At 51.3% G+C, this 57671-nt stretch carries 53 protein-coding genes and 2 pseudogenes (2 of these 55 running past the window's edge); 41 read left to right on the forward strand and 14 right to left on the reverse strand.

Annotated elements, in window-relative coordinates; genetic code table 11:
* The 16 genes from ACFQ2I_RS17995 to ACFQ2I_RS18070 form a co-directional block, all read left to right on the forward strand.
* On the forward strand, nucleotides 1–628 hold the 3' portion of the coding sequence (locus ACFQ2I_RS17995) for an enolase C-terminal domain-like protein (protein ID WP_377566612.1). Its footprint begins 524 nt before the window's first position; the window shows 628 of its 1152 coding nt (coding positions 525–1152); the start codon falls outside the window, past its left edge; its stop codon occupies nucleotides 626–628.
* 144 nt (nucleotides 629–772) lie between these two features.
* The gene (locus ACFQ2I_RS18000) at nucleotides 773–2563 is read left to right on the forward strand and encodes a sensor histidine kinase (protein ID WP_377566614.1); all 1791 of its coding nucleotides are present in this window, start codon (nucleotides 773–775) and stop codon (nucleotides 2561–2563) included.
* A complete protein-coding gene (locus ACFQ2I_RS18005) occupies nucleotides 2553–3779 on the forward strand; it encodes a response regulator (RefSeq protein WP_377566616.1) in 1227 nt (408 codons plus the stop codon). The genes ACFQ2I_RS18000 and ACFQ2I_RS18005 overlap by 11 nt, the downstream gene beginning before the upstream one ends.
* 234 nt (nucleotides 3780–4013) lie before the next feature.
* Nucleotides 4014–5429, forward strand: coding sequence for an ABC transporter substrate-binding protein (locus tag ACFQ2I_RS18010; protein WP_377566618.1), 1416 nt, complete (start codon nucleotides 4014–4016; stop codon nucleotides 5427–5429).
* A gap of 94 nt (nucleotides 5430–5523) precedes the next feature.
* On the forward strand, nucleotides 5524–6399 hold the full coding sequence (locus ACFQ2I_RS18015; protein ID WP_377566620.1) for a carbohydrate ABC transporter permease: 876 nt from the start codon (nucleotides 5524–5526) through the stop codon (nucleotides 6397–6399).
* A 10-nt stretch (nucleotides 6400–6409) separates the two neighbouring features.
* Nucleotides 6410–7243, forward strand: coding sequence for a carbohydrate ABC transporter permease (locus ACFQ2I_RS18020; RefSeq protein WP_377566622.1), 834 nt, complete (start codon nucleotides 6410–6412; stop codon nucleotides 7241–7243).
* A gap of 9 nt (nucleotides 7244–7252) precedes the next feature.
* Nucleotides 7253–8152: an ROK family protein gene (locus tag ACFQ2I_RS18025; RefSeq protein ID WP_377566624.1), complete on the forward strand. Its 900-nt coding sequence runs from the start codon at nucleotides 7253–7255 to the stop codon at nucleotides 8150–8152.
* A complete protein-coding gene (locus ACFQ2I_RS18030) occupies nucleotides 8149–9069 on the forward strand; it encodes a dihydrodipicolinate synthase family protein (RefSeq protein WP_377566626.1) in 921 nt (306 codons plus the stop codon). Before ACFQ2I_RS18025 ends, ACFQ2I_RS18030 begins: the two co-directional genes overlap by 4 nt.
* 13 nt (nucleotides 9070–9082) lie before the next feature.
* Nucleotides 9083–9763 carry an N-acetylmannosamine-6-phosphate 2-epimerase gene (locus ACFQ2I_RS18035; RefSeq protein ID WP_377566628.1) on the forward strand — a complete coding sequence of 227 codons (681 nt, stop codon included), beginning with the start codon at nucleotides 9083–9085 and terminating at the stop codon, nucleotides 9761–9763.
* Nucleotides 9764–10239: 476 nt separating this feature from the next.
* A complete protein-coding gene (locus tag ACFQ2I_RS18040; protein WP_377566630.1) occupies nucleotides 10240–10467 on the forward strand; it encodes a DUF1450 domain-containing protein in 228 nt (75 codons plus the stop codon).
* A 96-nt stretch (nucleotides 10468–10563) separates the two neighbouring features.
* Complete coding sequence (locus ACFQ2I_RS18045; RefSeq protein WP_377566632.1) at nucleotides 10564–11067, forward strand: ferritin; 504 nt, start codon at nucleotides 10564–10566, stop codon at nucleotides 11065–11067.
* 107 nt (nucleotides 11068–11174) lie between these two features.
* Entirely contained in the window at nucleotides 11175–11663 is a 489-nt protein-coding gene (locus ACFQ2I_RS18050) for a TVP38/TMEM64 family protein (protein WP_377566634.1), read from the forward strand.
* A 19-nt stretch (nucleotides 11664–11682) separates the two neighbouring features.
* Entirely contained in the window at nucleotides 11683–12276 is a 594-nt protein-coding gene (locus ACFQ2I_RS18055; RefSeq protein WP_377566636.1) for a GNAT family N-acetyltransferase, read from the forward strand.
* 53 nt (nucleotides 12277–12329) lie between these two features.
* The gene (locus tag ACFQ2I_RS18060; RefSeq protein ID WP_377566638.1) at nucleotides 12330–14003 is read left to right on the forward strand and encodes an ArnT family glycosyltransferase; all 1674 of its coding nucleotides are present in this window, start codon (nucleotides 12330–12332) and stop codon (nucleotides 14001–14003) included.
* Nucleotides 14004–14095: 92 nt separating this feature from the next.
* Nucleotides 14096–15643 (forward strand): trypsin-like peptidase domain-containing protein, encoded by a 1548-nt coding sequence (locus ACFQ2I_RS18065; RefSeq protein ID WP_377566640.1) that lies wholly within the window; start codon nucleotides 14096–14098, stop codon nucleotides 15641–15643.
* 107 nt (nucleotides 15644–15750) lie between these two features.
* Nucleotides 15751–17556, forward strand: a complete 1806-nt coding sequence (locus tag ACFQ2I_RS18070; protein WP_377566642.1) for a B12-binding domain-containing radical SAM protein — start codon at nucleotides 15751–15753, stop codon at nucleotides 17554–17556.
* A gap of 140 nt (nucleotides 17557–17696) precedes the next feature.
* Here the strand turns inward: ACFQ2I_RS18070 and ACFQ2I_RS18075 are convergent, their stop codons facing one another.
* From ACFQ2I_RS18075 to ACFQ2I_RS18090, 4 genes and pseudogenes are all read right to left on the reverse strand, one after another.
* Nucleotides 17697–18662 (reverse strand): type I phosphomannose isomerase catalytic subunit, encoded by a 966-nt coding sequence (locus tag ACFQ2I_RS18075; protein WP_377566734.1) that lies wholly within the window; start codon nucleotides 18660–18662, stop codon nucleotides 17697–17699.
* Between the two features lie 39 nt (nucleotides 18663–18701).
* Nucleotides 18702–19061: pseudogene (locus tag ACFQ2I_RS18080) on the reverse strand (VOC family protein); the annotation flags it as partial.
* A 90-nt stretch (nucleotides 19062–19151) separates the two neighbouring features.
* Nucleotides 19152–19736: a class I SAM-dependent methyltransferase gene (locus tag ACFQ2I_RS18085; protein ID WP_377566644.1), complete on the reverse strand. Its 585-nt coding sequence runs from the start codon at nucleotides 19734–19736 to the stop codon at nucleotides 19152–19154.
* Nucleotide 19737: 1 nt separating this feature from the next.
* Nucleotides 19738–20706 carry a TIGR01212 family radical SAM protein gene (locus ACFQ2I_RS18090; protein WP_377566646.1) on the reverse strand — a complete coding sequence of 323 codons (969 nt, stop codon included), beginning with the start codon at nucleotides 20704–20706 and terminating at the stop codon, nucleotides 19738–19740.
* A 251-nt stretch (nucleotides 20707–20957) separates the two neighbouring features.
* On the opposite strand from ACFQ2I_RS18090, the gene ACFQ2I_RS18095 reads away from it, so the two are divergent.
* Both ACFQ2I_RS18095 and trmB read left to right on the forward strand, forming a co-directional pair.
* Nucleotides 20958–21167, forward strand: a complete 210-nt coding sequence (locus ACFQ2I_RS18095; RefSeq protein ID WP_377566648.1) for a hypothetical protein — start codon at nucleotides 20958–20960, stop codon at nucleotides 21165–21167.
* 149 nt (nucleotides 21168–21316) lie between these two features.
* Entirely contained in the window at nucleotides 21317–22066 is a 750-nt protein-coding gene (gene trmB, locus ACFQ2I_RS18100; RefSeq protein ID WP_377566650.1) for a tRNA (guanosine(46)-N7)-methyltransferase TrmB, read from the forward strand.
* Here trmB and ACFQ2I_RS18105 read toward each other — a convergent pair.
* Nucleotides 22036–22596: a phosphatase PAP2 family protein gene (locus ACFQ2I_RS18105; RefSeq protein WP_377566736.1), complete on the reverse strand. Its 561-nt coding sequence runs from the start codon at nucleotides 22594–22596 to the stop codon at nucleotides 22036–22038. The two genes, trmB and ACFQ2I_RS18105, sit on opposite strands and share 31 nt — an antisense overlap.
* 306 nt (nucleotides 22597–22902) lie before the next feature.
* Here ACFQ2I_RS18105 and ACFQ2I_RS18110 point away from each other — a divergent pair, with 306 nt between their 5' ends.
* The 10 genes from ACFQ2I_RS18110 (at nucleotide 22903) to leuB (ending at nucleotide 31322) form a co-directional block, all read left to right on the forward strand.
* Nucleotides 22903–23115 carry a hypothetical protein gene (locus tag ACFQ2I_RS18110; protein WP_377566652.1) on the forward strand — a complete coding sequence of 71 codons (213 nt, stop codon included), beginning with the start codon at nucleotides 22903–22905 and terminating at the stop codon, nucleotides 23113–23115.
* A gap of 18 nt (nucleotides 23116–23133) precedes the next feature.
* Complete coding sequence (locus ACFQ2I_RS18115; protein ID WP_377566654.1) at nucleotides 23134–24369, forward strand: glycosyltransferase family 2 protein; 1236 nt, start codon at nucleotides 23134–23136, stop codon at nucleotides 24367–24369.
* Nucleotides 24370–24462: 93 nt separating this feature from the next.
* Nucleotides 24463–24612, forward strand: a complete 150-nt coding sequence (locus ACFQ2I_RS18120) for a hypothetical protein (protein ID WP_377566656.1) — start codon at nucleotides 24463–24465, stop codon at nucleotides 24610–24612.
* Nucleotides 24613–24657: 45 nt separating this feature from the next.
* Nucleotides 24658–25206 carry a translation initiation factor IF-3 gene (gene infC / locus ACFQ2I_RS18125; protein WP_377566658.1) on the forward strand — a complete coding sequence of 183 codons (549 nt, stop codon included), beginning with the start codon at nucleotides 24658–24660 and terminating at the stop codon, nucleotides 25204–25206.
* 34 nt (nucleotides 25207–25240) lie between these two features.
* Nucleotides 25241–25441 (forward strand): 50S ribosomal protein L35, encoded by a 201-nt coding sequence (gene rpmI / locus ACFQ2I_RS18130; RefSeq protein WP_068682086.1) that lies wholly within the window; start codon nucleotides 25241–25243, stop codon nucleotides 25439–25441.
* 47 nt (nucleotides 25442–25488) lie between these two features.
* Entirely contained in the window at nucleotides 25489–25848 is a 360-nt protein-coding gene (gene rplT, locus ACFQ2I_RS18135) for a 50S ribosomal protein L20 (RefSeq protein ID WP_377566661.1), read from the forward strand.
* A 718-nt stretch (nucleotides 25849–26566) separates the two neighbouring features.
* Entirely contained in the window at nucleotides 26567–28312 is a 1746-nt protein-coding gene (ilvB, locus tag ACFQ2I_RS18140; protein ID WP_377566663.1) for a biosynthetic-type acetolactate synthase large subunit, read from the forward strand.
* Nucleotides 28309–28797 (forward strand): acetolactate synthase small subunit, encoded by a 489-nt coding sequence (ilvN, locus tag ACFQ2I_RS18145; RefSeq protein ID WP_377566665.1) that lies wholly within the window; start codon nucleotides 28309–28311, stop codon nucleotides 28795–28797. Before ilvB ends, ilvN begins: the two co-directional genes overlap by 4 nt.
* Nucleotides 28798–28924: 127 nt before the next feature.
* Nucleotides 28925–29917: a ketol-acid reductoisomerase gene (gene ilvC, locus ACFQ2I_RS18150; RefSeq protein WP_377566667.1), complete on the forward strand. Its 993-nt coding sequence runs from the start codon at nucleotides 28925–28927 to the stop codon at nucleotides 29915–29917.
* Nucleotides 29918–30242: 325 nt separating this feature from the next.
* Complete coding sequence (leuB, locus tag ACFQ2I_RS18155) at nucleotides 30243–31322, forward strand: 3-isopropylmalate dehydrogenase (protein ID WP_377566669.1); 1080 nt, start codon at nucleotides 30243–30245, stop codon at nucleotides 31320–31322.
* Nucleotides 31323–31428: 106 nt separating this feature from the next.
* On the opposite strand, the pseudogene ACFQ2I_RS18160 reads toward leuB, so the two are convergent.
* Nucleotides 31429–31611, reverse strand: a pseudogene (locus ACFQ2I_RS18160) (transposase); the annotation flags it as partial.
* Between the two features lie 287 nt (nucleotides 31612–31898).
* On the opposite strand from ACFQ2I_RS18160, the gene ACFQ2I_RS18165 reads away from it, so the two are divergent.
* The 8 genes from ACFQ2I_RS18165 (at nucleotide 31899) to odhB (ending at nucleotide 43805) form a co-directional block, all read left to right on the forward strand.
* On the forward strand, nucleotides 31899–33338 hold the full coding sequence (locus ACFQ2I_RS18165) for a potassium/proton antiporter (RefSeq protein WP_377566673.1): 1440 nt from the start codon (nucleotides 31899–31901) through the stop codon (nucleotides 33336–33338).
* 109 nt (nucleotides 33339–33447) lie between these two features.
* On the forward strand, nucleotides 33448–33864 hold the full coding sequence (locus ACFQ2I_RS18170) for a hypothetical protein (protein ID WP_377566675.1): 417 nt from the start codon (nucleotides 33448–33450) through the stop codon (nucleotides 33862–33864).
* Between the two features lie 195 nt (nucleotides 33865–34059).
* Entirely contained in the window at nucleotides 34060–34797 is a 738-nt protein-coding gene (sigI, locus tag ACFQ2I_RS18175) for an RNA polymerase sigma factor SigI (RefSeq protein ID WP_377566738.1), read from the forward strand.
* On the forward strand, nucleotides 34794–36338 hold the full coding sequence (locus ACFQ2I_RS18180) for an anti-sigma factor domain-containing protein (RefSeq protein WP_377566676.1): 1545 nt from the start codon (nucleotides 34794–34796) through the stop codon (nucleotides 36336–36338). Before sigI ends, ACFQ2I_RS18180 begins: the two co-directional genes overlap by 4 nt.
* Nucleotides 36339–36485: 147 nt before the next feature.
* Entirely contained in the window at nucleotides 36486–37886 is a 1401-nt protein-coding gene (locus ACFQ2I_RS18185) for an ATP-binding protein (RefSeq protein ID WP_377566677.1), read from the forward strand.
* 96 nt (nucleotides 37887–37982) lie between these two features.
* Nucleotides 37983–39497 (forward strand): leucyl aminopeptidase, encoded by a 1515-nt coding sequence (locus ACFQ2I_RS18190; protein ID WP_377566679.1) that lies wholly within the window; start codon nucleotides 37983–37985, stop codon nucleotides 39495–39497.
* A 144-nt stretch (nucleotides 39498–39641) separates the two neighbouring features.
* On the forward strand, nucleotides 39642–42551 hold the full coding sequence (locus tag ACFQ2I_RS18195; protein ID WP_377566681.1) for a 2-oxoglutarate dehydrogenase E1 component: 2910 nt from the start codon (nucleotides 39642–39644) through the stop codon (nucleotides 42549–42551).
* A gap of 6 nt (nucleotides 42552–42557) precedes the next feature.
* Nucleotides 42558–43805, forward strand: coding sequence for a 2-oxoglutarate dehydrogenase complex dihydrolipoyllysine-residue succinyltransferase (gene odhB / locus ACFQ2I_RS18200; RefSeq protein WP_377566683.1), 1248 nt, complete (start codon nucleotides 42558–42560; stop codon nucleotides 43803–43805).
* 195 nt (nucleotides 43806–44000) lie between these two features.
* On the opposite strand, the gene ACFQ2I_RS18205 is transcribed toward odhB, so the two are convergent.
* Nucleotides 44001–44879 (reverse strand): helix-turn-helix transcriptional regulator, encoded by an 879-nt coding sequence (locus ACFQ2I_RS18205; RefSeq protein WP_377566685.1) that lies wholly within the window; start codon nucleotides 44877–44879, stop codon nucleotides 44001–44003.
* Nucleotides 44880–45055: 176 nt separating this feature from the next.
* Here ACFQ2I_RS18205 and ACFQ2I_RS18210 point away from each other — a divergent pair, with 176 nt between their 5' ends.
* Nucleotides 45056–46201, forward strand: coding sequence for a Gfo/Idh/MocA family protein (locus ACFQ2I_RS18210; RefSeq protein WP_377566687.1), 1146 nt, complete (start codon nucleotides 45056–45058; stop codon nucleotides 46199–46201).
* Nucleotides 46198–47274 carry a Gfo/Idh/MocA family protein gene (locus ACFQ2I_RS18215; RefSeq protein ID WP_377566689.1) on the forward strand — a complete coding sequence of 359 codons (1077 nt, stop codon included), beginning with the start codon at nucleotides 46198–46200 and terminating at the stop codon, nucleotides 47272–47274. The genes ACFQ2I_RS18210 and ACFQ2I_RS18215 overlap by 4 nt, the downstream gene beginning before the upstream one ends.
* A 190-nt stretch (nucleotides 47275–47464) precedes the next feature.
* Here the strand turns inward: ACFQ2I_RS18215 and ACFQ2I_RS18220 are convergent, their stop codons facing one another.
* Nucleotides 47465–47773, reverse strand: coding sequence for a hypothetical protein (locus ACFQ2I_RS18220; protein ID WP_377566691.1), 309 nt, complete (start codon nucleotides 47771–47773; stop codon nucleotides 47465–47467).
* Nucleotides 47774–48333: 560 nt separating this feature from the next.
* On the opposite strand from ACFQ2I_RS18220, the gene ACFQ2I_RS18225 reads away from it, so the two are divergent.
* Nucleotides 48334–49536 carry a GTP-binding protein gene (locus ACFQ2I_RS18225; protein WP_377566693.1) on the forward strand — a complete coding sequence of 401 codons (1203 nt, stop codon included), beginning with the start codon at nucleotides 48334–48336 and terminating at the stop codon, nucleotides 49534–49536.
* A gap of 141 nt (nucleotides 49537–49677) precedes the next feature.
* On the opposite strand, the gene ACFQ2I_RS18230 is transcribed toward ACFQ2I_RS18225, so the two are convergent.
* The 4 genes from ACFQ2I_RS18230 to ACFQ2I_RS18245 form a co-directional block, all read right to left on the reverse strand.
* Nucleotides 49678–50760 (reverse strand): Gfo/Idh/MocA family protein, encoded by a 1083-nt coding sequence (locus ACFQ2I_RS18230; RefSeq protein WP_377566695.1) that lies wholly within the window; start codon nucleotides 50758–50760, stop codon nucleotides 49678–49680.
* A 2-nt stretch (nucleotides 50761–50762) separates the two neighbouring features.
* Entirely contained in the window at nucleotides 50763–51710 is a 948-nt protein-coding gene (locus tag ACFQ2I_RS18235) for a helix-turn-helix domain-containing protein (protein WP_377566697.1), read from the reverse strand.
* 58 nt (nucleotides 51711–51768) lie between these two features.
* Nucleotides 51769–52773 carry a Gfo/Idh/MocA family protein gene (locus ACFQ2I_RS18240; RefSeq protein ID WP_377566699.1) on the reverse strand — a complete coding sequence of 335 codons (1005 nt, stop codon included), beginning with the start codon at nucleotides 52771–52773 and terminating at the stop codon, nucleotides 51769–51771.
* A 133-nt stretch (nucleotides 52774–52906) separates the two neighbouring features.
* Nucleotides 52907–53758, reverse strand: coding sequence for a helix-turn-helix transcriptional regulator (locus ACFQ2I_RS18245; protein ID WP_377566701.1), 852 nt, complete (start codon nucleotides 53756–53758; stop codon nucleotides 52907–52909).
* A gap of 135 nt (nucleotides 53759–53893) precedes the next feature.
* Between ACFQ2I_RS18245 and ACFQ2I_RS18250 the strand changes: the two genes are divergently transcribed.
* Together ACFQ2I_RS18250 and uxaC are read left to right on the forward strand one after the other, a co-directional pair.
* Nucleotides 53894–55183, forward strand: a complete 1290-nt coding sequence (locus ACFQ2I_RS18250; RefSeq protein ID WP_377566703.1) for a Gfo/Idh/MocA family protein — start codon at nucleotides 53894–53896, stop codon at nucleotides 55181–55183.
* A 26-nt stretch (nucleotides 55184–55209) separates the two neighbouring features.
* On the forward strand, nucleotides 55210–56616 hold the full coding sequence (uxaC, locus tag ACFQ2I_RS18255) for a glucuronate isomerase (protein ID WP_377566705.1): 1407 nt from the start codon (nucleotides 55210–55212) through the stop codon (nucleotides 56614–56616).
* Nucleotides 56617–56703: 87 nt separating this feature from the next.
* Here uxaC and ACFQ2I_RS18260 read toward each other — a convergent pair whose 3' ends face one another.
* Both ACFQ2I_RS18260 and ACFQ2I_RS18265 read right to left on the reverse strand, forming a co-directional pair.
* The gene (locus ACFQ2I_RS18260) at nucleotides 56704–56991 is read right to left on the reverse strand and encodes a hypothetical protein (protein ID WP_377566707.1); all 288 of its coding nucleotides are present in this window, start codon (nucleotides 56989–56991) and stop codon (nucleotides 56704–56706) included.
* A gap of 60 nt (nucleotides 56992–57051) precedes the next feature.
* On the reverse strand, nucleotides 57052–57671 hold the 3' portion of the coding sequence (locus ACFQ2I_RS18265; RefSeq protein ID WP_377566709.1) for an aspartate aminotransferase family protein. It continues 598 nt past the right edge of the window; only the last 620 of its 1218 coding nucleotides appear in the window; the start codon falls outside the window, past its right edge; its stop codon occupies nucleotides 57052–57054.

Consider the following 57671-nt stretch of genomic DNA (forward strand, 5'->3'; position numbering starts at 1 on the left):
AGTTGTTCGTGCGGCAAGGCATGTCATGGGAGAAGAAGCTTATATTGTGGGAGATGTGAACACCGGATACCGGATGCGACAATCGGAGGCGTCAGTTGACGACATCGCCGCCCAATTGCTAAGGCTGCAACGATGCGGATTGAGCGCTTGCGAGGACCCGGCAGCATTAGATCGGGATCAGTGGGTAACTCTTCAGAAGATGGTTGGATCTCTTGATCTCATTCCTGATTATCCATTGCGGCCTGCACGTAAAGCCATCCACACCCTCGTACCGGGCATGGGAGCCATATTCAACATTCATCCGGGGGCCATGGGTTCGTTGCTGGAGGCGATAAAGCTTGCCGAGAAGATAGATGGATTTGGCGGGGGGATTATGATTGGGGACAACAGTCTGATAGGTCCGGCATGTACTGTATGGCAGCAGTTGGCGATCGGTTTGCAGGCGGAATGGGTAGAAGCGTTAGAGAAGAAAGAGGAGTCGGAATCCTTTCTGCAATGTCTCGTTTCCAGGAAGACTTCATCTTTGAAGGATGGCAAAGTAGCGGTTTCAGGGGAAGGTTTTGGATTCGCCTTGCAATTGGATGAACAAGCGTTAGACGGTATGAGTGTTCATCAGATCCGGTTATAACAGCCGTATACAATCATAAACATATTCATCTTCATGTCCACATGCGAGTGTAACAACTCCATGTGGCTTTTTTCTTTCCAAAAATGTAACAAATTTGGCACATTTGTAAAGGATAGGAGTAGTGAGCACGGAAAGGGGAACAACATGAAATCGATCAGCATCGCTTTTGGCCGCTGGAATTCTATTCGCAACCGCATTTTTTTCTCTATTCTTCTGTTTCTGATTATCCCGGTGCTCCTAACCTTCTATTTACTGGACAGGCCACTTGAAAACGTCATCGAACAAAAAATCGGGAAAGCCGCTCTGGATGCGTTAAACTTGGTCAACTTTAACGTCGAGTTGTTTCTGGAAGACATGCTGAAGTCCTCCGTCGATATTACGATTAATCCTCAGATCATCCAGTTGCTCAAGGACCCGGATGCGCTGACTCCCTACGAGAAGCTGAGGCTTAACGATGAGGTGCTGTATCAGCCGTTCAGTTCTTATTTTACCAATTCGTATGTGACGGTATTCGACCTTCAGGGTAATTGGCTAAGCACAAGCTATATTTCCCAATCCTTGTATGAGGAATACACACAGTCGGAATGGTACCGCGATATGATCTATAAGCCGTATCAGCATCGGTGGATGTTCAATGACAAAAAAATGCTATACTCCGACCGCGAACCGATCATTACGCTTGCAAGAACGGTGACCGACTTGCAGACGTCGCGAAATATCGGGATGATTGCGTTCAGCGTCGCGGAACAAAATATTCGTCCCTATCTGACAGGATTGGAAGGCAATGTGTTTCTCGTGAATCGGGAAGGCATTATCGTCTCCAGTCCATCCAAGCATCTAATCGGCGAGGCGCTTCCCGAAGGGATCGACTTTGGTCAATTGATGGCGATGCGTAACGGTCAAAGCATATTGGAATCGGAAGACGGCAAGTGGATTGTCAATCACGATACGATTCAATTGAATGGTTGGAAAATTGTGCAAGTCGTTTCCTACGATACGGTGTTCAAAGAGATTTTCGATATTCGTCAGACCAACATCGGAATTATCTCGTTGATTTTTATCGTGTTTACAATCATAACGTTGTCGATATCCTATAACATATCGAAGCCGCTGAAGCTGCTTAAGAAGAGAATGCAGGAGCTGGAGGACAAGCAGTTTTATTCCGCCATCAGCGTCTCCGGGCCTCAAGAAATATCCTCGCTGATGGAGACGTACAATAAGATGGTCAAGGAGATTCGCGGATTGCTGGTACAAGTGAAGAACGAATATGAGCAGAAGGAAGAGATGCGATTCCGGGCGCTGCAAGCCCAGATTAATCCGCATTTCATATTAAACACGCTCAACAACATCAAGTGGATGGCCTATATTCGAGGCAACGGCGACGTCGGGGACATGCTGTCCAACCTCGGCGGTATTCTGGAAGGCAGCATCGGCAGAGGCGGCACCTTGATTCCGTTAAGGGAAGAGGTCGACTACATCGAGAATTATATTGGACTTATGAAGCTAAAATACCATGACAGGCTGTCACTGCAGATTCATATTCCCGAGGAATACATGGATCAAGAGGTGATTCGCCTTATGCTGCAGCCCGTCATTGAGAATAGTCTTATTCACGGGATTGAGAAGATCGATAGCCCTGGACGGATTGTCATTACAGGTAATCGGGACGGTGACGAACGGTTCATGCTGACCGTATCCGATAACGGACCCGGCATCGACTCTGACCGCCTGCAGGAGCTGCAGAAGCGGCTATCGTCTGATTCGGAGGAGCCGCCGCCAGAGCGAATCGGATTAAAAAATGTGCATGATCGGATTCGGATGCAATACGGCAGAGCTTACGGTATATCGATCTCCGTCAGTACGAATAGGGGAACGACCGTTACAATAGCGCTTCCGGCTCGAGCGGTGGAGAGGAGATTAAATCATGACGAATAAAGTCATGCTAGTAGATGACGAGATGCTGGTTCGACTTGGTGTGAAGTCACTTATTCAATGGGAGCAGCACGGCTTCCGGTTCATGGGGGACGCTCCAGATGGTGCAAAGGCGCTGGAACTTATGGCGGCAGATGGACCTCCCGACATTCTGCTCACTGATATCGTTATGCCGAATATGAATGGACTCGAATTAATAGAACAGGTTCATAAGCTATATCCAAGTACACTGATCATCGTACTTAGCAGCCATAACGAATTCGACTACGTACGTAAAGCCATGAAGCTGGGGGTGGAGGATTATCTGCTGAAGACGTCGCTGAAGCCTGCGGAACTGCTGCAATTACTGATCGAATCCAGTGATAAGCTCCGAAGGAATAAGAAGAAACGGTTGGAACAAAATAAGTCTGTTACGGATGCAGATAGAAATTCGGATGCGCTGACCGGATTGCTTGAACGACTCCTTGCTGCCGAGGGAGTAGAAGAAGCAGGAGTTAGTAGAGAACAGCCTGCCTCACTTCCAATGAATTCTTATATGCTGCTTATATCGATCAGAGGCATTCGCGAAGGCGTCCCGCATCATTCAGCTGCTCAACTGCTGAAGCATCTGGTTGAGGCGGAGCTTCAAGAGATCCTTCTGGCCGGACCAGTGCTGTGGGATAAGGATGGCATCGCAGCATTGGTAACGATGCCGGGCAGCGATCGGGACAAGCTGCAAGCGCGTGTCGATCATCTTGCGAACGCGTCGGGCAACCTCCTGGGCATCTCATTAAGCGGCTATACGAGCGGCCCTGTCGACAACTGGCGTGAGGCCGGGCAGAGGCTGGCCGAGCTTAAGAGACAGGAGAGAGGACATGCGATCAAAGAAGCCTCGCGGGACGATATTAAGAAGCTGCTGCGTTATATGGAAGAGCATTATGCCGATAATTTGTCGCTTCGGGCTGCAGCGGCAATGGTTAACATGAGCGAAGCTTATTTAAGCACGGTCTTCAAGAAGGAGACTGGTACTACTTTTACCGATTGGCTGAATATGCTTCGCATCGACAAAGCCGAATCATTGCTTCGGGAGTCGGATATGCCGAGCTATTTGATTTCCGAACAGGTCGGTTATGAGAACAGTAATTATTTCGGGCGCATCTTCAAAAAAATGAAAGGTGTAAGTCCGCAAAAATATCGGGCTTCATACGGAAACAAAAAACGTAACACCGAAAGAATGTGAACGTTTTTAACCCTAAATCTAAATATTGTGAACATTCTAATCTCGTTATAAAAATTGTGAAGAAATGACGAAAATGCGTTCCTGTTCCCGCCCATCAAGTTGGGGCTATAATGGGCGCAGAAGCCTTCTCAAGGAGGAGGTCTCGAACAATTAAGAGGAGGGAAGCGACAATTGTAAGCGTTGCAATTGAAACGACGCAAGTGAAAATACGAACTCTAAGGGGGCTTTCTCAACATGGTGAAGAAACGTTCATGGCAGCTGAGTATTATCGTTATGCTTATTCTCGCTCTGGTAGCGGGCTGCTCCGGCAATGGCGGCAATGACAATGCGGGCACATCCAATAAAGGCGGCGCAGAAAAAGGTTCCAAAGAAGCGGTGGAAATATCCGTCTGGCTTACTCCGCAGTGGAAGGGCGTTCTTGAGGCTACGGAGGAAGGAGCGGACTACGACAGCTTCTTCCAATATGCGGCTAACAAATTCGCTGAACAGTATGACAAATACAATGTCAAAGTTAACGTAGAAGTCATTGCCGGCGACCAGCGGGACGAATTGCTTAATGTCAATCTAAGTGGGGGAACCCCTCCTGATGTCTTCTTTGAAAGCGTGTTCGCTATGGGCGATTACGCTCACCGCGGAGCTCTGCTGCCGCTAACAGATATTGTTGATGATTCGGCTAGGAATGATATTGCGGAAGGCTACTGGAAGAACGTAACATTCGGCGACGATGTGTATTTCTATCCCTTCGCACACAATCCCGGTACCCTTGCCTACAATGCCGATATGTTCAAAGCTGCAGGACTTGAGAGCTATATCGGCGGCGAGACGGAAATTAAAACATGGACGCTCGCGGACTACGACAAAATTCTGGAAGGGCTCAAAACCAATCTGCCGAAGGAGCAATACTCCAATGCCTATCCGATGGCGCTCTACGCGCTGAACAATCAGGGCGATACTTGGAATCTGGCTTACCTGAGAATGTTCGGCAATTCATTCTTCGACGAGAATGGCAATATCATTGTGGACGATGAGAACGGCGCCAAAGCGGCGGAATGGATGAAGAGCATTTACGATAACGGCTATACGAACCCGGGTGCGGAATCTGTATCCTCCAACGACGCCAATGCGATGTTCCAGAATCAGCAGTTGGGGATCAGCTTCACGAACGCCGTCCTGTTCAATAACGCAAAAGCGGATATGGCGTCCGGTAAAGCGCAGAAATTCGATATCCGGATGGCGAACATTCCGTCCGAAAGCGGTGACCCGCTGACGTTCACGTATGTGGTAGGCGCAAGCGCCTTCAAGACGGGAGACGCCAAGCGCGAAGAGGTAGCGAAAGACTTCATCAAGTTCTTCTCCACTGATCCGGAGCTTGTGCAATCATCGAAAAACAGCGTACCGGTTAGATCCTCCGTCGTGAATGCATACAAGGATCAATACCCGTTCTTCGCGGCTTATGACCATAACGCGGCTTATATGTTCGCTTTCACTGGCAATGTCCCTGGCTACAGCGAACTGCGACAAGTGCTGTTCCCCGAGCTTCAAGCGATGTATATCGGTGAGAAAACGCCTGCCGAGGCGGTAAGCAGCTATCAAGCGAAAGGGAATGCGGTGATCGCGAAAGCGAGGGAAAATTCCACTCTCGCGAAATAGCACAGACCTGCTACAAGAAGAAAAATCTATTTCCGTTGCTTGCGGCTGCCGATCGGGGCAGTCGCGGCACCGGAAAGAAAGGTGACGGATAACCATGAAATGGCGAAATCCTTACTTAAAAGAAAATATAACCGGCTATCTGTTCATTTTTCCACAGCTATTGCTGTTTCTGTTGTTTATCGTCTATCCCATTCTTGAAGGGATCAGACTCAGCTTATACAAGGTGCAATATCAGCAGGAAACGTTTGTCGGATTCGACAACTATGTCACACTATTTAGTGATCCCATCTTTTTTAAATCTATTGTAAACACGGTTGTTTTCGTCGTCTTTATCGTGCTCCTGACGGTCGTGTTCTCCTTATTCGTCGCCTCCGCCGTATTCGATAAAAACGCCAAATATGTATCTTTTATTCGTGGGAGTTATTATATCCCGGTTATGGTGTCCATGGTTGTTATGAGTATGGTATGGAGCTTTCTGCTCAGTCCGGCCAACGGCCTTATATCGTATGCGGCCCGCGAGATGGACTTGTCTGTTATCAATTTACTTGGGAATAAAAATACGGTTCTGCCCGTCATTATTTTCGTCACTTTCGCCACGAACGTAGGTCAGGCCATTATTCTATATATCGCGTCTATGATCGGCGTGCCGAAGGATTTGTTCGAGGCCGCGGAAGTGGACGGAGCCAGTCGCTTGAAGGTGATCTTCCAGATTCTGATTCCCCTTGTGAAGCCGACGACGATCTATATTACGATTGTCAATATCATCGCGGTACTGAAAATATTCGTTGTCATTCAGCTTCTGACCGGAGGAGGGCCTAACAACGCATCCGTGACGATGATGTACTATCTCTACAATAATGCGTTCAAGTTCAATCAACTCGGCGTTGCGTCTGCGGTAGGAGTAGTCATGTTCGTCATTACGATGCTGCTCTCGGTGCCTCAGCTCCGGGCGATGTTCAAGGATAAGTGAGGGATAAGCCATGAAGTTAATAAGACGGAGAGAAAAATTCGATATCGTCTCTAATTTTTTTGTCGCTTTATTTGCCATATTGAATCTGTTCCCGTTGTATTGGCTGTTCACCAGCTCGATGAAAAACAGCTCCGATGTCGTCAAAATGCCGCCGGATTGGTGGCCGACGACGTTCACGCTTTCCAATTATGTCGAAGTGTTCCAAAGCCAACCGGCGCTGCGTTGGACATTCAACAGTTTGTATGTGGCGGGACTGTCCACTGTGCTGCTTGTTATCACCAGCTCCATGGCGGCTTATGCCTTCTCGAAGCTGCGCTTTAAGGGGAAGAACTTTATCTTCGTCATGTTCATTTCAAGTCTGATGGTCCCGAAGGAAGTCATGATTGTGCCCTTGTTCCGAATTGCACAGGATATGGGACTTGTCAACGACTTGCACGGGATGATCTGGCCGAACGTGGCCACCGCATTCGGCGTGTTTTTGCTGAAGGGATTTTTCGATTCCGCCCCTGACGCACTGCGTGAAGCGTCCAGAATCGATGGAGCGGGCGAGGTTCGAACATTTCTGCAAATTATGCTGCCGATCGTGAAGCCTGGTATAGGCGCGTTGTTTATTCTGAATTTCGTGCAAGTGTGGAATGACTACTTGTGGCAGCTCGTTATTGGTCAGGATAAAGAGATGAAGACGTTGATGGTAGGCATTGCTACACTCATGCAGGATTTGAATCCAAACTTCGCTTACAAGATGGCGGGTGCGACGGTTGCGGCTATCCCCATGCTGCTTATCTTTATCTTGTTCCAGAGGTACTTTACGCGCGGCATCTCAATTGGCGCAGTAAAGGAATAGAGGCGGCTTATGGCAGAGAAGAGATGGGTCAGCGTGGATGTAGGAGGCACCGAGATCAAATACGCGGTCTTCGGAGCAGACAGAGACATCTTATATGACGGTAAACGGAAGACGCCTGCCGGCGAAGCCAATATTCACATACCGGAAGCCGTGCTTGCAATTGTCCAAGAGATGATGGATCGGTACGGTCCAATGCAAGGCGCTGGCATCAGTACGGCTGGCGTGGTAGACACGAAGACAGGCGAGATCATTTATGCCGGCGGAACCATTCCAACATACAAGGGAACTAATTTGAAGCGGAGTATAGAAGATCGGTTCGGACTTAAGACGATAATTATGAACGATGTGAATGCGGCTGCGGTTGGTGAATGGTGGAGAGGCGCCGCCGAAGGCGTCGACGATTTTTTTTGTCTGACGCTCGGTACAGGCATCGGCGGCGCGTTGTTCTGCGGCGGCCATCCCGTGACTGGCGCCCATTATCGTGCAGGGGAGATCGGTCATTCGCTCTATGACAAGGAGAGCGGCACGACCTATGAGCAGCGGGCGTCTATGTCGGCCTTGCTGAAGCAGGCGACTCGCAAGCTACCTGATTTTGACGGCAGCGGGTTCACGCTGTTCGAGGAAGCCAAGGCTGGCAACACACTTTACTTGGATGTGATTGACCAGTGGGCAGAAGAGATTGCCAGAGGCGTTGCCAACGTCATTGTATTGGCCGATCCTGCGCTCATCGTCATTGGCGGCGGTGTCTCGGAGCAGGGAGATGAATTACTGGATCGAATCAAGCTTCAACTGCCGGCTTATATGCCTCCCGGCTTCTCCCAATCGGAGCTGGCGGTTGCGCAGCTTGGCAACAAGGCTGCTCTGTATGGAGTGGTGTATCCTTATTTTAAAGAAGAGATGGAGCGATGATGATGGGGAATATTGAAACCTTCGAGGGCATATATGTCGCGATGTACTCGGCTTACGACGATAAAGGCGAAGTGGATGCGGAGCGTGTCAAGCAATTGGCGAGATATTATGTTGGCAAAGGACTTAGAGGGTTGTACGTCGGTGGAAGCTCAGGCGAAGGTATGCTTCAGACGGCGGAGGAGCGCAAGCTGGTGCTGGAAGCAGTGTTGGAGGAAGTGCGCGGCGAACTGAAAGTGATCGTGCATGTGGGGGCCAACTCCACCCGCGAAAGCGTGGAGCTGTCCAGACACGCCGAGCTTCACGGCGCGGATGCGATCTCCGCAGTACCGGCCATCTATTACCGCTTGTCTGAAGCGGCGGTCGAGAATCATTGGCAGCAAATGATTGACAGCAGCCGTCTTCCGTTCATCATTTATAATATTCCGCAGACGACCGGCTTTCAGCTGTCTCCAAAGCTGGTACAGAAGCTCGCGGCGCAGCCGAAAGTAATCGGTGTTAAAATGTCCGGGGAAAGCACATTCGACCTGCAGCAGTATAAGGTTGCTGGCGGTGACGACTTCCTCGTCTTTAACGGGCCGGACGAACAATTTCTTGCGGGCCGGATTATGGGAGCGGACGGAGGGATCGGAGGAACGTACGGCATTATGCCGGAGTTGTTCTGTAAGCTGAATGAGTGGTATGAGGCTAATCGCGTGGCAGAGGCGCAAGAGCTTCAATACGAGATTAACGCCGTGATCAAGAGACTGCTGACTTACCCGTCGCTTTACGGCGCAGCCAAATATATGTTGTCGCTGCGCGGCGTAGAGACCGGTGAGCCAAGGTTGCCGCTGCTGCCGGTTCGCGAAGAGAATCATGCTTCGTTGGCCGCCCTGAATGACCATATTATTGCGCTTGTCGCGCAATACAGCGCCCGATAGGAGACGATTAACGATGTTGAACGCGATTAAAGGCGGATTAGTCGTATCATGCCAGGCTCTGGAGCATGAACCGCTTCACAGCCCTACTATTATGAGCAAGATGGCGCTTGCGGCGAAGGAAGGCGGAGCGCTCGGCATAAGAGCCAATTCCATAGTCGATATTATAGCGATTAAGCGAGAAGTGGATCTTCCTGTCATCGGTATCGTGAAGCGTGATTACGAAGGCAGTGAAGTGTTCATCACGGCAACGCGCAAGGAAATCGACGAGCTGCTGGAGAGCGGATGCGAGATGATTGCGATGGACGCAACTCTTCGCGATCGTCCGGGTGCGGAGACCTTGGCATCGTTGGTGGAGTATTGCCGCAAGAAGAAGCCTGAAGTGGAGCTTATGGCGGACATATCGACGGTTGAGGAAGCCGTCGCGGCAGAGCTGTCGGGCTTTGACTGCGTCTCTACAACACTGCACGGCTATACGCCTGACACCTCCTATACGAAGTTGTTTAGAGACGACTTTGCTTTCTTGAAGGCTGTACTCGAAGAAGTGAAGGTGCCGGTCATCGCCGAAGGCAATGTGCTGACACCGGAGATGTATCGCCGTTGTCTGGAGCTCGGAGCAGCTGCCGTCGTTGTCGGCGGCGCCATCACACGCCCGAAGGAGATCACTGCGCGATTCGTACAGGCTGCATCCAAATAGCGGACAGCGAACTGAATGTACCGATGAACCTGTCTGCTGCCATAGTTCTTCTACCTGACGATATAATCACTGAAATCGATGCCCGGTTCCCACCTGGTGTCGATTTTCCTTTTATTCACACACAACTAAATGGATTCTCTCCTTTTAATTATCCAGTATATGTTTATTTTAAACGTTTAAATGGATTTTCTGCAGCTGATATAAGTGAATTCCTCGTGTGTAGCTGAATTTGGCTCATTTAACTGGCCATTTTCCATTTGACTGCTACTTGTTTCTCCGCATCCCCCATGTAACTGTACATAACCCATTAAGCTGCACCAATTGTACGACGAACTGTAACAGGAATCACGTTGAAGGGGAAATTACGATATAGTCGCATATTTGACAACTGACGAATAATCGATTGACAAAGACCATGATAATCATTATCATCATATTGAGAAGAGTAATCATGCTGATCGTAGCGGGGTGGCGCGATGAAAAAGATCAAGTACTGCAAGCGCAATATGAATCGCATGGACGGCTTGGAAGAAGTCTACAAGAAGATGAAGGGCAAGTACCCTGATATGAAAGTGAAGAAGACCGACTGTCTGGGCGAGTGTAGAACTTGCAAGTCGGAGTGCTTCGTCGTGATGAAGTCCAAGACGATCAGCGAACCAACCGCTTACAGCTTGTACAAACGTTTGAAGAAAATGATCGGTTAGCCTTACATAAGGAACGAATGTGAGAGGCGTCCTTTGGACGCTTTTTATTTTTATGTTAGAATGAATATAACTAACTATAGTGAGGAGCCCATCACGATGAATGATGCATTGGCTAAAGCTCTTAATGAGCAGATGAACTTTGAATTTTATTCCGCGCACGTCTATCTTGCCATGGCTGCATATTGCTCCGGCGACAGCCTGGACGGATTCGCCAACTTCTTTATCGTTCAAGCGGAAGAAGAACGGTTTCATGCAATGAAAATATACAAATTCCTCAACGACCGCGGACGACGTGCGACGATGGACGCGCTTCCCGAGCCGAACAACGACTACAAATCTGTGTTGGATGCGTTTCAACAAGGTTTCAAGCACGAACAGATCAATACGGAGCGCTTCTATCACTTGTCCGATCTGGCGATGAACGATCGCGAGCACGCCACGATCAACTTCCTGAAGTGGTTCATTGATGAGCAGGTCGAGGAAGAGGCATTGTTCGACAGTATTATCAATAAGCTCAAGCGGATCGACAAGGACAGCAATGCTTTCTATATGCTGGATGCCGAATTCGCCGGCCGCTCGTTCTCACCTGATGCGCAGTAAGCGAGCGGAATAGCCATGTAGAGGGAGCCTTCTTTCCCATTATTGGGGAGAAGGCTATTCTCTTATTCTTGAAGTTAATGTTGTGGAAATAGGAGGTTTTGCTGCCAGTGAACTTGCGAAGTGCCGAGGAGACAGCGGAATGGCTTGGTCAATTAGGCGGTTGGGCAATTGCAGCCAGTATCTTGTTTAATATCCTCATCAGTATTTCAGGTGTCCTTCCCTCTGCCTTCTTATCAGGAGCGAATGCAATCGTATTCGGCCTTCCTCTAGGTTTTTCCATTTCACTTATCGGCGAGGTTCTTGGCGCTCTTATCTCCTACTGGTTATATCGCAAGGGATTACTTGTTTTGCGACGGAGAGGTGCACGGTTAAGGAAATGGAGAGAACGAATAGCCAATGCCGGCAAAGTCAGGCAATTTGTACTCATTCTTTTCGCCAGAGTATTACCGTTCATCCCTTCGGGAGCCGTCACTTTTTTCGCCGCGTGGATCAAGATGAATGTGCTTGCATTTATGGTTGCCACTCTAGTGGGGAAAGCACCATCGATAGCGGCAGAGGTTTGGCTTGGATATAGCTTGTTTGCTTTCTTCAGTTAAGGAAGTAAATCAGCATAATATGGAAAGTAGGGACAACATGATTGAAGCAGCGAAGCAACAAGATGTTAACGAAGTATTGCCGCTTATCTTGTCGGCGATCGGCTCCATTGCGTACACCCTGTCGGGAACGGAGGACGACGAGCGGACATGGGAGCTGCTCGCGGGCGACTTCATAAGCGAGCACAACCGTATAAGCTATCGCAATATAATTGTCGACCGTATAGACGGCCGCATTGCGGGCATGCTGATCAGCTACCGAGGCGACGATGCCGATGAGCTGGACCAGCCATTCCGTGAACGGCTGGAGAGCATATACGGCGCGGGCGCAGGAGACAAGCTGACGGTGGAATGTCAGCCGGGAGACTACTACCTGGATGCTGTGGCTGTCGATGAACGCTTCAGAGGACAAGGAATTGCGAAGCGCTTAATTGCCGCCTTCGAAGGGCAGGGGGAGCAGAAGCGCTGCAGCAGATTATCGCTTATTGTAGAGCCTGATAATACGGCGGCATACTCGCTTTATCAACGATCTGGCTACAAGGATGACGGTGAGCTGACCGTGAGTGGCAGCCGTTACATCCGGATGATCAAGCCATTTGAATTCTCTGAGTCTTAAGCCTCAGATAATTATTTAAGTTTCTATGGAATATATAGGAACATTGGGGTAAGATGGAAGATGGCGTTTTGCTAAGACTGGTAGACAAGTCTCATTGTACGGCAGATTGTTGCGTCAAGCTGCTTCTGCTTGTTCAGGAGAGGGGGAGAAGAGGCTTGAGGCAGTTGACTGGCTGCTGGCAATGGCTGCGAGCCAATCCGCTACTGGCCGTATTGTTTGCAATGGGCGTGCTGGTGAGAGTATTCGCTTGGGGGAGTGTTCCCCCGGGGCTGAACCAGGATGAAGCTTCAATTGGTTACGATGCCTACGCGTTGCTTCATTACGGCATTGACCGGAACGGTAGTTTTCTCCCCATGCATCTTGTTGCTTGGGGGAGCGGACAGAATGCGCTGTATGCCTACTTTTCCATGCCCTTTATATATCTGTTCGGACTGGATGAAGTGTCGATTCGTATTGTCAGCCTGATCTTTGGATTGCTGGGTATGTGCGCGGTGTACTGGCTGGCGAAGGAGATCTTCGGCGAAGGCAACGGTGCCGTGTTAGGCGCTTTTCTGATCGTAATCTGTCCTTGGCATATTATGATGTCCAGGTGGGCGCTGGAGTCCAATTTGTTTCCAACGCTTGTGCTGCTCGCCATCGTGTGTTTGCTGCAGGCTTTGAAGCGGGGCGGAATAGGCTGGTGGGCAGGCTTCAGCATTCTCATATCCCTGTCAATGTACGCTTATGGCACCTCCTATTTCTTTGTGCCGGTATTTTTGTTGGGGAGCGCGCTTTATCTTGGTGCAACTCGCGTGGTGAAGCTTCGAGTGCTTCTGACGCAATGCGGAGCAATCTTGATTCTGACGCTGCCTATTCTACTATTTCTATGGATTAACAGGGCCGGGCGCGCTGCTATCGATCTCGGTCTGATGACGATCCCGCGCCTAACGGTGCCGAGGGTGGAACAGGTATCGTCACTGTTTGGCAGCGATGCCTTTCACAGGGCGGGAGCGAACTTGCAGCAGTTTCTGGATATTTATGTGACGGGACATGACGGCTTGCTCTGGAACGCCATTCCGGCATTTGGTTACTTGTATCCCATATCGCTGCCCTTTATTGTGATCGGTATAGGATATATGGGCAAGCTGGCTTTGAAGGACAGGAATGTGTCGGCAGCACTCATTATGCTGATGTTTATAACTGCTTTGATGATGACACTGGTGACGGATACGAATATGAATAGAATTAATATAATCTTCTATCCCACTGTATTGCTTGCTGCGAGCGGTCTTTTCTGGACGTGGAAGAACGTGAAGGGGGCGGCTTATGGTGCGATTGCGGCATTTTGCTTGTTTTTCGCGGCGTTCAGTGTGAACTACTTCAAGGAGTATCCTGATAGAATCAGCCCAATGTTCTATGAATCTCTTGGAGACTCCATTCGTTATGCCAGTCAAGCGACGGAAGGAAAGATTTATGTCACCGATAAGGTGAACATGCCCTACATATTTGTCTTGTTCTATGAGCAGTTCGATCCGCACGAATTTCAAGCAACGGTGAAATATAAGCATGAGGATGCGCCATTCCGGCAAGTGGAATCATTCGGAAGATATGCGTTCGAGCAAGTACCCGAGCTTCGTCCGAACGAAGCTGCTGCCTATATTTTATACAATTCGGATGCCATGCAGCAGGTCCCGGAAGGTTATGCGATTAGACGTTTCAATCATTTTACGGTTATCAGCAAGCAATAGGCGACAGATTCGTAGAGAAGTTACATATTTGATAGATATTGCCGATATAATGTATAGAATATATCTACTAGGGGAAATTAGGAGGAACATACGTGAACAAAAAATGGTATAAAGCGCTCGTACTCCCTACGCTTGCTGCCGGTCTTATACTGGCTCCCGTCGGGAACGGGGCATCCGCTGTCTATGCGGCTTCAACTTCCGCTGTTCAGCAGGAAAAGGAAATTGGACTCATTTTTAACGGTGAAATCATGCCGTTGACTACGCCAATATACAAAGTGAACGGCGCAACGATGGCTCCATTGCAGGAGCTGGCGGAAGCGCTTGAAGCAACAGTCATTGCCGAAGCCAAGACGGGTATTATCATCATCAGATCTGATTACACGACTATCTCACTGGAGATCGGCAGCAAGGATGCGCTAGTGAACGGCAAAACAGTAAGCATGGGCGCAGAAGCGGACTTGCGACACGATGTTGTCTACGTGCCGATTCGGTTCCTGGCAGAGACACTGGAAGCAACCGTGGAATGGAATGCGGAGCAGCATGCGGTGGAAGTCAAGACATGGGATTATGTCAGTGACGAAGAATACGAAGAGTGGCTGGAGGAACAGGAGGAGCTACCTCAACTGGAGATGCTGACTCCTTCGGATATCGTCGACCGATATGATGAGAGCGTCGTTATGATTACAACGAACAACGGGCTGGGAAGCGGAATTGTCATCGGGGAAGATCTGGTGCTGACCAACTATCATGTCATTGAGGATGCCACGTCCGCTAATGTACATACCATTTATTACGATGACGTTCAAGTGAAAGGCGTCGTCACCTGGTCGCAATACTCTGATCTGGCCATCATTCAGACGGAAGAGCCGTTGGACGTGACAATTGTTGAGATCAGCGATGATTATTACGCCAGCAAAGGTGATCCCGTCGTAGCGATCGGCAGCCCGCTTGGCGTGCAGAATACGGTATCGGAAGGTATCATTAGCAACATGACCTATGAATACGGGGTCCGTTACATTCAGATGAACGCACCGATTGACAGCGGAAGCTCTGGCGGAGCGTTGTTTAATGCCTACGGTCAACTCATCGGCATCAACAGCTTTGCTGTCATGGAGACATCGGCGGATCTGAATTTTGCCATCTCCGCCTATTATGCTGCGGATCTGCTGGACAGTATGACAGAAGAAGAGCTCGAGAATGCGGCCTTCTTGCCTCCGAGTCTTCCGGATTCGCTCGCAGGTGCATCCATGAAGGAGATTGAGGATCTGCTGGAAGCGGAATTCGGTACGGTGATGACATCGGGAGGAGAGACGGAGCTTACGAAGTGGAAGGCGGAGAAGGATCATGAGGGCTGGCTTGTCATTACCGCGCAGATGGACCCCAGATTTTACATGTATTATGGCGTCTCGACTGCTGATGAATGGAGAATGTGGGCGATCCAGCTAGGACATGAATTGCATCGCATGCTGCCAGATGACAAGATTCAAGTTCGCATACAGTTCCAGCGCGATTATCCGTTCAAGCCGCGCGGACTTGCTTCGGATGAAGTGAAGCCGAACGGCGATGGCAAGTGGCGTGTGCAATACGATATTATCGATATGCAACTGATGGATCAGATGTATATGGAGACAAGGTTCTAATTGAAGAGAGCTCTTGCAGCCAGGTGTAATGGCGGCGGGGCTCTTCTTTTCTTATCCGAAGTCCGCTACAATAGAAGGCAGCCCCAATTAGAGAGGATATATATAGGATGAAAGTAGTACTGTCAACGCTAAACGCCAAATTTATTCATACTTCGCTCGCACTGCGTTGCCTGAAAGCATACAGCGGCGAGCAATTCGATATGGATATTGCGGAATATACGATTAAGGACCCCGCGATGAACATCGTGTCGGACCTGTACTCACGGAATCCTGATGTCGTGGGGTTCTCCTGCTACATCTGGAATATAGAAGAGACGATCACCGTGATCAATATGCTGCGCAAAATTATGCCGGAGCTGCGTATCGTGCTCGGAGGACCCGAAGTGAGCTATGATACGGAGTATTGGATGGAGCGGCTGCCGGAAGTCGACTTCATCGTCGTCGGCGAAGGAGAAGAGACGTTCCACCATCTGCTCACGGAGCTAGAAGGAACGAACAAATTCCATATGGTATTCGGCATCGCCTACCGGAAGGAGACGGAGGACGGCCCTCAGATTATTGTCAATCCGCCGCGACCAAAGCTGAATCTGGCGGAGCTGCCGTCGCCGCACCGCTTCCGGGAGGATCTGCTGCATCTGGGCAGCCGCGTCGTCTACTTCGAGACGAGCAGAGGCTGTCCCTTCAGCTGTCAGTTCTGCTTGTCCAGCATTGAGGTCGGCGTTCGTTACTTCGATATAGAGAGGACGAAGGCTGACATTCTGTACTTGATCGACAATGGCGCCAAGCTGATCAAGTTCGTGGACCGCACGTTCAATATTAAGCGCGATTATGCGCTGGAGATGTTCCGCTTCCTCATCGAGAATCATGGTGGATGCGTCTTCCAATTCGAGATTACGGCGGATATTATGCGGCCGGAGGTGCTGGATTACTTGGCGGAGCATGCGCCGCCGGGCATCTTCCGATTCGAGATCGGGGTGCAGTCGACGAACGACCCGACGAATCTGGCCGTCCAGCGGCGTCAGAATTGGTCCAAGCTAGTGCGTACCGTGACGAAGGTAAGGGATTCCGGCAAGATCGATCAGCATCTGGACTTGATCGCTGGTCTTCCGCTGGAGAATTACGATACATTCCGCGGCACCTTCAATGACGTATTCGCGCTTCGGCCGGAGGAACTGCAGCTCGGCTTCCTCAAGATGCTTCGAGGTACGGGACTGCGGTTGGATGCGGAGAAGTGGGGCTACGTATACATGGATCGGGCGCCGTACGAGATGCTCGGCAACGATCTGATGCCATTCGGAGATATCGTGCGGATCAAGCGGGTGGAGGATGTGCTGGAGAAGTATTGGAATGCGCATCGGATGGATCATGCACTGCTATACCTGGTCGATCGGGTATTTCCATCTCCGTTCGACTTCTTCCAGATGTACGGGGATTACTGGGAGAGTCGGGGATGGGAGAAGATCGGTCATCAGCTGGAGGATCTGTTCTCCAGACTGTGGCAGTATTTGAATGCGCCAGATTCTTCCCATCTGGATATCGAGCACGATGTCGTGCAGGGGCTGATGAAATACGATTACTTCCTGAATCATCACTTCAAGCCTCGCAAAATGTGGTGGGATTTCACGATGGACAAGGCGGAATGGTCGGGCTGGATGCGCCGTATACTGGAGAGTCCGGAGCTGGTGACAGGCGGCTTCGCCGAATTGGGCTTGCAGGAACGAGAGCTGCACAAGCATGCCGTCATCGAGAAGTTGCCGTTCGACCTCGCTCTGTTCCTGCATAGCGGGGATATTCGCAGAGACCGGCATACGCTGCTCATTATGCTCTATATGCCGGAGGGCGACAGCAGCAAGCCGAAGCCTCGGCCGTATATGCTAACCTTGGATGGCTCCGCTCTGGGAGCGAACGTATAATGAAATGATGGAAGGGCGTCGTAGCCGGCTTGGTCCGGTTACGACGCCCTTTCATGTATTTGGATTCAGTATAAACGAAGCTGAAGAGTGGAGATTGCTGCTGTACTGTAATGCGTATAACCGCAGAGCGTAGCTGCGCATTACTGGGGCACAACACTGCGCAGTACGGTTAAGCTGCCCGTCAGACTGCAGCCCCCCAACGTAGCAGGGAGCAGGAAGCACTCGCCCGCTTTCACCGCCTGCTCGCCGCCGTCCCACTGCAACATTCCTTCTCCGTCGGCGATGACGAGAATGACGAAGCTGTCCTCGGTAGTGGCTAGTGTCGAAGTCCCGTCGACGATCCCTTTCTCCACCAGGAAGTAAGGGGAGGAGGCAATCGTAAGCCACTCGCCTGCATCGATGTCGTCCGTCTTCATCCGCGTCGCGCCTGCTCCCTCGTATGCGATGACGTTCAGCGAATCTTCGATGTGAAGCTCACGTAGCTTGCCGTCTAGTCCTGGACGATCATAATCGTACAACCGGTAAGTCGTGTCGGAATTTTGCTGAATCTCGGCGACCACTACACCGGAGCATAAAGCGTGAACGGTTCCAGCTGGAATGTAGAACGCATCGCCCGCTTCTACCGGAATTTCTTGCAGCGTCTCCATCACTCGTCCTTCCTTGATCGCCGCTTCCATGCTTGCGCGGTCAACGCCTTCCTTCAAGCCATAAATGATTTTCGCTCCCGGCTTGGCGGAGAGGATGTACCACATCTCGGTTTTGCCCAGCTCGCCCTTCGGCAGACCTTCGTAATCGTCTGTAGGATGCACCTGTACGGACAGATCGTCGTTGCAATCCAACAGCTTGATCAGCAGCGGGAATCGACCGTTCGTCTCCGAGAATCCATTCTTGCCGAACCACGCCTTGCCGAACTGATTGCGAATCTGGTCAAGGCCAATCCCTGCAAGTGGACCGTTCGTCACCTTCGTCGTTCCGTTCGGATGATCGCCGATCATCCAGCCTTCGCCGATTGCGCCTTCTGGAAGCTCCAGTTCGAAGCTCTCCAATGCACGACCGCCCCATACTCGCTCCTTCATCTCCGGCTTGAATTGCAGCGGATACGGCATGATGCTGTCAGCACTGCTCTTCTGGAACAACTCCAGGAGTTCGCCGTCCGGACCATAGATGAAGAAGTAGCGGGAGCCGTCCGGCAGAATTGTAATATCCTCGTCCTTCAGTTCCACGCCCAGCCCTTTTACACGTTCCAGCTCGGCATCCAGATTCTCTACTGCGAATGCGGCATGATGCACTTTTCCTTCTGCTGGGAGACTGTCGTTGTACCCCTCAATTAATTCAAGCTCCGTCTCATCATGACCCGGGAAGGTCAAGAAGGCGAGCTTGATGACGCCGTTCGTATGAAGCATCGTATGCTTGTGCTCCATTTCTAGCACTTTGGTGTAGAATGCAATTGATTTCTCGATGTCCTTCACCATAATGCCCAAATGCTCAATTTTTTTGACTGCCATAGTTGTTGTTCTCCTCTCTGTAATAAAAAGAAATGTTACAATATTGGGTAAAGTGCTGCTGCTGCTGCATCTGTCGATAAGGCTCTTGCGTTAGGAACGCGAACGTTCAATTGCTATCAAATAAGGGGCGTGCGGGCGCTGCAATTGACGGTATAGTACGACTTGCGCTTCCCGCTGCGGCAGCTTCGACGCCCACTCCTCCACGATTGACGCCTCGACATCTCCGCCGGGATGTCCGGGATAGAGCGCGCAAGTGACAAGACCGCCGGGACGCAGCAGCGATAGCGCGCCTCGAAGCGCCGAGAGGGTGGAGCCGGGCTCCGTAATAATGGACTCGTCGCTGCCGGGCAGGTAGCCCAGATTAAACATGACTGCGGCGACACTTCCGCGATGAGCCTCGTCTACGACCTCGGACATAGCGGCATGGTCCTTCAGCAGCAGCTCCAGTCTAGGCGCTCTTCCTTCTGCGCGAAGCGGATTCAGACGGCTAGCAGTTCGATCCAGCGCTTCCTGCTGAATGTCGAACGCATAGACGCAGCCGCGCGGTCCGACCAGCTTCGCCAGCTCCAGTGTGTCCACGCCTCCGCCGGCCGTAGCGTCGATGACGATGTCTCCCGGATGGACACGTTCGGAGATCCACTTGTGGGCCAGACTTAGTATAGACAGAAATCCCATTTCAGCCGTTCGCCTCCGTCCGCCACAGTTTCCCTTGCCATGTATCCCGGCTCCGCAGCTCAGCGTCGATGCCGTTGAGCACGTCCCATTTTCGCTGGCTCCACATCGGTCCAATCAGCAGCTCGCGGGGAGCGTCTCCCGTTACTCTGTGCACCACCAGCTCGGGAGGGAGCAGCTCCAGCGTGTCCACGACAAGCTTCGTATATTCCGCTTGCTCCAAAAAACGAAGCAACCCCGCCTCATATTGCTTGACCATCGGCGTCTTGCGCATAAGATGAAGAAGATGGATCTTGATGCCCTGCACATCCATGCGGGCAACCTCGCGGGCCGTATCCAGCATCATCTCATGAGTCTCCCCCGGCAAGCCATAAATAATATGGGTGCATATGCGGATGTTCCGCTCGCGAAGCCGACGTACCGCATCCAGATAGCAAGCGGTGTCGTGAGCCCGGTTGATGATTACAGAAGTAGATTCGTGAACAGTCTGAAGTCCCATCTCAATCCAAAGGTAAGTGCGCTCATTGAGCTCAGCCAAGTAATCCAGCACTTCCTCCGGCAAGCAATCCGGACGTGTGGCGATCGACAAGCCGACGACGCCTGGCTGCTCCAGGATGACTTCAAAATACTCTCGCAGCGTGTCCACCGGCGCATACGTATTCGTATAGGCTTGGAAGTAGCCAATATAACTCGCTTCGGGCCACTTCTTGTGTTGGCGGTCTCTAATCGTATTGAATTGTGTGATCAGATCGTCCCGTCTTCTGCCTGCGAAGTCGCCGGAGCCTCTGGCGCTGCAGAACGTGCAGCCGCCTATCGCGATGGAGCCGTCCCGATTCGGGCATGTGAACCCTGCATCCAGCATAACCTTGAATACTTTGCCTCCGAATTGCTGACGCATCTCAAAGTTCCAAGTGTGAAACCTCTTGTCCCCCCACAGCAGTGGCTGCGATGGCGGCGTTAATTGCAGAACCATCCATTTCCCTTCTTTCAAAACATTCATCACTCATTGTATCGGATTTAAAGTGGAATTGCTATGCTTGGAAGAAGGGGAGGCGGTCGCTGGCTAGTATATATTTCGAGGAATAGGCTTGCATAATCTGACATGGTGTGTTACATTGAAAGTGCGATAAATCAATAAAAAAACCTGACAGAGCTAAAATGTAACCGCACACATGAATAGTCGATTTGATGGGTAAGCTAATATGAAAATCGATGAGGTGATGCATGATGAATTTGACAAAAATTCCGCATGGTGATGAGAAAGTTACAGTGGAGCTTACGGTTAAGGAATTGATGGCGCTATCGGGTATTAAATTCCATGCGAATCATGAGGTAGAGATATCCGCCCGCAAGAAGCTGAATCATGCATTGGAGCATACTTGGGAGCGCGATGGATCCAACGACGGGCCAATCTCGTACGAAATGTTAGGCTAGCATACAGGGATGAATGAAGGAACAAGCCGTAATGCCTTTTAAAGGCAGCGGCTTTTTTTTGTGTACCGGAATGGATGCAACTCCAGGACGGATTCGTTATAATAAACCATTGAGCAACTAACAAAGAAAGTCGAAGGAGCTAATGGGCTATGCGTTTGAGAGGTAGAAAAGGGATACGGGAAAGTCTGGAGAGCCAGCCGGAGCTTGTCGTGCTGGATGCGACCCTGCACAAGGGGAAGTGGAAGACATTTTTCGGCAATGACAACCCGATTTATGTGGAGCTTGGCATGGGCAAAGGACGCTTCATTACTCAGATGAGCGTACGCAACCCGCATATTAATTTTATTGGGGTGGACATGTACGACGAGCTGCTTCGACGAGCCAGCGAGAAGGCGAGAAACGCCTGGGCGGACAACGGCGTGAGCAACCCCGGGAATCTGGCGCTGCTGCGGGCGAACATAGAACACATCGATGCGATGTTCGAGCATGCGGAGATTGAGCGCATTCATCTGAACTTCAGCGATCCATGGCCTAAGAGTAGACATGCCCGAAGAAGATTGACGCACCCGCGCTTCGTGGACAAGTATAGAGAAATCTTGAATGAGAATGGGGAGATCCATTTCAAGACGGACTCGCTCTCCTTGTTCGAATTCTCATTGAACAGCTTTGCCGATATGGAGCTTGTCATGAGGAACATCTCGCTTGATCTGCACAGGGACGGACCTCGCGAGGACTTGGTCTTCACGGAATATGAGTCGAAGTTCATGGAGAAGGGGCAGAATATATATCGTGTAGAAGCGGTTGTAGGCGAAGAAGCGCTGCGCCGCCATCGCGAAGCAAGAGATGAATCGCGGCGCAGCGATGATGCTTATAGAATTGCGAGCGACGACCAGCCGTAATGAACGGCGAACGCGGTTGCCGTTCCCAGCATCGCGCCTGCAGCGACGTCAGACGGATAGTGTAGGCCGAGATACATTCGCGACCATCCTACAGATACTCCAACGATAATTGCTGCGGGCGCGATAACCGTTATCCATATGCCGCTCGCGAGCAATATCGGCGTCAACCAGGCGAATATAGCTGTTGTATGGCCCGAAGGGAAAGAGGAGTCTTGAAGCGGCTTAAGCGTCGTATTCACACCGGTCATGGCCTGGTAAGGGCGCAGTCGCTTGAATTTGCGCTTCACAATGGCTACCGGTATATGGCTGATGACGACAGCCGCGAGACTCTTCCAGCCGCCTGCGCTCCAAGGACCTGCTGCTAGCAGCCCGCACAGAAGCGCAGAGAGTAATGTGAATGTGGCGCCGCCCATATGCGTAATAGTGCTTAACCATCTGTCTATGAAGCGGTACAGCAAGCGTTCTCCCCCGTGCCGTTTGTTCGCCCAGATAAGCATCCTCTGCTCATTGCTTTTCAACCAGCCCAGCATTCTCTCCACATGAGGTCATCCTTCCTTATACGATTGCTACATTTCCCCTGTTGTTGTATGTCATCATCATTGTAACATGTAAATATTCTCGCAGCGTTAACTTGATTGTGATTCCTTTCATTTTTTTTACCAACCAGTCGTTTTAAGAGCCAATTTCTTGCCTTACGCAAAAAAAATCGCCTTTTTTCGATGGATTCGGTCAATCGTTTTTGTAAAGATGAATGATTATTAATGATTGGCAAAAAAATGAGGTATATAGTGCTAAAAACTGAGAAAATAGTAGAGAATAACAATGAGGCGAAGAAAATGGAGGAGAAAAGCTTTTTATATAGGCATGCAAGCGTTTTTCTGTTCCGAAGCGGTTCCAGATTGCATTTTTATCGTTTTGACAAAGGAGACCGTTTGGGAGGAAAATCAGTACGCATAGCAGACGAGACAAAAAAGAAAAAAGTCTGCGAAAAAAACTCGCCGCCTCCAAAGCAGAGGCAGATGCGGGAAGAGAAGAATGGTGTTTTTTGAAAAAGGGGGCAGTACAGTATGTTTATTAGTGTTGCGTTTATTGTGCTTCAAATTTTGCTGGCTTCAATTGCGGTGTACCAGTTCTCGCTCTCTATGTTCGGATTCATGAAGAACAAGAGCCGGAAGCGGCACGCTCCGAGAAAGTCGTTCGCTGTGCTTGTAGCCGCCCACAATGAAGAAAAAGTGGTCGGAGCGCTGATCGAAAATTTAAAACAACTGGATTATCCGGCAGAGCTCTATGATATCTTCGTCATCTGCGACAATTGCTCCGATGGCACGGCGGATATCGCCAGAAGCATGGGCGTTCACGCCTGTGTCCGCAATAACTATCTTCAGAAGGGCAAAGGCTATGCGATCGAATGGATGCTGAAGGAATTGTGGACAATGCCGCGCCAGTATGATGCAGTAGTTATGTTCGATGCCGACAACCTGGTTAATCGTGATTTCCTGCATCTGATGAACGACGATCTGTGCGAAGGACATAAAGTAATTCAAGGCTATCTGGATACGAAGAATCCTGGCGATTCCTGGGTGACAGCGGCTTACGCCATTACTTACTGGTACTGCAATCGACTGTGGCAGTTATCCAGAACGAATCTGGGAATGAGCAACTTTCTTGGCGGCACGGGCATGTGCTTCGAATCCAACCTGCTGAGAGAGATGGGCTGGGGAGCGACAAGTCTGGTAGAGGATCTGGAGTTCTCGATGCGCTGTGTGAAGCGAGGCGTCTATCCAACGCTGAACTACGATGCGAAAGTGTACGACGAGAAGCCGGTATCGTTCCAGGCTTCTGCTAGGCAGCGGCTGCGTTGGATGCAAGGACACTTCAACGTGGCGCGCCATTACTTCTTCCCGCTATTATGGGCAAGTGTAAAGGAGCGTAATCTCGTCAAGTTCGACGCCGCGATCTATACGATTTCCGTCTATGTCACACTGATGGGCTTCGTCCTGACCGCTGCGCTATGGATCGACATGGCGCTGCCTGCTCCGGATGTGATTCATTCCATGTACAGCTACTTGCCATGGTGGCTGCTGGTCGTTGCCATTGCGGCTACGGTATTGCAATTCCCTGCTGCGATGATGCTGGAGAAGGTGAGAAGCTGGAAGATGTATGCCCATCTTCTGACGCTTCCTTTCTTCCTCGTATCCTGGTGGCCAATCACGTTCTATGCGTTCTTCACGCAGAACAATAAAATATGGAGCCACACCCAGCATACGCGGGTTGTGCGCATTGAAGAAGTTCAAAGCAAATAAGAAAGCAAATAAGGAAGGCTGCCGGTTCGTCTTACGGGCTCGACTTATCTGGAAGAAAAATAATTGACAGCATGCCACAGGCTATGATATAGTATGTTGGTATTGTTGATGTATGTCTTCACGCACAAGCAGAAGCGCCCGCTTCTCACCTTCCGGCACTACCGGCTGGTTCGCGTTAATGAAGTAGCAGACCTTTGGTTTCGCAATGCGGAACTCGGCTGCCGAATCATTGAACGGTTATGAGATGCGGGTTCTCCACGAACTCGCATTTTTTTGTGTGAGTATACAATGTACTGGATTCCAATATGGAGGTGGCGAATTATTAGCAGAGAACATCAAATCAATACCGATATTCGGAGCAGAGAAGTGCGTCTTGTAGGGGCGAACGGAGAGCAAATCGGTATTAAGTCGACTCGTGAGGCATTGCAGATGGCTGCAGACGCTGATCTGGACTTGGTGAACGTAGCCCCGACGGCCAAGCCGCCGGTGTGCCGAATTATGGATTACGGCAAGTTCCGCTACGAGCAGCAGAAGAAAGAGAAGGAAGCGCGCAAAAATCAAAAGATTGTCGATGTGAAGGAAGTTTGGTTCCGTGCCAACATCGAGGAACACGATTATCAGGTCAAGTACCGCAATGTCGTGAAATTTCTGAAGGAAGGCGACAAGGTGAAGGCTTCCGTCCGTTTCCGCGGTCGGGAAATTACCCATGCGGCTATCGGCAAGAAAATTCTTGACCGTCTTTCGAAAGAAGTTGAGGAATTGTGCAGCATTGAGCGCCATCCCAAGCTGGAAGGCCGCAGCATGATTATGATTCTCGCACCCAAAAACAACAGCTAAAAGCTGAAGCGCATATTTAAGGAGGATAACTGACATGCCAAAGATGAAAACACATAGCAGTCTGAAAGATCGGTTTAAAATTACGGGTACAGGCAAGGTAAAACGTTACAAGGCTTACCGCAATCACTTGCTCTCGCATAAATCGGGTCGCCAGAAGCGTGTTCTTGCTGGTCAACCGCTTATGGCAGCCGGCGATGTTCGCCGTCTGCAGCAAGGCCTCTCTAACCTGAAATAACAGTTCAATAAAGATAAACTTATAACACCTACAGGAGGTTTCTTTCCATGGCAAGAGTTAAAGGCGGTTTTGTCCGCACACGTCGTCGCAAGAGAATTTTGAAGCTGGCTAAAGGCTATTTCGGTTCCAAACACCGTCTGTTCAAGACGGCTAAGGAGCAAGTATACAAATCCCTGATGTACGCTTACCGCGACCGTCGCAACAAAAAGCGCGACATCCGCAGATTGTGGATCGTTCGAATCAATGCAGCTGCTCGTATGAATGGTTTGTCCTACAGCAAGTTCATGCACGGCTTGAAGCTTGCAGGCGTAGAGGTTAACCGCAAAATGCTGGCCGACCTGGCTGTGAATGACATTTCTTCGTTCAACTCCCTGGCTGGCGTTGTGAAGCAAAAACTGAACGCCTAGTTGTTAGTCAATTAAATGAAGCTCTCCTGATCCCGTTAATGGACGTTAGTCGAACAAGCGGGAGGGAGAGTTTTTTGTTTTTTTGCAGGAACAGTGGGATTAGAGACGTCATAAGCTCGATGAGCCGTAAGCGCATGGAACGGAACATTGGAATAAAGAACTGGCGAAGTCAGCAAGAGAGAAAGACGTTGTAAAGGGTTTTTCTCATATTATTGCGTTGTAGAATGAGTGATTGAGGAGCATACTAAGTAAGGCGAACGCGGGAAAGACGCATGAAGATGACAAGGACAATGTAATATGTCAGCATATTCGGAATTATGGTTCTTGACGAACGGTTCTGACTGGCATATAATAAGTGAAAGTATTTCAGAATATACTCTTATCAGCAGTGATGAGGACGAAGTGTTAAGGGCTCTTTTGCTCAGAGAGCGACGGAATAGCTGCAACCGCCGCCAAAATCCCTTTTCAACGAGCTCACCTCGGAGCTATTCTCCTGAAAGGTCATAACTTATTAGGGAGAATCGCAGGGCAAGCGTTACAGTGCCATGGTAGAACGTCGATATGTGCACAGCGTTCAACCAGTAGAGGTTATCCCCGCAAGGGCGGTAACGAACTTGGGTGGTACCACGGAAGATATACCTTTCGTCCCTGTCAGCTTTCCAATTGGAGGGCTGCGGGACGAAAGGTTTTTTGCTTTTCTAGAGAGGAGGACGACAAAATGGCACCGCAAAGTGCGACAATGAAGTCGAAAGAAGAATGGATGGAAAAATTCTCAAAGCCTGAAGTGATTTCCGGTTCGGAAATATTGCTGCGCAGTTTGTTGCTGGAAGGTGTGGATTGCGTATTCGGATATCCTGGCGGCGCGGTGTTATATATATATGATGCGATGCACGATAATCCGGATTTCAATCACTTGCTTACTCGACATGAGCAAGGAGCGATACACGCAGCCGATGGTTATGCACGCGCCAGCGGCAAGGTAGGCGTATGTATTGCTACTTCGGGACCGGGAGCGACCAATCTGGTGACGGGCATTGCGACTGCTTATATGGATTCTGTGCCGCTTGTCGTCATCACAGGCAATGTCATGTCTACGCTGATCGGCACGGATGCCTTCCAGGAAGCGGATATTACCGGCATTACGATGCCGATTACGAAGCATAGCTATCTTGTTCGTAATGTCGAAGATTTGCCCCGCGTCATTCACGAAGCCTTCCATATTGCCAATACAGGACGGAAGGGTCCCGTACTGATCGATATTCCGAAGGATGTATCGGCTGCGAAGACACTGTTCCAGCCTGTGAATGAAGTGAGCATTCGCGGCTATCATCCTACTGTAGCGCCTAACAAGCTGCAGGTGGATAAGATGATCAAGGCTATCGGAGAAGCAAAGCGACCGATCATATTGGCAGGCGGAGGAGTCGTATACTCCGGCGCGCATGAGGAACTGTTGGAATTCGTCACGAAGACAGAGATTCCGATTACGACGACGCTGCTTGGACTGGGCGGCTTCCCGAGCGGCAACGAGCTGTGGCTAGGCATGCCAGGTATGCACGGCACCTACACAGCGAACAACTCTCTGCAGCAGGCGGATCTGCTGATCAATATCGGCGCCCGCTTCGACGATCGGGTCACTGGCAAGCTGTCAGGCTTCGCTCCGCTTGCGAAGATCGTACACATCGATATCGATCCTGCCGAGATCGGCAAGAATGTGCCCACGGATATTCCGATCGTAGGCGATGTGAAGACAGTATTGCAGGCTGCGAACAAGCTGGCTGCAAGAGCAGAAGCAGCGGACGAATGGCGGGCGCAGCTAGCCGCATCGAAGAAGCAGTATCCATTCAGCTACAAGGACTCCGAGCATGAACTGAAGCCTCAATGGGTCGTGGAGATGATCCACGAGACTACGAACGGCGATGCCATTGTGACAACGGACGTAGGTCAGCATCAGATGTGGGCCGCTCAGTACTATCCGTTCAACCAGCCGCGTTCCTGGGTTACATCGGGAGGCCTGGGCACGATGGGCTTCGGATTCCCTTCCGCGATCGGTGCCCAGATGGCGAATCCGGATCGACTGGTTGTCTCCATTAACGGCGACGGCGGCATGCAGATGTGCGCGCAGGAACTGGCGATATGCGCGATCCATAATATCCCGGTCAAGGTAGTCATTCTGAACAACCAGGTGCTGGGCATGGTTCGCCAGTGGCAGGAGCTTATTCATGAGAATCGCTTCAGCCATATCGATCTGGCAGGCAGTCCTGACTTCGTCAAGCTGGCCGAAGCATACGGTGTGCGAGGCTTCCGAGCTGCGAACAAGGAAGAAGCGCGCTCGGCATGGGAAGAAGCGATGAACCATCCTGGCCCTGCCGTTGTAGAATTCGTCGTTCGCCGAGACGAGAATGTATACCCGATGGTTGCCCAAGGCAGCACCATCGACCAAATGATCATGGGGGATGCAGAATGAAGAAGCATACGATCGCAGTTATTGTCAACGATCAGCCAGGCGTTCTGCAGCGGGTAGCCGGACTGTTCGGACGCCGCGGCTTCAATATCGAGAGTATTACGGTAGGGGCAAGCGAGGAGAAGGGGCTGTCCCGTATGGTTATCGTCACAACCGGCGATGACCATACGCTGGAACAGATTACGAAGCAACTGTACAAGCTGATAGATGTCATCAAAGTGATCGATCTGAGCTCCAATGCGATGGTGGGCAGGGAGCTGGCGCTGATCAAGGTACATGCAGAGCCTGCTATGCGGCCTGAGATACTGGGAGTAGTGGAGACGTTCCGCGCTTCCGTCGTAGATATCGGCTCCAATACGATGATGGTGCAAGTCGTCGGAGATACGGAGAAGATCGATGCCATGGCGGAGCTGCTGCAGCCATACGGTATTCGTGAGTTGTCTCGTACGGGCGTTACCGCGCTCAATCGTGGCAATATGAAGCAGTAACAGCTGGACTAATATGGGATGTATCCCTTTTTTGAGCGGGGGTTCGAGCGGAGAAGGAGCTTCACCGCTTCCTTCTCTCCTTCAACACCCGCTCAAAAGGGTTAAATTAAAGGAGGCAATTATAATCATGGCAGTGACATTGTATTACGAAAAAGACGCTGATTTCGGCGCACTACAAGGCAAAACAATTGCAGTTATCGGTTATGGCAGCCAAGGCCATGCACAAGCGCAAAACCTTCGCGACAGCGGTCTGAAAGTTGTCATCGGACTTCGTCCGGGCAAATCCGCTGACGTAGCTAAGAAAGACGGCTTCGAGGTGCTGACTGTTGCGGAAGCAACGAAAGTGGCGGACATCGTGCAAATTCTGTTGCCTGACGAAACACAGGCGCAAGTATATAAAGAAGAAATCGAACCGAACCTGAAACATGGCGCAGCGATTATGTTCTCCCACGGCTTCAATGTGCACTTCGGCCAAATCGTGCCTAGTGCGGACAAGGATGTATTCCTTGTTGCTCCGAAGTCGCCTGGCCATATGGTTCGCCGTACGTATCAAGAGGGCTTCGGCGTTCCTGGCTTAATTGCAATTCATCAGGACGCGACAGGCAAAGCGAAGGAGATCGGCCTGGCATACGCGAAGGGCATCGGCTGTACTCGTGCAGGCGTAATCGAGACATCCTTCAAAGAAGAGACTGAGACGGATCTGTTCGGCGAACAGGCTGTTCTGTGCGGCGGCGCTTCCGCCCTCGTGAAAGCCGGCTTCGAGACACTGGTTGAAGCTGGTTATGCGCCTGAGATGGCTTACTTCGAGTGTCTGCATGAACTGAAACTGATCGTTGACCTGATGTATGAAGGTGGTCTGGCCGGCATGCGCGACTCCATCTCCAACACTGCGGAGTACGGCGACTATGTAACAGGTCCTCGCATCGTAACGGAAGAGACGAAGAAAGAAATGAAGCGTGTGCTTGAAGATATCCAAGCCGGCCGCTTCGCGCGCGACTTCATCCTGGAGAACCAATCCGGTCGCGCAATGCTGACGGCGACTCGTCGCAACGAATCTGAGCATCAACTTGAGCAGACAGGCAAGCAGCTGCGCGAACTGATGCACTGGATCAAGAAGTAATAGAAGTCATCATACAATAGAGAGCTTTGCCCAGACTGACGAGCTTCGACTGGGCAAAGCTCTTTTTAATTTAACAATAAATGGTTGGAGCTGTCTTTCTACTTCGACATTCATTTTGGTAGAGCGGGCGAAATGGCGAATAACGAGTGATGCGACTTTGGTTGCAATTCGCAAAGAATAGCTTCTGAGGCGTCCGTTAGCCGGGATTTATCCTTCTTTATAGTCCTTAGCTATAAATATCATAGATTTTATATCTTTGTCTTCTTCTATCATTTGTGGTACAAATGATAATAGATTGAGAATGACAAGAGGAGTGTATAGATAAATGACAGACGTGAAGAAGATCGCGGTATTGGGCGGAGACGGCATTGGTCCCGAAGTCGTAGGGGAAGCATTGAAGGTGTTGAAAAAAACAGAAGAGCTGTTCGGCTACCAGTTCGAGACGGAGCATGGCTTGTTCGGTGGAATCGCAATCGATGAGAAGGGGACGCCATTGCCGCAAGAGACGCTGGAGCTGTGCCAGAGCGCGGATGCAGTATTGCTTGGCGCGGTAGGCGGTCCGAAGTGGGACAACAACTCGAAGGAGCTGCGTCCGGAGACGGGACTGCTCGGTATTCGCAAGGCGCTGGGCCTCTTCTCCAACATCCGTCCTGCGAATGTATTCGACTGCTTGAAGGAAGCGTCAACGCTGAAGCCTGAAGTGCTGGAAGGCACGGATCTGATCGTCGTCCGCGAGCTGACAGGCGGCATCTACTTCGGCGAGAAGTTCCGTCGCGAAGGAGAGAACGGTCAAGAGGCTGTAGATACTTGCGTATACAATGTTGTGGAGATAGAACGCATCGTTCGTCAGGCGTTCGATATCGCTATGACGCGCGGCAAGCGGCTTGCTTCCGTAGATAAGGCCAACGTACTGGAGACGTCCCGCCTGTGGAGAGAAGTCGTAATCCGCGTAGCCGAGGAATATCCGGAGGTGGAGCTAGAGCACGTACTGGTCGACAATTGCGCCATGCAGCTGCTGCGTCGTCCGTCCAGCTTCGACGTCATCGTGACGGAGAATATGTTCGGCGACATTCTGAGTGACGAAGCGGCCATGTTGACGGGTTCCATCGGCATGCTGTCGTCCGCATCGCTTGGTGAAGGCAGCTTCGGTCTATACGAGCCGGTGCACGGCTCGGCTCCCGACATTGCCGGACAAGGCATCTCTAATCCGATTGCAACGATTCTGTCCGTAGCGCTTATGTTCCGCCTGACATTCGGTTATCACGATGCAGCGCAAGCCATTGAGGATGCAGTTAAGGAAGTGCTGGATGCTGGACATCGCACAGGCGACATCGCCACGGACAAGAGCAAGGCAATCGGTACGACGGCGATGGGCGATCTGATCGTAGCTGCTATGAAGAAGTAAGACATTAGTCCATATATCAAGAGAACCGCAAGCTGAAGCATGCTCTCCCTCGATTGGGGAGGGCATGTTTTTTTGCTCTTCTCTACTAGTGATAATGCTGCTTAAATCACACCAGTTCCTTTCCTGCAAACCTTTGAAAACCGGGGCACTTCTCGGAACTGTGGTATCTACTGTGGTATCCGCGGGCTTTTCGTTTGGCTGCTTGAAACAAACTGTGTACGCCTTTTAACAAGTCGTTAGTCATCTTGGATGTAAACCAATGTATGACTCGATCGTAATGTTTTTGTAGCGAAATCCCTAGCAAGCGAGCCTGCAGTGTATGCAGCCAACGCTAGAGTGGCAGAATCCCGAGCAAACGAGCCTGCAGTGTATGCAGCCAACGCTAGAGTGGCAGAATCCCGAGCAAACGAGCCTGCAGTGTATGCAGCCAACGCTAGAGTGGCAGAATCGCGCACAAGCGAGCCCGAAGAGAGTAGTAAACGTACGCCATCAGGCGTTTTCTTATAAAACAAATTGGATAAATGGCCTTAATTTATTATAATAGAGATACAAGTTTTTGGTTAAGGGGGAACGCGTTTGACATTTACCGTAGACAATTCTATACTTCTTCTTTCTTTCTTGCTCATCGTAGGTGTCATGATGACCAAGTTCTCCTCTCGATTGGGGGTGCCCTCCCTCGTTTTCTTCATCGCGGTAGGGCTGCTCCTCAGCAAATTCATTTATTATGACGATGCGTATTTGACGCAGTTATTCGGTATTCTTGCCTTAATCGTCATTCTCTTCGAAGGTGGATTGCAGACTAAGTGGAACAATGTAAAGCCTGTGATCGTGCCATCCGCCATATTGGCGACGGTGGGGGTATTGATTACGGCTGGCATTATCGGTGTGCTGGCCAAAATTATTCTGGATTTGACTTGGCTGGAAGGCATGCTGTTCGGGGCGATTGTCGGTTCTACGGATGCCGCTGCGATCTTCGCGGTATTGGGCACAAAGAATATCAAGACGAAGCTGACGGCTACGCTGGAAGCGGAATCAGGCACTAACGATCCAATGGCGATTTTCTTGACGATTTCGCTTATCGAGCTTATCCAGCATCCTGACACCAGCTTTGCCAGTTTAATTCTGGGCTTCGTGTGGCAGATGGGCTTGGGCCTTCTTATGGGCGTGATGCTGGGCAAGGCATCTGTCTGGATTATTAATAAGATTAATCTGGATTCCTCGGGGCTTTATCCTGTGTTGTCCATGGCGCTGGCGATTTTGACTTACAGCGGAACAGCGATGCTGAATGGAAGCGGATTGCTGGCCGTGTATGTTATGGCCGTATGGGTCGGCAATTCGGATTTGACCTACCGGCATTCCATCTTCCGTTTTAATGAAGGGTTTGCCTGGATGATGCAAATATCCATGTTTATATTGCTGGGATTGCTTGTATTCCCTGACCAACTTGTGTCGGTAATTTGGCAAGGGCTAGGACTTTCGATACTACTCATGTTCGTCGCTAGACCTATTGGCGTATTTATCAGCATGTTTTTCTTAAAGTATAATATGAAGGAAATGACGTTCATCTCATGGGCGGGACTGCGCGGGGCCGTCCCAATCGTGCTGGCTACATATCCGCTCATTGCAGGTCTGGAGAATAGCCAGCTTATATTTAATGTTGTGTTTTTCGTTGTCCTGACTTCGGCTCTCGTTCAAGGCTCGACGGTCTCCTTCGTCGCGGGCAAGCTCGGGTTGCTGGGCAAGCAGAAGGCGATTGCTCCCCATACGCTGGAATTGGTCTCCATCGGGAAGACGAATTCGGAAATTATTGAGATTGATGTCGAGGAGCAGTCACCGGTGGCCGGCAAAAAAATTCAACATGCCGAACTGCCTGAAGATGCGCTTATTACAGCTATTGTAAGGCAGGATAAGATTATTACCCCGCGAGGGCAGACGGTTATTGAGCCTGGCGATGTCTTGTACGTACTGCTTCCGAAGAATAGCAGGGAGAAGATCAAGCAGCAACTCAAATCATAGGGACGCAGGGAAAAAAGAGCCATGCAGCGAATAGATATTCATTTAAGCGGTAAACTTGCCGTAAAATAGATAACGACCTACTTCATCAATTGTCAGGGGGGTATGGTAAATGAGCTTTTGCTGCGGCGCCAGCATGATTGGAACGAAGGGCACCTTGAAGCATTATCGCACATATATCCATAACGTGCCTATTCTGTTCTGCCCGGTATGTCACGGAATTGATATTCATTACCTTGCCCAGCAGGAATATGATATACTGGCTGAATATGCGCATGGAGACGGCTCTTCCGAGGTGGACTTCACGGATTACGTGGATCACCAAGAAGCGGACCTGTTGGAGAACTGTGTGAATCATGAGCAGGAAGAACCCATGGAAGTCGTTCATAATCAGATTGATATGGCTCTTGATTTGCTCAGCTTTGCCAAGCAGCTTGGAGACAAGGAATGGCAACTGGAGTTGAAGAAGCGGCTTCAAGTACTGAACAACAGACGCAATAAGCTATTGCAACGGAAATCGTCCGTTTAGCTTGACGTTACTTGCCTCCGTGTATGGGGGCTTTTCTTTTTGACGAAAAATGAATAAATTCTCATCTGTACCCCCGCAAAGGGGACGTACAGCAACGAATCTATTAGTAGCGAGGTGGGGCGGTTGTTACTGATCCTCTTCAAGCGATTCTTAAGGAAATCGCTTGATACGCAAGAGAAGTCTACCCGGCGCCAAGTGGAACCAGAGCAGTACATAAGCATGATACGACAAGGCGATGAAGAAGCAAGAGAACAGTTCATTGCTGAGTATTATCCATATATAGCGAAAGTGGCAAGCGGATTCTGTAAAAGATACGTAGATCCGGAGAGGGATGATGAATTCAGCGTAGCATTGCTTGCATTCAATGAGGCAATTGACCGTTATGATAGCTTGGCGGGCGCCTCGTTCCTCGGATTCTCAGCTACTGTTATTCGGCGTCGGCTTATTGATCATGTCCGGAAAGAAGAGAGGCATCTGCGCACCGTTCCGTACAGCTCCTTCGATACGGAGAAGGATGAGGGAACGTTTAATATATTAGAGCTAAGCGAGGCCATGGCCGTACATGAAGACAATCGGATCATGGAGGAACGAAGGTATGAAATCATCGAGCTTGGCAAGGAACTGCGTAACTACGGTATTGCATTCGCAGAGCTTCCGGAGCAATCGCCGAAGCATGCCGATTCCAGGGAGCTCCTTATCGGGATCGCCAGACTGCTGGCTTCGGATGCCGGGCTGATGAAGCTGCTTAAGGAGAAAAGGCGGTTGCCCATCAAGGAGCTGATGGAGGCTGGCGGCGTATCCCGCAAAACAATAGAACGTAATCGAAAGTACCTGATTACCATTGCCCTGGTTCTGTCGGGATCCTATCCCTATATGAACGATTATCTGAAAATCTCGGATCAGCATGCAGAGAGAAAGGAGGCGAGCAAGTGAAGCGCGGAGTTGTCATGAGCATCAATAAAAAGTATAGCACAGTTATGACGGCAGACGGTCAATTCGTACGCGTTCCGCTTCAAGGCTCGCCACAAATCGGTGAAGAGATCTTGTTCGAGGAGGCGTTCAGACGACCTGGATCCTTCAGAACTCTATATCGCTATGCCGCAGCGGCGGCAGTGACGGGCGTCTTGCTAACAGCTTGCTTGTTGTACGCCTTGTCGCAAGTCAATCCGGTTGTCGCTTACTTGACGATAGATATTAATCCAAGCCTAGAGATGGGCGTGGATAAGAACGCCAATGTGCTCACGCTTCGGGCATTGAATGAGGAGGGCGAACGACTGGTAGCCGGATTCCATTACAAGGGCATGGACATTGATACAGCGGCATCTGTTATGTTGCAGCGAGCGGCAGATGAGCACTATCTGGATGAACCGCATAGAGATATTCTGATTACTAACGTCTTGATGAGAGAGCGGAGCGGGGTAGACGAATTGGAGAGCAAGGTGGCAGACGGGCTTAGAGAGAGATTGAATGATATGTTGAAGCGTCAGCTGCCGGATAAGGAAGTGACAATTACGACGTTGTCCGCGCCGAAGGAGCTACGGGATGAGGCGGATGCCAACGGTATCTCCACCGGCAAGATGGCCGTCTATCTGATGGCGAAGGATGAGGGCTATCAGCTGGAGATGAATGAGGTGAAGGCGCAGACCATCGATAAAGTAACGGAGCCGATGGGCGGTCTTCAACAAGTTGTTGCGGAGGAAGAGCGCGCAAGCAATGCCAAGGAGAAGCTGCGGCAGCTTCTCATTAAGGAACGAGAGCAAGAAGAGAAGGACAAAGCATCCCATCAATCGACAATTGCGCCGTCGAAAAATCAAGACAAACCACAGATTCCACAAAAACCGACAAGCACAAAAAAACCGACGCTCAAACCGGCCGTAACTCCGACTAAAGTCCCTGTGGGCAAGCCAACCAAGAAGCCAAAGGAGGAGAGCGGAAAGCCGTCTTCAAGACCTGTTGCAATTCCTGACGGTAAAGGAAATGGCAAATGGCAAAATGACGATGACGATGATGATCGGAAACAAGGCAATTACGAGTGGCGGGACAAAGACGAGAATAGAGATAATGATCGCGATGATGATGATGATCGATATGACGAAGATCGAGACGACGACCGGGGTGATCGTGATGACGATGATCATGATAACGATGATCGACGTGAGGATCGCGATGATCGCGATGATCGCGATGATGAGGATCGAGACGATGATAGAGGGAATCGGCGCGACGATTGGAATCAACGTAACGACCGCAATGATCGAAAGGATCGAGAGAAGGACGACCGGGATGACCGCGATAGCTGGAAAGATCGGGGGAAGCAGGCAGATCTGCTGAAAAATGGAGACAAGCGTAATGACGACGATGATGATCAGGATGATCTTCACGACGATGACGGGTTTGAAGAGGTAGAGGATGGAGACGATCGTCGAGGGTGGCACAATGATGACGACGACGATGATGATGACAATGACGAATAGGAGAGCATCTATGCTTGTTAAAGGGGAGGTTTATACCAAAATTCGACAGTATTTCCGATTGACAGGGTTTGCGAAGTGAACCTATCATTGTATATAGAGGCAATAAGTCGACCATTATCCATAGTAGCAGCCGGGGAGGAGTAGATTATGCAAGCGATTCGAAAGCGTTATTTCCCGGCGCTTGCCGAGTATATTAGAGGGGGCAAGGATGCTTCCCTCTCTCAAGCCAATGAGCTGGGGCGTCAGCTTTACGGTTTTAACCCGGAGGAAATAATCTCACTTCATGAGGAATGTATCCAATCGCTAGCAGCCAATGTGGACTATAAGGAAGCCATTCAACTCTATCACAGATCTTTTATTTTTTTGATGGAGTTGATGGTTACCTGTCGTTTCAAGATGGAGATTGCTGCAGATCGTTCTTTTCCTGAGCAGACAATGGATCAGAAGTTTTCTGAAATGCGAGAGATGCTGTTTCTTTCCAACCGTTCCTTTGAGAAAGTGAAGAACAAGTATGAAAATGTGCTGCAGCATATGGATAGTGGTATCGCCTTATTCGACAACGACGGAATATTGTCATTCATCAATGTGCAAATGGCTAAGCTCCTTGATATCCCCCGCAAGACGTTGATCGGCTGCAACGTAAGGGAGATATTGTTGCATCCCAAGCTGGGCAAGGGGACGAAGAGAACCATTCTTCGGATCTACAGGGAGATGATTTTAAAGCGTAACAGGTATTTCGAGTTTCAACAGAAAGACGGCAAGCATTTGTTGGCAACGGTTACATATGGTGATCAGTTGGACGGGGATTTCCTGTTCAGTGTGAAGGACGTGTCGGAATACAAGCAAATCGAGCAAAGCGCCCTGCAGAACGACAAGCTGGCGATGCTGGGGAAAATCGCTGCGGCTATTGCCCATGAAATTCGCAATCCGCTGACTAGCATAAGGGGCTTCATTCAATTGTTGCGTCCTTATTTGCTGGAAGTGGGCAAGGAAGAGTATGCGCGCATCATATTGACCGAGATTGACAGGGCGAACGACATTATATATGAATTCCTGAATTCATCCAAGCCGTCGGCTCCAATGAAGCAGGCAATTTCTATTAATCATTTGCTTAAGGAAGTAGCAATTCTTACGGAAAGCGAAGCCTTGCTTCGCAATTGCGAGATAATCGTGGAGCCTGTCATAGGAGGCGAAGAATCCATCGTATCAATCGATGTGAAGCAAGTAAAGCAGGTTATTCTCAATCTGCTCAAAAATGCGTTGGATGCAGTTGAAGAAGTGCAAACGGAACGGCGCGGACGAATCGACATTCATCTGAATAACGACGGGCAATATGTGGCCATCACGATAAAGGATAACGGCAAGGGCATGGACAAGTCGACGATGGGCCGGCTGTTCGATCCATTCTTCACGACGAAGCAGGCGGGAACAGGGCTGGGGTTATCCGTTAGCTATCGCATTATCCGCAATCATGGCGGTAATATTTCAGTGGACAGTCGGGTGGGGTTTGGAACGGAATTTACGATTTATTTGCCTTTAGCGGCTTAAAGGGTTAGAATTCAAATCGGAGGCCTATTCTCCGGTTTTTTTTCTGTTCATAACAGATAGGATGAAAGAAGGGATGCAGGAATGGAGGAGAAGAGCATGACCCTATTTACATTCGGCAAGGAACACCGTAACGGCGTGTCGCCGGACGTGTTCGTCCGATTCATTCATGCTACCGAGTTAAACGGGGAAGCGGCAATTATAAGTCCTGAGATCGATCGCAGTCTAAGGAGCAGTTATAAGAAGAAAAGGTTTGCAGCAGGACATGGACAAGTGGAAATTGTACCGACGCTTGGCTTGCACGAGGCGGAGCATATCGCTTTCGTCGGATATGAGCCGGGACAAGGGACAAGAGGAATCAGGCTGGCTGGAGCAGCTGCTGCAAAAGCGATGAGGAGCGTCGGTGCAGAGCATGGGGAAGTGCATCTCGATCCCGTCTCTCTCGGAAGTGACTGCTTGGCTTGCGGTGCGGAGCCGGCTGCCCAAGCGCTAGTGGAAGGCGTACTGCTCGCGCTACATGACAGGCGTCCGTTGTTGAAGGAGCCGAAGGAGAGATTCAGGCTTCAGACGGTAGCATTAGTGGCAGATGAGGATGAGCCATCCGGCGCTATTCTGGGGGACAGAGAGGCATGGGGACGTGGAATGGAGAGAGGCAGGACGATCGCGGAAGCCGTATGTTTCGCGCGAGACTTGACCAATCTGCCCGGCAACGATCTTACGCCAGAGCGATTGGCGTTCCATGCGGAGGAATTGGCACAAGAGCTGGAACTCGATATCGAAGTGATCGACGAGTGGACAGCAGAAGAGCAAGGCATGGGAGGTCTTCTCGGCGTAGGCCATGGCAGCGTCAATCCGCCTCGGATGATTGTCATTCATTATCATGGTGCGGCGAATTCAGATGAGGTGTGGGGCTTGATTGGCAAAGGGATCACGTTCGATACGGGCGGTATATCCTTGAAGAAAGCGCCCGGAATGGAAGAGATGATCTCCGATATGGGAGGAGCTGCCGCAGTTCTTGGGGCATTGCGCGCCATTGCTGGCATGAAGGCGCCAGTCAATGTGCTGGCCGTGATCCCGGCCGCTGAGAATATGCCTTCCGATCGAGCATACAAGCCCGGCGATGTGCTGCGGATGATGAACGGCACGACGGTGGAGATCGTCAATACAGATGCAGAGGGCAGGCTTGTCCTCGCGGATGGCTTGACCACCGCAATTCGAAGAGGAGCTACGAAACTGGTAGACGTAGCGACATTAACAGGCGCGGTAATGGTCGCTCTCGGTTATGAAGCGACCGGCGCGGTTGGCAACAACGACGAACTGATGAAAGAAGTGCTAGCGGCATCGGAACGATCGGGCGAGCGGGTATGGCAGCTTCCCGCCTATGACGAATACAGGAAGCTGCTTCGCAGCGACGCCGCAGACATGAAGAATGGAGGCGGCCGTTATGCAGGTACGATAACTGGCGGATTGTTCATTGGCCATTTCGCGGAAGATCTGCCTTGGGTGCATCTGGATATAGGCGGAACAGCGTGGCTGGAGCGAGATAGAGGGTGGGAGCCGAAGGGCGGCACTGGAGCGATGGCGCGTACGCTGGTGGAATTAGTGACGCATTAACCTGTATATGCTGACGATCGATGCTAGAAAGCGATGAAACCGATGCCATAAAGGTTATGGATGACGAGCATGTATTGTACTAAAATATGAAGAAGTTAAGCAAAATAAGTGATGGTAACAATAGAGAGGGTGGAATTATCTGCAATGAGCATCCATGATGAGCGCACTCCTTCGCCTTGGAAGAGCTATTTTGGTCCCAATCTTGGTTATGTGCAGGAGCAATATGAATTGTACTTGAGCGATCCCGATACGGTCGAGCCATCGGTTCGCGATATGTTCGTGCAGTGGGGAGCTCCGCCAACCGTGGCTCCGTCTGCGCCGCCTGCAGCTGCAAGCAGCGATGCATCGGCGGCATCAATCGCCGCACCGATCGGCGGTCCGATGGATATTCATAAAATGAGAAAGGTCGTTGCCGCGCATCAGCTCATGCTGAACATACGCAGGTACGGCCATCTTGCTGCGGACATTGATCCAATGGGAATCAGCTCTCCTGCAGACACAGCACTGCTGGAGCCGGAGACGTTCGGATTGACAAGAGAGGATCTGGAAGCACTGCCCGCTTCGCTAATTTGGGACAACGCGCCTGAAGAATTGGCAAGTGGATGGGATGCGATCGTGCGGCTGAAGGAAATCTATGCACGCTCAGCAGCTTATGAATTCACCCACATCCATGATGAGAACGAGCGGAAATGGTTGATTAAGCAGGCGGAATCCGGTTCTTTCCCCGCGCCGCTGACGAGCAGGGAGAAGGAAGATTTGCTTGAAAGACTGATGCAAGTCGAGATGTTCGAGAGCTTCCTACACCGCACATTCGTGGGTCAGAAGCGATTCTCCATCGAAGGTGTGGATATGCTCGTTCCTGTCCTGGATGAGATTGTACGTGCAGTTGCGCACGACGGAGCAGAGCATATTCTGATGGGTATGGCGCACCGAGGCCGTCTGAACGTGCTGACACATGTGCTGGGCAAGCCTTATGATAAAATATTCGCCGAGTTCCACCATTCTCCGAACAAAGAGCTTATTCCTTCGGAAGGCTCTATGGGCATCAATTATGGCTGGACGGGCGACGTGAAGTATCATCTGGGAGCGGACCGCGCTGTCCGTGAAGGAGAGACTGTACGCGCGATGGTCTCCTTAGCGAACAATCCGAGCCATCTGGAATTCGTCAATCCTGTCGTGGAAGGCTTCACACGCGCCGCTCAAGAAGAGCGCGGACAGAAGGGCTTCCCGAAGCAGGATCAACATAGCGCCGTTACGGTATGTATTCACGGCGACGCCGCATTCATCGGCGAAGGCATCGTAGCGGAGACATTGAACTTCAATAATCTGGAGGGATATCGCAACGGAGGTACACTTCATATTATCGCCAATAACCGACTCGGCTTTACGACGAATAGCGTTGACTCCCGTTCCACGCACTATGCCAGCGACTTGGCGAAGGGCTTCGACATTCCGATCGTGCACGTTAACGCGGACGATCCGGAAGCGTGCCTTGCCGCTGTGCGCCTAGCGTGTGAGTATCGACTGCGATTCAATAAGGGATTCGTTATCGACCTGGTGGGATACCGTCGTTACGGACACAATGAGATGGACGATCCGGAAGTTACACAACCGATTATGTATGCGAAGATTCGCAAACACCCTACTGTCAGCAAGCTGTATGAGAAGCAATTGCTTGGCGAGAAGGTTGTGTCTGAGGATAAAGTGAATGAGTTGCGCAGCAAGACGGCGTCTACGCTTCAGACTGCCTATGAATCGATGAAAACGGTAGAAGGCTCGCCGCAGCGTCAGGAACCGGTTGAATCAGGTATCATCGTGCCTGAGGATGTCAAGACGGCTGTGCCGCTGGAAGAGCTGAGAGAGATTAATCTGGAGCTGTTGAACCGGCCGGAGGAGTTCACGGAATACGGCAAGCTTCAACGGATTCTGCAGCGCCGCGCAACGGCGTTAAATGATGGCGAGAAGGTGGATTGGGCGCATGCGGAGACGCTTGCTTTCGCGACCATACTAGCTGATGGCACACCGATTCGGATGAGCGGACAGGATTCCGAGCGCGGAACGTTCGCACACCGCCATATTATGCTCAATGACAATGCGACGGGACAGAAGTTCTCTCCGCTCCATATGCTGCCGCAAGCGAAGGCATCCTTCGCGGTTCACAATAGTCCGCTGTCGGAGACGGCCGTGCTAGGCTTCGAATACGGCTACAATGTGTTCGCGCCGGAGACGTTCGTCATCTGGGAAGCGCAATATGGCGACTTCGCCAATGTGGCGCAGGTCATATTCGACCAGTTCATCTCCGCAGGACGGGCCAAGTGGTCGCAGAAGTCGGGCATCGTTATACTTCTGCCGCATGGATATGAGGGGCAAGGGCCGGAGCATTCCAGCGCCAGGCTGGAGCGGTTCCTGCAGCTGTCCGCAGACAACAACTGGACGGTAGCGAATCTGACATCGTCGGCGCAGTACTTCCACTTGCTTCGCAAGCAAGCGGCTATGCTGGGCGGCGACAACGTTCGTCCGCTCGTGCTAATGGCTCCGAAGAGTCTGATTCGCAATCCGCGGGTCGCATCGCACGGTGTGGAATTCAGCGAAGGCTCCTTCAAGCCGGTGCTTCCGAAGTTCGATCTGACGGAGAGCAAGGCGAACCGGGACAAAGTGAAGCGGCTTATTCTTGGCACAGGCAAAGTGACGGTGGATCTGGAGGAGGCGATGTCTTCCGGAGAAGCGAGCGAGCATGATTGGCTGCGCGTCGCTCGGGTCGAGCAGCTCTATCCGCTGCCTAAGGCGGAGATCGAGCGTATCGTCAAGCTGTTCCCTAAGCTTGAGGAGATTGTATGGATACAAGAGGAACCGAAGAACATGGGCTCCTGGTTCTATATGGAACCGCGCCTGCGCGCCATCGCGCCGAAGGGTGTGAAGGTTAGCTATATCGGCCGTCCGGATCGTTCAAGCACAGCCAGCGGACATCAGGAGGTTCACGCAGCAGAGCAGCATACTATTATTTCTTCCGCTTTGAATGGTCAGCCATTCGAATCGAGTCTCGTTAGGGGGTAGCAACAAATGGCAGAAATTATTGTACCAGAACTGGGAGAATCGATCTCAGAAGCAACAATTACGAAGTGGTTCGTGAAGGAAGGCGACGCCGTCAATCAGGGCGACGTGCTTCTGGAGCTTGAAACAGATAAAGTAAACGTGGAAATTAGCGCGGAGAGCAGCGGCACTGTAGCCAGTATTGCCAAGCAAGAAGGAGATATCGTTCTTGTAGGCGAAGCGATCGGCTCCATCGGCGAGGGGGCGGCTGTAGCGCCTGCACCGGCCGCTGCGAAGGCTCCTGAAGCTCCGAAGGCTGAAGCCTCTGCTGCACCGACAGCGGTAGCTACTGCACCTGCACCGGCCGCTGCTGCGCCGTCATCGGTGAATGCTTCGCCGGCAGCACGCAAGCTTGCTCGCGAGCAAGGCGTCGACTTGTCGCAGGTACAGGGCAAGGACGGCATGGGCCGCGTCTACGCTGACGATGTGCGTTCCGCTGCTGCCCCAGCGCCACAAGCTGCGAAAGCTGCGCCGGTGCCGGTAGCTCCTGCAGCAAGCCAGTCCGACAACGGCGGCAAGCCTGTCGATCGCAAGCGCATGTCTCGTCGCCGGGCGACAATCGCTAACCGCCTGGTCGAGGCGCAGCGTACAGCAGCTATGCTGACAACGTTCAACGAAGTGGATATGACGGCGATTCTGGATCTGCGCAAGCGCCGCAAGCAAGCATTCTTCGACAAGAACGAAGTCAATCTCGGCTTCATGTCCTTCTTCACGAAGGCGGTAGTCGGCGCACTGAAGCAATTCCCTCTGCTGAATGCGGAGATCGACGGCGAAGATATCGTCGTGAAGAAGTTCTACGACATCGGCATTGCGGTAGCGGCGAAGGAAGGACTCGTCGTACCGGTGGTACGCGATGCGGATCGCCTCAGCTTCGCGGAGATTGAGCGCAATATCGGCGAGCTGGCGAAGAAAGCTCGTTCCAACACGCTTGCGATTAACGAACTGCAGGGCGGCAGCTTCACGATCACCAATGGCGGCGTATTCGGCTCCTTGCTGTCGACGCCGATTCTGAATACGCCGCAAGTCGGCATTCTGGGCATGCACAAGATTCAAGTGCGTCCGGTTGCGATCGACGACGAGCGTATGGAGAACCGTCCTATGATGTACCTTGCTTTATCTTACGACCATCGTATCGTAGACGGCAGCGAGGCTGTGCGATTCCTGGTTACGGTGAAGGAACTGCTGGAAGATCCGGAGCAGCTTCTGCTTCAAGGTTAATCAACAACCGCACATGTTTGGATTGCGTACCGCTCTGCCGCTCCTCGGCAGGGCGGTTTTTTTGAGTGGATGCATTATCAGGAGCTTCCATGATTGTGACATGCACAAAAAGTCCGCAAACGTAGTTGGCAATTCCGGTGAAAGGGACGTATTAGGATGCGACAATGAGATAAGGGACAACCTCCAGGTTGTCCCTTATTCGATCACGGATTTATGGCCGGCAGGCGGCTCGCTTGGAATTTGATGCTCTCTTCGGTATTGCTCGGGTGTCTTGCCGGTATGAGCCTTGAAGGCGCGACTGAAGTGGGAAGGATGCTTGAAGCCGACCTCATAGCCGATGTCCGTAATGGACTGTCCGCTCTCAATCAGCGCCAGCTTGGCTTGATAGACTCTGCGGTGCATCAAGTATTGGAAGATGGTCGTGCCCGTCACTTCCTTGAACGTTTTGGCCAAGTAAAATTTGCTCAAGTGCAACTCTCTCCCGATATGATCCAGAGACAGATCGTGTTTGTAACGGCTTTCCACATAGGAAATAATGGACTGCACATGCTGTTCCTTGGAGGATGGGAAGGTGACGGCCTCTTGCATCGGCTTCTGGCACAGCTCATGGATGATGATGATCAGATCAAGCAGCCTCGCTTGAAATCGTTGTCGTGATACGGGAGACGGTTGCTTGTAGAGCGTTATCAGCTTGGCGAACGACTCTTCTATCTCCTGTCGATCCTCAGCGCACAGATGGAGCCTGACGTTCTGCAGCTTCTTGAACGGTACCAGCAGATCGGGAGCGTAGGAGGGCTGAATGAACTGCTGAAAGTAATAAGGATCAAAATGCAATATCGTCCGATGGTAAGCGACGCTGGGATCCACATGCGCCTTATGGAGCGTCATTCCGTGCATGAGCACCAGATTGCCGGGCTCCAGCACATGGATGCGGTCGTTAATGAGGTAATTGGCTTTGCCGCTATGGAAATAGTAAATTTCATAATGGAAATGCGTATGGTAATTAATTTGGGCATTGTAATCGGATGTGGTATTAATCGTGAATGGTTCAGGAATTTGGTATTCGATGCTCATCGGATCCCTCCTTGCTTCTACTCCCATTATACAACAACCTCAGTCAAATAAAAGATGAATTAAGATAACACTGATGAAGCCGCCCCCCTTGTGCCATGTTACGATACTTCTATGTAAAAGTGTCTATTGGGATGATGGGATTGAGAAATAGAAGGGTATAAAAAGGAGCGATCACGATGACGAAGGTTGTGCGTTTGGGCATTATCGGGCTGGGCAACATGGGCAAAGGACATCTGCGTTACTTGATGAATCAAGAAGTGAAAGGCGTCGAGGTGACGGCGGTCAGCGACAATGCAGAGGCCGGACGGGAGTGGGCGAAGGAGAATCTGAGCGCTACTGTGCGCATCTTCAGCGACCCTATCGCGCTGATGGATTCCGGAACGGTAGACGGCATATTGATCGCGACGCCGCACTACTCCCATCCTGAGCTTGCGATTGCCGGCTTCGAGAGAGGGCTTCATGTGCTGCTGGAGAAGCCAGCCGGCGTGCATACGAAGCATGTTCGCGAGATGAACGACGCTGCTGGCAGAGCCGGGAAGGGCTTGCAGTTCAGCATGATGTACAATCAGCGCACCAATCCGCTCTATCGGAAGCTCAGGGATTTGATCAGCAGCGGCGAGCTGGGCGAAGTGAAGCGGACGAATTGGATTATTACGAACTGGTATCGCCCACAAGGCTATTATGATTCCGGTACATGGCGCGCTACTTGGGAGGGAGAGGGAGGCGGCGTCCTCATCAATCAGGATCCCCATCAGCTTGACTTGTGGCAGTGGACCATCGGCATGATGCCTACCCGTGTGCGCGCATTCTGCTACTTCGGCAAGCATCGTAACATTGAGGTGGAGGACGATGTCACAGCGTTCGTGGAGTACGAGAACGGAGCGACAGGCGTATTCGTGACGACGACGGGAGAAGCGCCGGGGACGAACAGGCTGGAGATTAGCGGCGACCGCGGCAAGATCGTCATCGAGGACGGGAAGCTGACATTCTGGCGTCTACGTGTGCCGGAGTCGGAGTTCAACGCAACGTTCGAGGGCAACTTCGGCGAGCCGGAATGCTGGAAGTGCGACATTCCGATCCGTGGCGATTACCCTGACCACAAGGGCATCACGCAGAACTGGGTCAATGCGATTCTGCATGGGGAGGAGCTGATCGCCCCCGGAGAAGAGGGCATTAAAGGGTTGATGCTGTCGAACGCTATGCTGCTGTCCACCTGGACGGACAATTGGGTAGACCTGCCGATTGACGAAGAGCTGTTCTATTCGCATCTGCAGAAGCAAATTCAGCAGTCGGAAGCGAAGAAGGGAGTGGCGCAGTCATGAGCAAGGGAGACGGCATGAACTATGCGCCCAAAGGGAAACCAAGCGCGGTTGTGGCGCCCGGCGAATTCACCTTCGCGGCGACCAATCTGGATCATGGCCATATCTATGGCATGTGCAACGGCTTAGTCGAAGCGGGCGCGGAGCTGAAGTGGGTCTATGACGCCGACCCGGCTCGGGTCGATGCATTCCTGAAGCAGTTCCCCGACGTCAAGGTAGCGGAGTCTCTGGAGCAAATACTGGATGATGCGGAAGTGCAGCTCGTTGCAGCGGCTGCCGTGCCGAATCTGCGCGGACCGCTCGGAGTCAAGATCATGCGAAGCGGCAAGCACTACTTCACGGACAAGACGCCGTTCACGACGCTGGAGCAGCTGGAGGAAGCGCGGACAGCCGCCATGGAGACGGGCAAGAAGTATGCCGTGTACTACAGTGAGCGGCTTCATGTGGAGAGCGCGATTTATGCGGGAGAGCTTATTGAGCAAGGGGCGATCGGCCGCGTCGTACAGGTCATCGGGCTTGGACCGCATCGGTTGAATGCGCCAGCGCGTCCTGCGTGGTTTTTTGAAAAGGAGAAGTATGGGGGCATCCTGTGCGACATCGGATCTCACCATATCGAGCAATTTCTCCACTTCACAGGCAATGCGAACGCCCAGGTCGTCAGCAGCAAGGTGGCGAACTACGCGAACAAGGATTATCCCGAGCTTGAGGACTTCGGCGATATGACGCTGGTGGGGGAGAATGGGGCGACTGGTTATTTCCGCGTTGACTGGCTGACGCCTGACGGGCTTGGCACTTGGGGAGACGGCCGCACAATCATTATGGGAACGGAAGGTTACATCGAGCTGCGCAAATATATTGATGTAGCAAGAGACAAGGAAGGCGACCAGCTGTTCCTGGTGAACGGGGAAAAGGAGCAGCATATGTCGCTGCGCGGCAAGGTCGGCTATCCCTTCTTCGGCCAGCTCGTACTGGACTGCCTGAACGGTACGGAGCATGCCATGACGCAGGAGCATACGTTCAAGGCAGCCGAGCTGTGCATGATCGCTCAGCGTGACGCCGTGCGTGTGGAAGGGTAAGACGTATAAGGTGCTTATATACGTAATGTAATACTATGTCCCGACAAGGATGGCTAAGCCAGCCTCATTGTCGGGACTTTTGATACTTATGAAGGCTATATTAAACTCTAATGTTGATTCTCTAGCATAAGAAAACCGACTTGGTTGAAGGGCGGTTTGTTAAGTTAACGTCTTCGTGAGATTTAGGGATTCAGGACAGGTAATGAAATTTCTCTTCCCTACTCTTCCAGGATTGATTGGCTATTATAAATCCTATTATGAATTCACAAACAAACCATGTAATGCACTGTCGAACGAAAGAATCCCATGTAAAAACCGCTTTTTCAAAATCCGAAATATTTATTTCAATGATCGTAATAACAAGCCAAATAGCAAATAAAATGAGTCCCAACAGGCTACCCCTGGTTGTAATGTACCTTACTCTGCCTCCTTTTCGAATATCCGTCCACTTTGTAAGGAATGAAATTTCCTTTTCACCTAATCCTAACTTTCCTCCCATCATTCAAACCTCCCACCTTTGAGATGATAACATTACCTTACAGTATTTCCGAGTTGACACCATTTTTTATGATTAGTTGTCACACAGCCTACTTTCTATAATAGACACTTCGTAGCTTGTGCTTGTTACATTTTTGATAAGTTTTTTGTTATATTACTCTGCCCGTTAACGTATCGATGGCTGCCAGATAAATGAAGACCCGCAACAAACAATGAAACTATTAACTGGATTCGATGTCACTAATAAGAGCAATATCGACCTTCTCGCACGCTACAAATGGAATAAGTACAGCTAAATCAGCCTAATTCGCGTTAGATCGTAATAATCGGTGGAAACAGTAGCATGAAATCCAGTTCTTTGAAACAAGTTGGAGTATTCCAATGAATGTGGTGACATAAAATCCATTTAGATTATCGGTTTAGCTATCAGTGGATTCTGGTTGACGGGAAGAAATCAGCCTGCTATACTGCTTAATAGTAAATGTTACGATTAAGCATCGTCATCGTTTATGGTATCAAGAGCAACGTCGTCAAAGGTCGAATAGAAGGGAATAGAAGCGAATGGAACAATTGATCAAAAAATTGCCCGTCACAGTATTGAGCGGTTATCTTGGAGCGGGAAAAACGACGATTCTCAATCACGTGTTGAATAATCGCGATGGCATGAAGGTAGCGGTCATCGTCAATGATTTGAGCGAGGTTAATGTCGACGCAGCGCTGATCAGCAGCGGCGGAGGATTGTCGCGAACGGAAGAGAAGCTGGTGGAAATGTCTAACGGCTGCATTTGCTGTACATTGCGGGAGGACTTGTTGCAAGAGGTAGAGCGGCTGGCCCGGGAGAACCGATTCGATTACATATTGATTGAGTCGACAGGGGTCGGAGAGCCTGTTCCGGTCGCCCAGACATTCACATACGTGGATCAGGAGCTTGGTATTGACTTGACACAATTCTGCAAGCTGGACACGATGGTGACGGTTGTGGATGCATACCGGTTCTGGCATGATTACGCCTCGGGGGAATCCTTGCTCGATAGAAGCGAGGCTGTCGACGAGCATGACACCAGAGATGTTGTGGATTTGCTGATTGACCAAGTTGAGTTTTGTGATGTACTGATCTTGAATAAGTGTGATCTTGTATCAGAGAAGGAGCTGCAGCTGCTGGAGGATGTATTGCGGCGTCTTCAGCCGCGGGCGAAGCTAATTCGAGCTCAGAACGGCGAGGTAGCTCCGGATCAAATACTGAATACCGGCTTGTTCAACTTCGAAGAAGCAAGCCAATCCGCGGGATGGATGAAGGAGCTGGAGGCGCCAGCGCACACGCCGGAGACGGAAGAGTACGGGATCGGCTCATTCGTGTACGAGAGAAGAAAGCCGTTCCATCCCGAGCGGTTGATGGCATGGATGAATGAGTGGCCTGCCGAGGTGGTCCGTTCCAAAGGGATTCTGTGGCTGGCATCCCGCAATCGTATGGCGCAGAGCTTCAGTCAAGCGGGGCCATCCGTTCAGATCGGGCCGGCCGGCCTATGGGCGGCCGAACTGCCGGAAGAGGAGCGGGCACAATTGCTTCAGGAAGAGCATGAATTGGCCGCGACTTGGGACGAGACCTACGGAGATCGTATGTCGAAGCTTGTATGGATCGGGATTGAGCTGGATCGGACGAAGCTAACAGACGAGCTGGATGCGTGCCTGTTGACGGACGAGGAGATGGCTGGGGATTGGAGCTTGCTGAGAGATGGCTTCCCCCGTTATGCAGAAAGTATGTAGCGATGAGCATAGATAGTGCTGAGTGTGAGTTGTACGGCATTTGAAGGATGGTGCCTTTAAAAGCAAAGAGGGCTGTTCCGGCGCAGCTTCGCTTAACGCGAAGCTGCCGAAACAGCCCCATACCAATGTATAAATGCAAATTTAGTTGAAGTAAACGGCTTTGCCTGTTTTCGCCGATTCGTAGATGGCTTCCAGAATTTGCGAGACGACAAGCGCCTGCTCAGGTGTGACAACCGGATCGGTATCTTCCTCAATTGCCTTGATCCACATTCTCATCTCCAGATCCGCATCGCTCTCCGATTTGCCTTCATAGAAAGCAACACCGCCGGCCTTCAGATCCACTTCCTTCGTGAACAGACGGCTGTGCTGCTCGCCATTGATGCGAAGCCCGCCCTTCATGTCGGCACCGCCCTCCGTGCCGGATAGCGTACAGCGGGCTTCCTCTACTTCCAGAGTGTTCAACGCCCAGCTGGATTCCAGCACGATGGTAGCGCCGTTCTCCATGACGATCATGCCGAATGCGGAGTCTTCCACCGTGAACTTGGCAGGGTCCCAAGGTCCCCAGGCGTTGGCTGCATTCTCGCGCTGCGACAGCTTGTGGAAGGATTGACCCAGCACGACCTTCGGCTTGTAGTTGTCCATCATCCACAGCGTCAAGTCAAGCGCATGCGTGCCGATGTCGATGAGCGGACCGCCGCCTTGCTTCTCTTCGTCCAGGAATACGCCCCAAGTCGGAACCGCGCGGCGACGCACGGCATGAGCCTTCGCGTAGTAAATCTCGCCCAGCTCGCCGTCTTCACATACCTTCTTCAGCTGCTGGCTGTCCGGACGGAAGCGGTTGTTGTAGCCGACTGTAAGCTTCTTGCCTGTGCGGCGCGCCGTCTCCGCCATACGAGCGGCATCATGAGCTGTCTTCGCCATTGGCTTCTCGCTCATGACATGCTTGCCGGCTTCCAGTGCGGCAATGCTAATCTCCGCATGGGAATCGTTCGGCGTACATACGTGAACGATCTCGATAGAGGAGTCCTTCAACAGCTCCGTGTAATCGGAATACACTTTGGCGCCCTCTGCACCGTACTTGGCTGCCGCCTCGTGCGCGCGCTCTTCGACAATATCGCAGAATGCGACCATTTCCACATTATCCAGCTTGCTCAGGCTTGGCATATGCTTGCCGTTGGCAATACCGCCACAACCGATAATCGCTAATTTGTACACTTTGGACATCGTTATCTACCTCCTGAATGTGCTTGCTTCCGGTAATCGGATGGTGTCATGCCGAATCGCTTGCGGAAGACGGCATGCAGATAATTCCCTGTTGCGAAGCCGGTTCGTCCTGCGATCTCCTCGATCGAATCGTTATCCGTCTCCAGCTCTCTGCGTACGGCTGTCAAGCGGATATCCTCCAGGACGCGGCTGAAGGTGCTTCCGTCGTGAAGCTCCTTGAATAGCCTTTGCAGATGGCGCGGGCTGATGCGAAGCTTCTCCGCCACATCCTCCAGCGAGATGGTGCCGGCGTAATTGGCTTGCATGAATTCCAGCGCCAGATGGTGCCGATAGGCTTTCATGTCTTTGGTCGGCAGTTCTTTCTGCTCATGTACTGTATCGTATGCTCGAACCGCTCTGAGCAGGATTTGAATGACAAGTCCTTTAATCGTCGTGTAGCTTCCGGAATAATGATGCATACAGGCCTCGTAGGCTTCCAGGAAGCATGGCATCGCTTTGAAGCTGTCTTCCGCGGGATAGAGCGGAATGCTGCGCAGCTTGTACACACAATGGCAAGCCTCTGCGAATTCCCAATCGTGTTCGCCTGCAGTTGCCGAATCCGTCGCTTGTTCGCGCCGATCGACGATGTCCACATGCAGACACAGCTCATCCATCGCTTCGTTCTCATCAGCTTCCTGATAATGCATGACGCCTGGACCTGTTACATACAGATGTCCCGGCGACAGATCGAACTCCTGATCGACAAGAATCACTTTCCCTTTGCCCTTTGCAATGAAATGCAGCTCGAAGGTGGCATGCTTGTGGAACGCAATCACCCTTCCCGGGGGGAACGAGGTGAGGTGGAAGGAGAGCACATGGATTTCATAGGGTCCCCATTGCAAGCGCAGATCAAGGCGCTCTAACGCATCGGACCGTTCCGACATTTTCTCATAGATGTATCCTGGCGCCATCTCTGGCTCCGCCCCCTTCCTGTCTGTTCAGGACCCGCGCTATCAAGACAGTGCCTAATTATTGCTCCAGATTAGCCAGCGCGATCGGACGGCGGCCGCTGGCGGACAGGTTCGCCGCTTCCATCAGCATAGTCAGTTCCTTCGCCAACTGAATGTTCTCCGTGGCATCAGTACCTTGCTTCATATGCTCCACCCACTGATGGAATGCGCTTGCTCTTGATGCCGGAACGTCGACTTCCTCCCAGTCTTCCTTGCCCCCGACTTGGTCTCTATCGCTGCGTATGAGAAGCTTGTTGTCGGGGATGGTGAACAGGATGGAGCCTTCGGTTCCATATATCTCGATAGAGAATGGGGAGTGCGGCGTGACGAATCCGGCTTCCACGATGCCCATTGCGCCTTCCGAGCCTGTCAGCACGGCTACAGCGCTGTCTTCTACTTCCTTGCCGCTCACATAGCCGTAATGAGCGCTAACCTGCTCCGGCAGCTCGCCTAAGAACAAGCGGGTCAAGTACATGGGATGACAGCCGAGATCGATCAGCGCGCCTCCGGCGCATTGCTCCAGGCTGAAGAAGTGCTCCGGCAGCCAGCCGGCATTCGCGCCGTTATGGGCTAGTCGGCATCTGACCAGTGTCACCTTCCCGACGGCTTGACGTTCCAGCAAGTCCATGATCGCCAGTGTATAGCCTTCATTCACGCGCGGCAACGAGACGGTCAGCTTAACGCCGGCCTTCTCTACCTCAGCCAATATGTCGTTCACTTCCCGTACTGTCGGAGCGACGACCTTCTCAGTGAATATATGCTTACCCGCTCGCGCGGCAGCGACCATCACTTCATGGTGGCGGTTCGTAGGAGCGTCGACGATCACGCCGTCGATATCGCCTTGTGCCAGCATCTCCTCTAGATTAGCGTAGAACGGCACACCGAGTTTGTCCGCCGCGGCTTGCCCGCGCTCCGGTACTTCATCCCATACCGCTGCGATTTCCGTCTCCGGATGCTCCAACGCCTGATTCGTGTAATCCCATGCGTGTACATGCCAATAACTGATTTTACCTAAGCGAATCAACTTCCAGCACCTCCTCGATTGTATACCAAACATGAATTCAACTCTATAAAATTATGACATCAACAGATATCAAAGTTAATCTAACACATTTCCAAGTAGAATTTTAGTGTGAATAAGCGACATGTGTATAATATTACGACATGTCCCTGCGATATTCCCGCGGCGACAGGCCAGTGACCCTTTTGAACGTTTTGCCGAAATGCGAGAAGTTGTCGTAGCCGACTTGCCCCGCAATGCTGGAGATGCTGTCCGTTGATTCCTTGAGCAGCCGCTCCGCTTCTTTCATTCTGGTAATGGCGATATAGTCAGTGAAGGCGAATCCTGTAATTTGCTTGAACATGCGGCTTAAATAATGAGGGCTTATAAAATGCTCCTTCGACACGCTTTCCAATCTAAGTGGTTCCCTGTAATTAGCGTTAATATAACTTGTCACCTCGGATATTTTCGCATGTATGGAGGAAGCGTGGCGGAAGGGAGCGGGCTCGTGGCTCCTAAGATAGCGGGCGACGATAAGCAGCAGCTCCGTCATGCCTTGTCTGATCAGCAATTGAAATCCGGGTTCTTCCGTTCTGACTTCATGAAGCATTCGCCGGAATAAGGCGTCCGCATCCAACTGCAATCCTGCGGGAAGACGGAAAACATGGCTGGGGGCATGGAAGGGGCTGAGCAGCAGCTCGGCCATCTCTCCCGCGTATTGCCGGAGGGACTCGTCTGTGAAGTGCAGCAGGATACGCTCGTGCTCGGGTTGTCCGTTCGGCATCGTTTTATGCAGTTCATACTTGTGGATGAACACCAGGTCGCCTTGTTCTACTGTATAGGAGCGATCCCGAATGAAATAGAGGCGACTGCCCGACAGCATATAATACACCTCATAGAAGGAATGGTAGTGCTCGTTCCGCATAGCAACGGGGTCCGTTCTCTTAATGTATTGTAAGTACCATTCGTGTGCCGAGCCGAAGCTGCAGACGTCAACAGGATCGCTCATGGAAATCCTCCTTCTCGTCAATAATGACAAGATTTGCGTACTTGAAGTGAATTCAAGCATGATATGACAAGTATTATAGCATTTCCATGCATTAGAATGAAGAGTAGCAATGGAATAATGTTCAAGGAGATGATAGTGGTGAGTAAAAAAAGGTATGTGCTCGTCGGCTGTGGCGGTCGTGCAAGATTTTTCTATAGTGAGATAGCAACAACGTATCGAGATACGGCGGAGCTAACGGCGTTCTGCGATCTGAACGAGACTCGCATGAACTACGCTAACGAACTACTCGTCAAGCAGTATGGGCATGAGCCGGTGCGTATGTACGGCGCGCATCAATTCGATGAGATGATTGCCGCCGAGAAGCCGGATACCGTCATTGTGACCAGCGTCGATCGCACACATCATACGTATATTATCCGGGCGATGGAGTTGGGCTGCGATGTCATTACCGAGAAGCCTATGACGGTGGATGAGAGGAAGTGTCAGCAGATTCTGGATGTTGTGAAGAAGACGGGGCGAGAGATAAGAGTAACGTTTAATTATCGCTATTCCCCCCATCATACGAAGATCAAGGAGCTGATTGCGGGAGGAGCGATCGGTCAAGTGACCAGCATTCACTTCGAATGGCTGCTGAATACGAGCCACGGCGCCGACTATTTCCGCAGATGGCACCGGGATAAGCGAAACAGCGGAGGGCTGCTGGTACACAAATCGACGCATCATTTCGATCTCGTCAATTTCTGGATTGATTCGCAACCGGAATCCGTATTCGCCTATGGGGATTTGTTGTTCTATGGTCGGGAGAATGCCGAACTGCGCGGCATAACGCAATTTTATGACCGGGCGACGGGCAATGCCATTGCCGAGAACGATCCCTTTGCGCTACACTTGGATAAGAATGAGCGATTGAAATCGATGTACCTGGATGCGGAGCATGAAGACGGCTACCGAAGGGATCAGAGCGTATTCGGAGACGGTATCAGCATCGAGGACACGATGGGCGTGCTGGTGAAGTATCGGAACAACGCGATATTGACCTATTCGTTAAACGCTTACATGCCTTGGGAAGGATATCGGATTGCATTCAATGGCACCAAAGGCCGACTGGAAGCGAATATTGCGGAGCAGTCCTACGTGAATGCGGGGGGAGACAAAGCGCTGGAAGGCGCATTGAAGAGCAAGTCGCTCATGATGTATCCGATGTTCGGAGCCCCGTATGCCGTTGAAGTGGAGGAGGGGGAAGGCGGTCATGGAGGAGGCGATCCCGTCCTGCTGAACGATCTGTTCGGCACACCTGCTGAAGATCCGTTCCATCGTGCAGCCAATCATGTGGACGGAGCGCGCTCCATTCTGACAGGAATTGCTGCCAATCGCTCCATACGTGAAGGCCAGCCGGTATACATCGACGATTTGGTTCAATTTTAAGAGTAGCTGGAGGGGAATTGCCGATTATGAAAGCGTTTCTGAACGAGAACTTTCTGTTGCACAATGAGACAGCGAAGCGATTGTACCATGATTATGCGGCTCACATGCCGATCATCGACTATCATTGCCACTTAAGTCCGCAGGAGATCTACGAGAACAAGAGCTTCTCCAACCTGACAGAGGCCTGGCTGTATGGCGATCACTACAAGTGGCGGGCCATGCGTGCGGCAGGAATGGAGGAGCCTTATGTGACGGGCGGGGATGGCGTTTCAGATTATGACCGTTTCCTCGCTTGGGCGAGAACAGTGCCGCAGACGATCGGGAATCCGCTCTATCAGTGGTCTCATCTGGAGCTTCGTCGCTTCTTCGGCGTCGACGAGTTGATTAATGAAGAGAATGCTCCGATCATCTGGGAGAAGGTGAACGCGAAGCTGGCGACGGGCGACTTCAAGGCGCGTGACTTGATTCGCATGTCTCGAGTGGAAGTGATCTGTACGACTGACGATCCCGTCGATTCGCTGGAGTATCATGTCGCGATCAAGGAATTGAAGAATTTCGACGTACAGGTGCTTCCTTCGTTCCGTCCTGACAAGGCGCTGGAGATTAACCGTCCTGCATTCCGGGATTGGGTCGCCAAGCTGGGCGAGGTATGCGGCTCGTCTATCGAGAGCTATGACGGGCTATTGACTGCGCTGGAAGCCCGTATCCGCTTCTTCGACAAGGTTGGCTGCAAAGTGTCGGATCATGCGCTGGATTATGTGCCTTATGCGGAGTGTTCCGGGGAGGAAGCAGCAGCCATCTTCGCGAAGGCGATGAATGGCGAACAGGTGTCGCTGGAGGACGAGAGGAAGTACAAGACGCATACCTTCCTGTTCATGGGTCGCTTATACGCCCGACTGAACTGGGGCATGCAGCTTCATATTAATGCGTCACGCAGCAATAATACCCGAATGCTGAGCAAGCTGGGACCCGATACGGGCTTCGACTCCATTAACGACAGTCTTGTCGCCTACCCGTTGACGCGGCTGCTGGATGCGCTGGAGAGCGACGACTTGCTGCCGAAGACGATCGTCTATTCCTTGAATGCGCGGGATAACGAAGTGCTCGCGGCTCTGATCGGCAGCTTCCAGGGCGGGGGTGTGCCGGGCAAGATGCAACTTGGCTCCGCCTGGTGGTTTAACGATACGAAGAACGGCATGCTGGATCAGATGAATTCGCTGGCCAATCTGGGGCTGCTGAGCCGGTTCGTCGGCATGTTGACGGATTCCCGCAGCTTTTTGTCCTACACGCGGCACGAGTACTTCCGCCGCTTGCTGTGCAATCTGCTGGGCGAATGGGCGGAGAACGGTGAAGTGCCGAACGATATAGAGTTGCTTGGTAACATAGCAGAGAACATTTCTTACCGCAACGCGAAGGCATATTTCCAATTCTAATGTGAACGTCCCTGCAGATAAGAGCGTGGCTAGTCCGCAGCTCTCCTCTACAGGGACGTTGTTTTTTGGCGGGAGGGGGAGATACTCTCATATGCTGTGCATTCCCAGTGCATGCCGCAGCATCTGAGGTCCCGCCAGATTCGCCATCAAGCCGAACCATTCCACTTGCAGCATCCACTTGCCGAATAAATAAAAGGCAGCTCCGCCAATCATCTCGAACGCGATAAATTCCTTCCATCGCCAAGCCTGTATGACATAAACCGTGAACGTTTCTCTATCGCTCCTGCCGCTTCTTCTCACACTATTTCTAATACTGTTACTGCTCCTCTTACTGCTACTTCTGCTGACACTCCTACTGACATTTCTTCTGGCCACTAAGCTACGCCTCCCGCTCGCTGTCCGTCGAACTTTCTTAATTAGCGTATGCTGGGAGACTTATCCGACATGACTTGCCGCTTCCATCAGCGCGTCTGTTGCGATAGCCAGCATTGCATCGATATGCGCTTCCTCGACGATAAGCGGAGGCATCAAGCGAATGGTAGAAGGGCTTGGCGCATTCAAGAGCAGCCCTTTGTCCAGGCAAAGCTCTGTTACGACAGGTGCGAGACCTTCAGGCAGGTCGAATGCGATGAGCAAGCCTTGGCCGCGAATGTTGCGGATAGGCAGATTGGAGGATAATTCCGTCAGCCTGCGCATTACATATTGTCCTTGCGTCGCAGCATTGGCGGTCAGATCCTGCTCAATTAGCTCTTGCAGCACCGCCAGTCCTGCTGCCATGGCGAGAGGCTGGGCGCTGTATGTGCCGCCTTGCTCGCCGGGCTGGAACAGATTGTGCTTCTCAAGCGTCAGCATGGCGGAGAGCGGGAAGCCACCACCGATCCCTTTGCCGAGCGTGAGAATATCTGGCATAATACCGGAATGCTCATAGGCGAACAGCTTGCCCGTACGTCCCATACCTGTCTGGATTTCATCGAAAATAAGCAGCATACCGTACATGTCGCATATTTTGCGCAGGCCGTAAAGATAAGCTTCGTCCAGCGGATGCACGCCGCCTT

The sequence above is a fragment of the Paenibacillus chungangensis genome, assembly GCF_042675905.1.
Classification (GTDB): Bacteria; Bacillota; Bacilli; order Paenibacillales; family Paenibacillaceae; genus Pristimantibacillus; species Pristimantibacillus chungangensis.

What these genes read in the sequence shown, in the direction of transcription:
- ACFQ2I_RS18225 (WP_377566693.1), top strand. Translation starts at nt 48,334, where the DNA reads ATGGAACAATTGATCAAAAAATTGCCCGTCACAGTATTGAGCGGTTAT.
- ACFQ2I_RS18110 (WP_377566652.1), top strand. Translation starts at nt 22,903, where the DNA reads ATGGAGGAGAAAAGCTTTTTATATAGGCATGCAAGCGTTTTTCTGTTC.
- ilvN (WP_377566665.1), top strand. Translation starts at nt 28,309, where the DNA reads ATGAAGAAGCATACGATCGCAGTTATTGTCAACGATCAGCCAGGCGTT.
- ACFQ2I_RS18030 (WP_377566626.1), top strand. Translation starts at nt 8,149, where the DNA reads ATGATGATGGGGAATATTGAAACCTTCGAGGGCATATATGTCGCGATG.
- ACFQ2I_RS18045 (WP_377566632.1), top strand. Translation starts at nt 10,564, where the DNA reads ATGAATGATGCATTGGCTAAAGCTCTTAATGAGCAGATGAACTTTGAA.
- ACFQ2I_RS18220 (WP_377566691.1), bottom strand. Translation starts at nt 47,773, where the DNA reads ATGGGAGGAAAGTTAGGATTAGGTGAAAAGGAAATTTCATTCCTTACA.
- ACFQ2I_RS18190 (WP_377566679.1), top strand. Translation starts at nt 37,983, where the DNA reads ATGACCCTATTTACATTCGGCAAGGAACACCGTAACGGCGTGTCGCCG.
- ACFQ2I_RS18015 (WP_377566620.1), top strand. Translation starts at nt 5,524, where the DNA reads ATGAAATGGCGAAATCCTTACTTAAAAGAAAATATAACCGGCTATCTG.
- ACFQ2I_RS18085 (WP_377566644.1), bottom strand. Translation starts at nt 19,736, where the DNA reads ATGGGATTTCTGTCTATACTAAGTCTGGCCCACAAGTGGATCTCCGAA.
- leuB (WP_377566669.1), top strand. Translation starts at nt 30,243, where the DNA reads ATGACAGACGTGAAGAAGATCGCGGTATTGGGCGGAGACGGCATTGGT.
- ACFQ2I_RS18010 (WP_377566618.1), top strand. Translation starts at nt 4,014, where the DNA reads ATGGTGAAGAAACGTTCATGGCAGCTGAGTATTATCGTTATGCTTATT.
- ACFQ2I_RS18210 (WP_377566687.1), top strand. Translation starts at nt 45,056, where the DNA reads ATGACGAAGGTTGTGCGTTTGGGCATTATCGGGCTGGGCAACATGGGC.
- ACFQ2I_RS18055 (WP_377566636.1), top strand. Translation starts at nt 11,683, where the DNA reads ATGGAAAGTAGGGACAACATGATTGAAGCAGCGAAGCAACAAGATGTT.
- ACFQ2I_RS18000 (WP_377566614.1), top strand. Translation starts at nt 773, where the DNA reads ATGAAATCGATCAGCATCGCTTTTGGCCGCTGGAATTCTATTCGCAAC.
- ACFQ2I_RS18105 (WP_377566736.1), bottom strand. Translation starts at nt 22,596, where the DNA reads ATGCTGGGCTGGTTGAAAAGCAATGAGCAGAGGATGCTTATCTGGGCG.
- rplT (WP_377566661.1), top strand. Translation starts at nt 25,489, where the DNA reads ATGGCAAGAGTTAAAGGCGGTTTTGTCCGCACACGTCGTCGCAAGAGA.
- ACFQ2I_RS18205 (WP_377566685.1), bottom strand. Translation starts at nt 44,879, where the DNA reads ATGAGCATCGAATACCAAATTCCTGAACCATTCACGATTAATACCACA.
- ACFQ2I_RS18075 (WP_377566734.1), bottom strand. Translation starts at nt 18,662, where the DNA reads ATGCCGTATCCGCTGCAATTCAAGCCGGAGATGAAGGAGCGAGTATGG.
- ACFQ2I_RS18070 (WP_377566642.1), top strand. Translation starts at nt 15,751, where the DNA reads ATGAAAGTAGTACTGTCAACGCTAAACGCCAAATTTATTCATACTTCG.
- ACFQ2I_RS18170 (WP_377566675.1), top strand. Translation starts at nt 33,448, where the DNA reads ATGAGCTTTTGCTGCGGCGCCAGCATGATTGGAACGAAGGGCACCTTG.
- infC (WP_377566658.1), top strand. Translation starts at nt 24,658, where the DNA reads ATGTACTGGATTCCAATATGGAGGTGGCGAATTATTAGCAGAGAACAT.
- ilvC (WP_377566667.1), top strand. Translation starts at nt 28,925, where the DNA reads ATGGCAGTGACATTGTATTACGAAAAAGACGCTGATTTCGGCGCACTA.
- rpmI (WP_068682086.1), top strand. Translation starts at nt 25,241, where the DNA reads ATGCCAAAGATGAAAACACATAGCAGTCTGAAAGATCGGTTTAAAATT.
- ACFQ2I_RS18090 (WP_377566646.1), bottom strand. Translation starts at nt 20,706, where the DNA reads ATGGTTCTGCAATTAACGCCGCCATCGCAGCCACTGCTGTGGGGGGAC.
- ACFQ2I_RS18120 (WP_377566656.1), top strand. Translation starts at nt 24,463, where the DNA reads ATGTTGGTATTGTTGATGTATGTCTTCACGCACAAGCAGAAGCGCCCG.
- ACFQ2I_RS18230 (WP_377566695.1), bottom strand. Translation starts at nt 50,760, where the DNA reads ATGTCCAAAGTGTACAAATTAGCGATTATCGGTTGTGGCGGTATTGCC.
- ACFQ2I_RS18035 (WP_377566628.1), top strand. Translation starts at nt 9,083, where the DNA reads ATGTTGAACGCGATTAAAGGCGGATTAGTCGTATCATGCCAGGCTCTG.
- ACFQ2I_RS18195 (WP_377566681.1), top strand. Translation starts at nt 39,642, where the DNA reads ATGAGCATCCATGATGAGCGCACTCCTTCGCCTTGGAAGAGCTATTTT.
- ACFQ2I_RS18060 (WP_377566638.1), top strand. Translation starts at nt 12,330, where the DNA reads ATGGAAGATGGCGTTTTGCTAAGACTGGTAGACAAGTCTCATTGTACG.
- ACFQ2I_RS18235 (WP_377566697.1), bottom strand. Translation starts at nt 51,710, where the DNA reads ATGGCGCCAGGATACATCTATGAGAAAATGTCGGAACGGTCCGATGCG.
- ACFQ2I_RS18095 (WP_377566648.1), top strand. Translation starts at nt 20,958, where the DNA reads ATGATGAATTTGACAAAAATTCCGCATGGTGATGAGAAAGTTACAGTG.
- ACFQ2I_RS18020 (WP_377566622.1), top strand. Translation starts at nt 6,410, where the DNA reads ATGAAGTTAATAAGACGGAGAGAAAAATTCGATATCGTCTCTAATTTT.
- ACFQ2I_RS18215 (WP_377566689.1), top strand. Translation starts at nt 46,198, where the DNA reads ATGAGCAAGGGAGACGGCATGAACTATGCGCCCAAAGGGAAACCAAGC.
- ACFQ2I_RS18040 (WP_377566630.1), top strand. Translation starts at nt 10,240, where the DNA reads ATGAAAAAGATCAAGTACTGCAAGCGCAATATGAATCGCATGGACGGC.
- ilvB (WP_377566663.1), top strand. Translation starts at nt 26,567, where the DNA reads ATGGCACCGCAAAGTGCGACAATGAAGTCGAAAGAAGAATGGATGGAA.
- ACFQ2I_RS18245 (WP_377566701.1), bottom strand. Translation starts at nt 53,758, where the DNA reads ATGAGCGATCCTGTTGACGTCTGCAGCTTCGGCTCGGCACACGAATGG.
- uxaC (WP_377566705.1), top strand. Translation starts at nt 55,210, where the DNA reads ATGAAAGCGTTTCTGAACGAGAACTTTCTGTTGCACAATGAGACAGCG.
- ACFQ2I_RS18025 (WP_377566624.1), top strand. Translation starts at nt 7,253, where the DNA reads ATGGCAGAGAAGAGATGGGTCAGCGTGGATGTAGGAGGCACCGAGATC.
- trmB (WP_377566650.1), top strand. Translation starts at nt 21,317, where the DNA reads ATGCGTTTGAGAGGTAGAAAAGGGATACGGGAAAGTCTGGAGAGCCAG.
- ACFQ2I_RS18115 (WP_377566654.1), top strand. Translation starts at nt 23,134, where the DNA reads ATGTTTATTAGTGTTGCGTTTATTGTGCTTCAAATTTTGCTGGCTTCA.
- ACFQ2I_RS18005 (WP_377566616.1), top strand. Translation starts at nt 2,553, where the DNA reads ATGACGAATAAAGTCATGCTAGTAGATGACGAGATGCTGGTTCGACTT.
- ACFQ2I_RS18185 (WP_377566677.1), top strand. Translation starts at nt 36,486, where the DNA reads ATGCAAGCGATTCGAAAGCGTTATTTCCCGGCGCTTGCCGAGTATATT.
- odhB (WP_377566683.1), top strand. Translation starts at nt 42,558, where the DNA reads ATGGCAGAAATTATTGTACCAGAACTGGGAGAATCGATCTCAGAAGCA.